The sequence below is a fragment of the Porphyromonas sp. COT-108 OH2963 genome (assembly GCF_000768895.1).
Taxonomy (GTDB): domain Bacteria; phylum Bacteroidota; class Bacteroidia; order Bacteroidales; family Porphyromonadaceae; genus Porphyromonas_A; species Porphyromonas_A canoris.
This window is the reverse complement of sequence record NZ_JRAP01000012.1, coordinates 115,343-173,013: the sequence shown is the minus strand read 5'-3', so window position 1 is coordinate 173,013 and position 57,671 is coordinate 115,343. Positions and strand designations below refer to the sequence as shown.

Genomic DNA, 57,671 nt, shown 5'->3' with positions numbered 1-57,671 from the left:
GTCTGCGAAGTTTGCGTTGCCAAGCTACCTCTTTCCAATCGTCGTTGCCTATTGGTAGAGATGTGTCACCTACCAGCTCTTCAAGGACTTCATCAATGAGATTATCGCCCGCTTTTTCTTGTATTGGCAGGCTCTGTGTAAGTTGCTTGTTGACTTGTTCTGAGGCTGCTATTGGACCATAAAGTTCTTCGTTTAAAAAGAGGTTATGCGTCAAGTCAGAGAAATAGGCTTCAAATTGATTGGCTCCATAGCCCTTTCCTAATCGAGAGCCATTGAGAGCCACACCTGACTTATCGTCAATGAAAGTGACGCCGTAGATACGACCATTGTTATTCTTCCTGATAACTGCTCGTAGCCCTTCGTTCTCCAGTCTATGATGTAGCTCCTCCTCCGTTCGGGGAGAAGTTCTCATCACCTGTAAGACCCTTTGTCGTATATTCGCCACAAGCGGTTTGATGTTCTGTTTAGATTGCTGCATCTTGTGTTGAACAGCAGAATAACCTACCCCTCGTCCAATTTTTGAGGCATGGATAGGTGTACCGATCTTACTCCCCTTACCATCTGTTGGGACATAGACCAGTCCGTTGTATCTCTTTCCTCTATACTCCGTTTTCACCTCCTCTACGGCAAGGTTATACTTGGTAAGAATTGCATTGAATTCTCCCAAAGAGCAGAAATGGTAGTGAGAAATGACGGAGCGGGCAACAGAGGCGATCTGTTCCCTTATATTTCCGTTCTCCTGTTTTACATCTTGAATCGTTGCTATCTGGTCTTTTCTTTGAGTTGTACTTGGAATCAAGCCATACTTGCGTTCCAAGGTATCGGTTATCTTCTTACTTCGTCTCTTCTCAAATTGGTCATTCAGTTTGCGCCCCTTTCCATCTATGCGTAGTGATACGATATGAATATGTTCGCGTGCAATGTCGTTATGCTTAAAGATGATATAGGGCTGCTTGCCATAGCCGAGTGCCTGCATGTACTCTTGGGCTATCCGAGCAAGAATATCGTCCGATAGTTTCTCATCGGGATGCGGATTGAGAGAGCAGTGAAAGACCACATTCTTCGTCCTGCATTTTTGAGGAATAAGTGCTTGCATATCGGCAAGAACTTCGCTCATTGTGTACTTACCGTTGGTATTCTGATACAACCCATGAGCCAAGAGTATTGTCGCCTCCTCAGCCTCCACTTTTTTGAAGTTGTAGCCGAGTGCTCCTCCGAGGTTGGCTGTGCCGGAAATCTTCGCAATCATCGCTTGCGGTAGTCTATGGTAAGGGCTATTGCCTGCTCTTGTAGGGCAATAATCTGTGAAGCATATTGCTCCAACTTTTGTAGCAAAAGTTGAGCTGTTTTCACCGAGTGGTAGCTGTTGATTGCCTTCACAACTTGATTGTAGAGGATGCCGATTTTATGAACTTGTGCCGTGAGTTCGGAGAGTTTACGATAGTATTCCAAGGCTGATTTGTCTACGGTAATGACCTTAAAACTCTCTCCCAAAAGACGGGCACGCACGAAGTCTGACTTTGTTTCTGCTCCCGATTTGTGGAAGAGAGCAATGACCTTTTGTTGGTCTTTGGGATTGGGTAGGCGAGTATCCCACCTATCCCAACGTTCTATCTTTTCATTCATGGCTGTATTGTTGGTTAATGACGACTTTGGAGTCATTTTCTCCTCGCACCGAGGCAAGGGGGCTTTGTCGGCAGAAACGGAGTTTGTCGGACAAAGACACACCTTGCCGGTATCAAGAGATGATGCTGATGAAGCATCCACCCTCTTCGGGGGCTACTTCGATGGAGATAGTTCTCCATTTTCTATTCCTCTGCAAAGTTAGAGGCTTGTTGTAACAGTCTCATCATAAGGGATATTCCGAGAATATCCTGCTATTTCCCGATGCTTCCCGAGGGGTTGAAAACGACTGATTTACCAACTTATTTTGCAGCGGATTTAGGTCAGAACCGACTGACCGACCTAACTCAGAATAGACCAACCGACCTCCGTTTGTAAGTCGGTTCAAAAGTAGGAAAGTCACGATGTAGAGCAGTTATTGAATCCGTCAGTTAATCAAGATTTCAGTCGCTTAGTTTAGACTGAGTTATCTATTCACTAACGAATCAACCTCAGAGCATCGGTCGGTCACTAAATCCAAGAATCAGTTATTTCCGTAAACAGTTATCTGACATGAAAACACTCCCTATGCAAGCTCCCATTTATTTGGGCTTCGCCTCACAAAAAGGCGGTGTCGGCAAGAGCTCTCTTGCCGAAATCCTTGCCTCCATACTTTACTATGAGAAGCATCTCCCTCTCGTAGTGGTCGATTGTGACGGTACGCAGGAATCGTTCTATAAACTTCGAGAGCGGGAACGCAATCTCATTCAAGCTTCCAAGGAGCTGAGCGAACAGCTCAAAGTCTATTTTACCAAGTTTGGACATCCGGCTTATCCCATTTTACGTTCCACCCCTGATGCAGCATTGAAAGATGTCCAAAAGTATCTGGAAAGCTCGGAACGAAAGGAACGGTTGGTCATCTTTGACTTTCCGGGGCATGCCGGTACAGAAGCCCTTTTACAGCTCTCCATAGAGATGGATTATATCATCTCCCCCATAGAAGCCGATCCTCAGTCTCTGGTATCCGGTTTTGCCTATGCTCAAACCGTTCGGGACTTGGGTCTCAGTTTTGAAGACGCACGCATTCGAGACCTCCTGCTTCTTTGGAATAAAATCAATCGCAGTGCCAGTCCTGTGGTTGTCGACCACTATACGAAATATGCCCAAGAGGAGGAGATCAACCTCTTTGATACCCGTATCTACCATTCGGTGAAGTTTTCTCGAGAATTAGGTCAGGGAGGCGTCAAAGGCGTTTTCCGCAGTTCTTATTTACCACCCGTACCTGCCCTTCGTCCATCCACAGGGGTAGATGAATGGGTAGAAGAAGTTCTCCAACGTTTTCACCTTATCCATGAATAAATCATGCCTTCCATCCAAGAAAAACGACAAAAGATATTGAGTGCCAAACTCCAAGAGATGGGCGATATCGGGGTTACGAAGCGTAGTGCAGAGGAGTCTCCCTTTTTCGACCAACCCGTGGAGTTAGAGTCACAAGAGGCTCCGATACCGACAGAGGAAACATCGGAGGATGCTATACTTACGATGGCAAGATCTAAGGGCAACAAGGAGAGCGGATGCTCTTTTCAAGAGTACCAAAAACGCTTCTTTGCCCCCTCTCGTGATGGTATCGGGAAATCTGGCTTCACCATCCATGGGGAGATTCTGCAAACACTCCGAGATGTCCTTCGTGACGTCCGCTCCAAAGCGACACTTACAGCTTATATAGAGAACATCCTCTTGGAGCATCTCAAAGAACATCAGGCGATGCTTAATAAAACAGCGGCACAGTACAAACGCAATCCAACCATCAATTTAGACTTGTAATGATGCAAACGATACTATTGAATGTCCTGCTTCTCTTGGTTATCATTTGGGTGCTACTCCTCATTCTCTATACTTACTGCTCCAAATTCTCTCGAATGGGTAAGCAGGAGCAGGGGCAAGCGACTCCTAAGGAGGAGCGGAATAGAGAGGAAAAACTACATGTTTTGGTAGGGAAAAGCAAGGGGCTTAGTCCCTCGGATTTCCCTAAAGTTCCCAAGACTTCCTCCTCCGAAAAAGCGCTTGAAAATGCCAATAACTTTGCGGAGTCCGAGGTGTCGGAGCAGCAAGAGAAAACTGAAGAAGTGCCCACGATTAGTGAGGAAGAGAACGAACTCCATGTCGCTTATACCATGGGAAACGTCGATGAGGATGAGGTCTTGAGAGAGGAACTGCTACTCACTCCCGATCCGACTCCGGAGGTTTCTCCATCGGCAATTCTTGCCCGTGACCTTGTGCGCATGGGATGCTGGAGCAAACATGACGATGCCCTCGATGAAGAGGATGAGGCAAAAGTTCAGGCAACCCTCGGTAAAGTGCAAGGCACTGACTTGATTGAGAAGTACAAGGAAAATCTCAAGGCACAAGAATCGAAGCATACCAAGTTCTTGGAAGCCATGCGTCGTGCAGAAGAAGCTCAAATACAAAGCGATATGGTAAAAACGGAACACCTCCCAAGACAAGAACCTCAAGGAGACAACGAAAGAACCTTAGACTATTACCTCTAAAACACAAGCGGAGTAATGGATGGGGTAGCACATGAAGGCTACACGCAAGTAGTACCATGAAAACGAGCTACAGGGGTGCTCCCCATCCAGACCTCCCTACACAACAGAGAACAAACTATTCATAATCAATAACAATAAATCCAATAACATGAACACAAAGAAAATCGCATTGATGTTGCTCCTCATCGCCACTGTGACGGCAGGAGCTTATGCACAGGGCAACGGTATGGCCGGTATCAACGAAGCCACCAAAATGGTCACGAGCTATTTCGATCCCGGTACCAAATTGATTTATGCCGTTGGAGCCGTGGTCGGCTTGATAGGGGGAATCAAGGTGTACAATAAGTTCAGCTCGGGAGACCCTGATACAAGCAAGACCGCCGCCTCTTGGTTTGGGGCATGTATCTTTCTCATCGTGGCTGCCACCATCCTTAGAAGCTTCTTCTTATAAGCGATGGCATCTTGGAAAATCAACAAAGGTGTAGGACGCACGGTGGAGTTCAGGGGCTTGAAAGCTCAGTACCTCTTTCTCTTTGCAGGAGGACTTCTAAGTACTTTCATCGTAGTGGTCGTACTGTACCTCTTGGGCATTAGTCAGCTCGTTTGCCTTGGCATAGGCGTATTGGGTGCCACGCTGGTAGTGTGGCAAACATTCGCTATGAACCGCAAGTATGGCGAGCACGGGCTGATGAAGCTCGGAGCAGTACGCTCGCACCCACGGTATCTGTCGAACCGCCGTACCGTCTACCACCTGTTTCGTAACCTCAAATCACAAACGACAAGATGAGAAACAGCAGTAAGATGAGCACTCTGGAAGCGAAGTTTCCCCTACTATCGATTGAACAGGGCTGCATTGTGAGCAAGGAAGCCGACATCACCGTTGCTTTTCGGGTAGAACTGCCCGAACTCTTCACGGTGACTTCTGCCGAATACGAGGCGATGCACTCAGCTTGGCACAAGGCGATAAAAGTGCTACCTAACTTCAGCATTGTGCATAAGCAGGATTGGTTCATCACAGAGGAATACCGGGGTAAACTCTCTGAGGGAGGACTGGGTTTCCTTGCCCGCTCTTCAGAGCGACACTTTAATGAGCGTCCTTATCTGCACCACAGCGTCTACCTCTTTCTTACCAAGAGCAACAAGAAGCGTATGGCACAGCAGAGTAACTTCTCTGCCCTCTGCCGTGGGCATCTTATCCCCAAAGAGATTGAGGATAAGGAAGCTGTCATTAAGTTTATGGAAGCCGTCGATCAGTTTGAGCGCATCATCAACGACACGATGCTCATTCGCTTAGAGCGTATGACGGAAGAGGAGCTTGTAGGGACAAAGGAGAAAAGCGGTTTACTTGACCGTTACTTCTCCCTTTCTGATGAGCATCACGCTTCGCTGGAGGACATCCGATTGGGTGCCGACCTTGTACGTGTGGGCGACAATAGGCTTTGCTTGCACACCCTCAGCGACACGGACGACCTGCCAACGACTGTCAGCACGGATAGCCGTTACGAGCGACTATCCACCGACCGCAGTGACTGCCGCCTCTCCTTTGCTTCTCCCGTGGGGCTGATGCTCTCCTGTAACCATATCTACAACCAATACCTCTTTATTGAGGATAGCGATGCCAACCTACAACGCTTTGAAAAACAGGCGAGGAATATGCACTCTTTGGCACGCTACAGCCGTAGTAACCAAATCAACGAGGAGTGGATACAAGAGTACCTCAATGTCGCCCACTCTCAGGGATTAACCTCTATCCGTGCTCACTTCAATGTATTGGCATGGAGTAGTGACAGTGAGCAACTGCGCCAAATCAAGAACGATGTGGGGAGTGCCTTGGCTCTTATGGAATGCAAGCCCCGACACAATACGATTGATGTGGCTACGCTCTACTGGGCGGGTATCCCCGGCAATGCCGCCGACTTCCCCTCGGAAGAGAGCTTTTACACCTTCTTCGAGCCTGCGCTTTGCTTCTTCACAGCAGAGACAAATTATAAGGACTCTCTTTCTCCCTTTGGCATCAAGATGGCAGACCGCTTATCAGGCAAGCCCATACATTTGGACATCTCTGACCTCCCGATGAAGAAGGGTATCATCACCAACCGGAATAAGTTCATTCTCGGTCCGTCGGGCAGTGGCAAGAGCTTTTTTACCAACCACATGGTACGCCAGTACTACGAGCAGGGGGCACACGTCCTCCTAGTCGATACGGGTAACTCCTATCAAGGCTTGTGCGAGCTGATTCACGGCAAGACCAAGGGCGAAGATGGGGTCTATTTCACTTACACAGACGAAAACCCCATCTCTTTCAACCCCTTCTATACGGATGATTACCTCTTTGATGTAGAGAAACGAGAGAGTATCTGCACCTTGCTTTTGACCCTTTGGAAGAGTGCGGAGGAACAGATTACCAAGACGGAAGCGGGAGAGCTTGGTTCGGCTGTCAATGCCTATATCGAACTCATTCGTTCGGATAGAAGCATTACGCCCTGCTTCAATACCTTCTACGAGTATCTACGTGACGTGTACCGAGAGGATATGGGTAAGCGAGAGATTGAGGTTACCCTCTCCGACTTCAACATCAACAACCTCTTAACGACCCTCAAACAGTATTATCGAGGCGGTCGCTACGACTTTTTGCTGAACTCGGATAAGAACATCGACCTGCTCAGCAAACGCTTCATCGTCTTTGAGATTGATGCTGTGAAGGATAATAAAGACCTCTTCCCCGTGGTGACGATCATCATCATGGAAGCCTTCATCAATAAGATGCGTCGCCTCAAAGGCATCCGCAAGATGATACTCATCGAGGAGGCATGGAAGGCGATTGCTTCGGCCAATATGGCGGACTACATCAAGTATTTGTATAAGACCGTCCGAAAGTTCTTTGGTGAGGCAATTGTCGTCACGCAGGAGGTGGACGACATCATTCAGTCACCCATCGTCAAGGAGAGTATCATCAACAATTCCGATTGCAAGATCCTGCTCGACCAGCGCAAGTATATGACCAAGTTCGACGGCATACAGGCTATGTTAGGGCTTTCTGAAAAGGAGAAGAGCCAAATCCTCTCCATCAATCAGAACAACGATCCCAACCGTCTTTACAAGGAAGTTTGGATAGGCTTGGGTGGTATGCAGAGTGCGGTTTATGCGACAGAGGTATCGCTTGAAGAGTACCTCACCTACACGACAGAAGAGACCGAAAAGCTCGAAGTGATGCGCCTCTTGGAAGAATTAGGAGGAGACATCGAAATGGCTATCCGTCGTTTGGTCATGGAGAAACGACAGAAGTAAAACCCTTAAACAACAGTAACCTATGAAAAAGTACATCCTTATGGCTCTCCTTGGATTGAGCCTGTTCATTTCCAAAGCCCATGCTCAGTGGGTCGTAAGTGACCCTATGAACTTTGCGGGCAATATTGCCAATACGGTCAAAGAGATTGCCACAGCCTCCAAGACGGTCAAGAACACCTTGAACGGTTTCAAGGAGGTAGAAAAACTCTACAACGACACCAAGAAATATTACGATGCTCTCAAAAAGGTGAATAACCTCATCGGCGATGCCTACAAAGTGAAGGAGACCATCCTAATGGTGGGAGACATTTCAGAGATTTATGTCTCCTCCTATAAAAAGATGCTCAGTGATACGAATTTTCGTCCTACCGAGCTGGCTGCCATGGCTTCGGGCTACAGCAAACTTCTGGAACTGAGCGGAGAGAGTCTGAAGGAGTTGAAATCCGTTGCTAAGAGCAATGTCTTCTCCATGAACGACAGCGAGCGGATGCAAATGATAGACCGCATCTATAACACCGTTCGAGAGTATCGCTCTTTGGTATCGTACTACACTCGAAAGAATATCTCCGTGAGCTATGTGAGAGCACGACAAAAGGGAGAGCTTGAGCAGGTACGATCCCTATATGGAAGTTCAGACATACGTTACTGGTAAGCCATGGATTTTTCAAGTTTACACGAACTGATTCGTTCCACCTATCAGGAGATGATGCCCTTGGCCTCGGAGATGACAGGTATTGCCAAGGGGATAGCGGGCTTGGGAGCTCTGTTTTACATTGCCATACGTGTTTGGTCGTCACTGGCAAGAGCCGAGCCGATAGATGTCTATCCTTTGCTTCGCCCCTTTGTTTTGGGCTTCTGTATCATGTTTTTCCCTACGGTGGTACTTGGTACGATGAATGCAGTTCTCTCTCCCGTGGTGAAAGGCACAGAACAGATGGTACACAAGCAGGAGGGAACACTTGACAAACTGACTGCAGAACGTAACAAACTGCAGGAGGAGGCCTACCTGCGTAATCCCGAAACCGCTTATCTCGTCTCGAATGAGAAGTTCGACCAAAAGATAGAAGAGATGGGGATTATCGGCCCCGAAGATGCCGTAACTATTGCAGGAATGTATGCAGAACGTGCTGCCTACCAAACCAAGCGATGGTTCATGAAAAAGGTGCAAGACCTTTTGGAGCTTATCTTTCATGCTGCCGGTCTTGTCATCGACACACTCCGCACTTTCATCTTGATTGTTCTCTCCATCCTCGGTCCGGTTGTTTTCGGCATTGCCGTGTGGGATGGTCTTTCGGGGTCACTGACTGCATGGTTTTCACGCTACATCTCAGTCTATCTCTGGCTACCTGTCAGCTCCATCTTGACAGCCCTTCTGACAAAGATTCAAATCTTGATGATTCAGAAAGACATCGCCCTGTTAAGTGACCCCAACTACATTCCTGAAGTGGGCAGTTGGTACTATATGGTCTTTTTCCTTATCGGTATCATCGGCTACTTCTCTGTTCCGACCGTTTCGGGATGGATTATCGAAGCAGGAGGAGGTATCGGTTCTTATGGACGTAATGTGAATCAGACGGCTCAACGAGGAGCTCAGGGAGCTTATCTCGGAGGAAAAGCCGCTGCTGCAGGGGCAGGTGCTTCTATCGGTAACATCGGAGGTCGTATCAAAGGAGCTCTACTGAGAGGAAAAGGAAACTAATAAAGAAGAACAAACAGCATTTTTATGGAATTCAAATCACTCACCAATATCGAAACCTCATTCAAGCAGATACGGCTTTATGCCCTGCTTTTTGTACTGCTCTGCGTAGCAGTCTGCGGTTATGCGCTCCATGCCTCCTACTCTTTTGCCTCTCAACAGAGGGAGAAGATCTATGTTTTGGATGAAGGCAAGTCGCTCATCCTGGCACTCAGTCAGGATGCCGCAATGAATCGCCCCGTTGAGGCACGTGAGCACGTCAGACGCTTTCACGAACTCTTCTTTACGATTGCACCCGACAAGGCCGCTATCGAAGGGAATATGGAGCGAGCCTTTCTGCTCTGTGACAAGTCCGCATTCAACTATTACAAAGACTTGGCAGAAAAGGGCTACTACAACCGAGCCATATCGGGCAATGTCAATCAGCGGATAGAGATCGACTCGATACATTGCAACTTTGAGAGCTACCCCTATGAGGTAACGACCTACGCTCGACAGTTCATCCTGCGTCAGAGTAACGTTACGGAGCATAGTCTCATTACAACTTGCACGCTTCAGAACTCCGTCCGATCAGATAACAATCCACAGGGCTTCTTAATGGAGCATTTTCTTGTGCGTGAAAACCGAGATCTACAAACCTATAAACGCTAAGCCTATGTCCACTCGCTTTTCATTCTACCGCCACTACTTACGTCTGCACTACCGGTTGTGGGAGCAGTGCGATAGGCTCAGCCCAAAGGCTCGCAAACGTTTGGTCTATGGCATTAGTGCCGCCTACCTATTTTGTTCGCTGGCGATAATAGTACAGTTCTTCCTCCCTCATCGGGAAGAGGCACTGCCCATCCCCACGAATCAATACATCGATGCTCCGATACCTACAAACTCTGTAGATAGCATCGGAAGTCGTCTGACTAAAATCTCTCAACAAATGATTGAACATTATGGATAAAAAACAGAAAGAACAACTGAAAAAAGGCTTGGTCTTCGGTGGGCTTGGACTCCTTTGTGCCCTCTCGATGTGGTTCATCTTTGCTCCTTCGGACAAGGATAAGACCAAAGAACAGGAGGGACTTAACAAAGATATTCCCCAAGCCACGGTCGAGCAACTTACAGATAACAAACTCAAAGCCTATGAACTGGGCGATCAGTCTGCCCAAGAAGAGCAAACTCAAGCTGAGATAGGAAAACTATCCGACTATTTCGCCGAAGCAGCTACTTTGTCCGAGGATGAAGTTCAGCGACAGACATCTTCCACGAAGATCGAGGGCTCGCTCCAACGTTACGAGGAGAACAACCGACTGGTAAGTTCCTTTTACGATCACGATCCATACCAAGAGGAACGTGAAGCCTTGCATGCGGAGATTGAAGCCCTCAAAGAGGAGTTGGCTCAGCGAGATGAGGGGGAAAAAGACGAGGAGGAGAAACAGCTTGCTCTTATGGAGAAGAGCTATCAGATGGCATCGAAGTATCTTCCCAAGGGAACGGCTCCCCTCGGCAATGCCAATGCCGGAGCGACAGAGCGACCTGTTGCTGAAGCTCATATGACAACGACTTCTCCGGAGCCCGTGATGACGGTCTTGACTGAGCGTAAGCCAATTGTCTCCTCTCTCAGTCAGCCTATGAGCGACTCCGCCTTTATACAAGAGTACGGCACGAAGGAGCGACACCTTGGCTTTCATTCGATTAACAAGGGAGCAACCGCTCTACAGCGTAACACCCTGCGTGTCGTCGTCGACCGCACAACGACGCTGCAAGAGGGCGAGTATGTCGCTCTTCGTCTGCTGGAAACGGCACGCATCAAAGACTTGCGTATCCCTCGAGGGGGTAAACTCATCGCCCAAGCGAAGATTGAGGGCAACCGTATGCAGCTGCTCATTAAGAGCATTGAGGTGGGCGGACAGATTACCCCCGTCAAGCTCTCTGCCTACGACACAGACGGACAGGAGGGGATTTACATCCCTGGCTCTGAGAACGTGTCCGCCCTCAAAGAGATGGGAGCAAACATCGGTGGCTCAATGGGAACATCCTTCACCTTTGCCAGCTCTGCCAAAGACCAAATCATCTCCGAGGCAGCTCGTGGCGTGATGCAGGGAGCAAGCCAGCTCCTACAAAAGAAGCTCCGCACCATTAAGATAACCCTCAAAGGAGGGTATCGCCTATTCTTAGTACAAACCAAGTAGCAATTACAAACAGAATAAACCAATAAGACAATGAAAAGAATGTTTCTATCTGCCCTTATGCTTGTGGCAGGCATCACAACAACCTTTGCCCAAAACAATGAAGGGTATCGCCCTCTCAATTCGGGTGACCTCTATCAAGGAATGACCAAAGCGATCCCCTCGGCGCGTGTCGTCCTGCCTTATGGGCTTGAGGTTACTTTCGAGAAGACCTCACACCTTATCTTCCCTGCACCGATTCGCTACGTAGACCTCGGGAGCAACAACCTCATTGCTGGTAAGGCGGAAGATGCCGAGAACGTCTTGCGTGTCAAGGCTGCCGTGCGTGACTTTGAGACCGAGACCAATATGAGCGTCATCTGTGAGGACGGCTCCTACTATGCTTTTAACGTGAAGTATGCCGACGAACCCGAAAAGCTCAGCATCGAGATGAAGGACTTTCTGTCCAGCACAGAGGGGCGACTACCCAGCAATCGTGCCGATATCTACTTTAAGGAACTCGGCAACGAATCGCCTATTCTGGTCAAGCTGATGATGAAGACCATTCATCAGAACAACAAGCGAACGATCAAGCATATCGGCGTACAGCAGTTTGGCATCAAGTTTCTGCTTCGTGGCTTGTATGCCCACAATGGGCTTCTGTATTTGCATACCCGTATCGACAACGAAACGAATATGCCGTACTCGGTGGACTTCATCACCTTTAAGGTCGTGGATAAGAAGGTCGCTGGGCGTACCGCCATCCAAGAGCGAGTATTGCAGCCCTTGCGTGCCTACCATCAGGTGATGCAGGTGCGTGCCGAGGATAGCGAGCGTACAGTCTTTGCCCTTGAGCAGTTGGCTCTTTCTGAGGACAAACAGCTCGAAGTAACGCTCTACGAACGAAACGGCGGTCGTACGCTTTCCTTCTACCTCGAGCAGGAGGACCTGCTACTTGCCCGAAAGATTGATAACCTCAAACTCAAATGGTAAGCCCTATGAAGAAGAACCTATTCTTATCAGCCTGTGTAGCGGTGGCAATGGCTTTTGCTTTGCCCTTGCACGCACAGCGACTTATCCCGAAGCAAAAGGGGATTGAGGTGGTGGCATCCGTGCCAGTGATTAAGGGCGAGAAGCTCTTTGCTGAGAAAAAATTTGGCATGGGGGTTTCGCTCACGAAATACCTCAAGCGAGAGAACTATGCCTTTCTCTCGGCAGAGTACGAAGACCAGATCCTGCCATATCGCACCTATCAAGTGCCGATGCGTGATATGCTCCTGCAAGTAGGCTATATGCAGCCGATTCTCTCAGATAGGGGTAAGAATGTCTTTGCCTACCTTGGTATCTCTGCCCTCGGGGGCTATGAGGAGCTCAACGAAGAAAAGTCCTTGCTACCCGATGGGGCAACCCTGCTTGACCGCTCTCGCTTCGTCTATGGTGGGGCGATGCATCTATCATTCGAACTATTCCTAACGGACAACGTCCTCCTCCTTTTCAAAGGGCAAGGACGTGTGCTCTCTGGCTCGGATCTTTCCCTTTTTCGTCCAGCTCTATCTGCAGGTCTCAGGTTTAATCTCTAAATGAATAAAGATAACAATGAAAACGACGATTTTAAGTGCAATCAGAATGTTCGGTGTACTATCTCTGAGTATGATTCTTCTGTCTTCTTGCAACAGAGACTTGGATGTTCAGAACGTTTTCCCTTTTGAGGTTCATACAATGCCCTTTCCTATGAGCTTGGAGGAGGGGGAAACAGTCGAAGTACGTACAACGCTCAATCCTTTCAGACAATTTGATCAGACAACGTATACACTTCGCTATTTCCAATATGAAGGAAAGGGTTCTCTCCATATTGGAAGAGGGGGAAAGGCTTTAGTTCCCAATGACAGATACCCTATTAAAGAAGGAGATTTTATACTTTACTACACTTCCCAAGGAAGAGAAAGACACCAACTGGAACTGGTCTTTGAAGATAACCATGGTCAAAGTAGAACGATTAAACTAAACTTTGACCATAAGGCAAAAAAGCCGGTCTCTGATGGAGAACCACGCAAGTGAAAAGAACGAAAGTTTTTGTGGTAATATGTATATGCGATAGATACAAAGCAACAAGCGTCTATTCCAATGGGCAGATGCCTGTTGCTTTAATAAATCTACCTACGGCCACTACTGGTTCACAGCATCACTTATAGCCTTTCTAAACTTTAATGCATCGGCTACATAAGGATAGGTATTCTTTGCTCCTCCTGTGGTAACTATTATTGTCCCAAACTTCAAAAGTCGTCCCCAAAAGGTTTCGGCAAAACCAATGGCTTCTGTTTTACTTAACTGAAGTTCTACAACACTTCGTTTAATCCAGCCTGTTTTGAGGATGACTCTCTTATTCGTCACGGCAAATTCGGATGTCATTCTCTCTATGTGACGGTTAATAATCCCAATTATACCTACTCCGAGAAAGATGTAGGACAAAACATTCAAAAAAGTTCCAGAACCATATAGCAACCATCCGATAAGAACAAACAGGGCAGGAGCCATATAAGTCCACCAATGTATTTTAGCCGAGTGCTGTATAGACTCCCCTGATAATAAACTGTCCTTTATGTAACTCATAAATTGTTTTTTTTAATCTTTTATGTTCTACGCAAATTTATTGATTTCAGTTGGAATAAGTAAGGCATATCTCATAAGAAAATTGTTGTTATAAAGGTAATGTTGAAATATCTTATTTCTTGCGACTTTCTTTTGCTTCTTTTCTTTTGGTCGCCTACTTGGGTCAAAGACAAAGAAAAGAAGCCACGCAAAGATTTTCTCTGCGTGGCTGTTTGTTTATTCGTGTTCCTTTATTGGGAGCACTTGTATCGGCTCTGTAAGATAGCTCTAAACAAGTGGCAAAAGTTGCGGGCTTCTTCTTCGGTCAGAAAATAGTTTCCACACGCATACAAACTAATACCAGGGGCATCTTCTTGGGTAGGGTCTGTCCATTCATAGGCATTGACACTGCGTGATATGCTTGTGTCTATAAAGTAGTACAAGCCATTACTTCCTGCCCTATGCAAACATCTTTTGGGTATCAGGATGTCACGAAAGGTAGATGCGTAATGCTCGGCTTCCTCTTTATCGGAGAAATAGTTGCCACTCTCATTTCTCAACTCATCAATCGTCTTAAAAGGAAGTCCTTCTTTTCCTCTATCCCACGTTCTTACTACTTGCAAGTCTCGGGATATATACCAATAACCCTCATCTGCCTTGGCTCTCCATCTTGGCTCGAAGTCTAATTTCATATTGCTCATAATTATACTCTGTTTATTTAGGCTGTTGCTTTCATTCTATCTCTAATCACTTGCTGATTGGCATTAACCAAGTCAATGATGCGGTCGTGATATTCGGTGTTCTTGTTCAGCAAGCCACGGCATTGAATGACTTTCATTGTTTCAAGCGATACCTCTACCGTTTCTATCCGTTTGCCATTTATACAAGCTGAAAGGATAAGTGAGTTCTCTTTGAGGTAGTAGGCATTGTCGAACACGCAATGGTGTAAGGCTTTGCCCTCCTCGAGATACTCCTCTATACTCTCTAACACACGTACCTCAATCGTGCCGTCTGTAAAGGCGATGCCAAAGAAGTGGGATTTGAGGGACAGAAATTGCTCTTCGTTCTTTATGGCTCTCTGTTGCCTTTGTGCTTCGGCTTCCTTATCTCGCTGTGTCTGCAACTTTCGCTGCACTCTGTCGTGGGCTTCTTGTAAGCTATTAGGACAAATGAAGTGAGCGTTGTATATATCCTTGCCCAACCTCTTGAGCATATCCACATAGTCGCACCAAAGGGCAATGTCTGCGATGTCGTAGCCTCTGCGAAGTGTGATTTTGTAGGCTTGCCAATACTCGTCCATCTTCCTTGCTCGGCTGAGGAAGTATCGTAGATGCTCGATGCGTCCTGCCTTCATAAGTGTTTCGGCTCGGCTGTCTGTGAGTAGGGCTGGGATAAGTACAGAGGGGGCGATGCCGTGACACTCACCTGCAAAGCCGTTCCTGTGGAGGGTGTCTATTGCCTTGACTTTCGGATACAAGGGGCAATGGGCAATAAAGCGATAGGCTTCATTCTCGTTACGAATAGCCATAGGCGAATAGTAGGCAAAGCTATCCACATAATGCCCCATAATTCGCTGTATGGCAACAATCGTCTGTCGTCCACTCTCGCTCCACCAATACTGCCCAATCTCTATAATGGAGGACACGGCTCGGTAGCCCTTCTCCATACCCACAATAAGTAGACACATACGCAAGACTTGATACTCTTCCGATGTCGTTAGGATTGTAAAGTACTGCTTCTGTTGCAATTTTCTTTGATAGGTTTCTTTGACCTGCAAGCCTGCCCCACACTGGGGGCAGGTGCAATGCTCTGTCGTTTCGTTCATCTGCCACGAATGCCCACAATCCATACAAGTGGTATTGCCCTTGGGTAGACGGTAGGCAAAGTGGTCGATACATTCACGGAATGCCCATTGCTTTTGTATCTTGGTTATCGGGCGGAGGTGCTTACTCTGAGCCAAGATGGCTTTCTCAAATTTATTTCGTGGTTTCATAGGCTTATAAATCAAATAGAGAGGGTTGGGGTATTGGGTCGCTGTTGATGCTTACCTTGGCTTTCACTCGCTTCGGCTCTTGTAACTTGCGTAGCTCTTCGGTTTGATACTGCTGTATCGCCTGCTTGCGTGCTTCGGCTTTCTCTTCTTCGGTGAGGACTATGGTGTGATTGACTACCACATTGCAGGCTACACGGCTACCCACTTCTAAATCGTCTTCATCATAGTAGTGGACTGCCATAGCGTAGATTTCATCGTCCTCAAAGGCATTGCACCCGCTCTGTCGCACCTGCTGTAAGATATAGGTAATGCAGTCCTCGATGTTCTTGTGGGGCTTTGCCAAGTTAGGAGCAAACAGAGGGTCTGTGGCTGCTCTCCCATTGAGATACTCGGCTATGGTGCGTGTGAATTGTTCTGTTCCGTTCATTGTCTTTTCTCTTTGGAGGGTTTATACTCCGATTGACCACTCGCCATCTCGGTAGACGGATAGGCAAGCATACTCATTACATAGTTCGTGAGATAGGCAACGCATATAGAGGGTGCTGTCGTCACTTAGGTTGTTACTCAAGTCTTCAAATAGGCTCTTGGGGAAGTCCCAACGGCTGTATAGCTCGGCTTCAATCTGGAAGTCATCGCTTTGCTCATGCCAATCATCGGGGAAGTGTTCCTCTATAAATGCTCTAATTGCGTCTATCGTTTCTGCCTTCTCGCTTGATGCGTAGAATAGGTTGGTGCATATATTTGCCATAATCGTCTTAATGTTTAGGGATTTCTACTATCTGATTGATGTGCCCACATAGGTGTTTGCGTAGGCTGGTACGGTCGGGGGCATAGTACTCAGCCCATTGTCCGTATTGATTGACCAAGTACTTTCTCAGCACATCAAAGAAGTCAAATCGGTAGCCCATCACGGGGATGGCGGTACGGAAGTAAGTATTGCTATTCACGGCTTCACATAGCCAATCCTTTTCCTCACGGCTTATCGCTTCGCCATGATTAAGTTTTTCGCGCAAGAGGTAAGCTTTACACTCACAGAGGGTTTCCAAAGGTTGTACCTCCCACTGCACGAACTTAGTCGCTACTGCACGCTCACGCTCCCCAATCCCCGAACTTATGCGGTAATGAGAGGAGGAGCTATATCCTTTTCTGCTCATCGAAGATGTTGTATTTATTTTCTGCTTATCCATAGTGACATTTTTTTATGCGTCCAAAGATCGGAGTATGCTGATTCCTTTTTTCGAGCAAAACAGAGGTAGTGGGGCGAAAGCGAACACAAGGTTTGGATGGAAAATACGACCTGAAGAGAAGCACAGCGAAGCGCAAGTGTGGAGATTTTCCAGCCCAACCGTAGGCTTGACCTTGAGGTAGCCCAAGCCCCATACTACCTTTGTGAAGAAAAAGAAACAGCATCCATCTGTCACGCATAGGGTGGAACGTTCTGGATGGCTGAGAGCAGAAGCGAACTTGTTCGAGTTCTGTCGAAGCGGACAAACGAAGATAAAATCAGCGAATGGAAAAAGAAACAGAAGTGCAAAGCCGACAAGCCCGAAAACAAAAAAGGTGACTATCCCCCGAAGAGATAGTCACCCATAAAGATTATTGTCAATCGTCTACTCTAGAAGACGAAGAGTAAAATTGCTGCTAAGACAGCCAACCAAAAGAGGATGCTAAGCAGTGTAAGTGTAACTCTTAGTATCGTACGTACAATGAAGCGTAGCACCAAGAAACCCACGAAGATGCCGATGACGGTTACGACTTGAGGCGTAACGAGCTTCGAGATGAAGTAAATTGCACCGGCAACAACTGAGAGTAGGAGCACTAGTTCAATGATATGTCTCCAGTCGATAGAGCGAGAACTCTTCGTTGGCTCTGTCTTAGGCTTATCGTTGGTAGTCTTAGCCCTAATGAAGATAGGGCTGTGAACATCGTGATTCATTAGTTGAGTATTCATATCCGGGAGCATTTTAGAGTGTCAAGAGCTCCACAAGATGCCCCGAAACACAAAGACAAGGGCTTGCCTCTTGGTGTGTGGGGCGGAGTGTATATCTTGGCTCTTGATGCTCCAATGCTCCTGATAGGATTAAAGTTACTTCGATGATTCAGCCTTCTTCATTGTAGGCAAGTTGTTATTCTCGATAAGCTGAACAATCATTCCTGTGAGTTCGGTGTAGAGAGCCTCGTACTCAGTGCTTCCGTCAAAGTCGTCTGTGAGGTCATACTTCGCGAAGACTGCTTGAATGAATTGGTTACCAAGTAGAATGGGAGCAAGCTTTTCTGGTAGTGGTTCGGGCAATTCTTCGCTGAACTCATTCTCTAAAATAGACACAAGGGTATTGTGCTTAGAGAAGTGTAATCCTTGGTAAAGGACTTCGCTCGACATCGCCTCAGCTTCGAGGTGGGAGAAGCCCTGCGATATGGCATCGCAGTAAGCGGTGAGTGTTGCATCGACACGAGCTGAAATAAAGGCTGTGTCTGTCATTAACTCGGAGTGATAATCATTGAGGTAAGTTTCCAACTTCAAACGGAAGTAAGAAAGCTCTTTCTTAGTCTGATTCATAATATCATTCTGATTTTAGATGAAACAAGTCTTTGTTAGATGCCCATGGCGGTATTGAATTTATCAAGTTTTTCAGCGAGTTGCTCCATATCATGCTCTATTTTTTTGTTAGTGATACGGGCATAGATTTGCGTGGTCTTTATGTTGGTATGCCCTAGCATCTTCGATACGCTTTCGATAGGTACACCTTTAGAGAGCGACATCGTTGCAAAGGTGTGGCGAGCTAAGTGGAAAATACCTACCATTTGAGAATTTGGAAAAATGTAGAGAATAAACCGATAACGTGTTGTGAATTAGTCGATTTTCTATATTCTGCGAGTATGATAGGAAAGCAGTTCAACACGGAATATTGAATCCTTTCGGTTACCAAACCGTTATCCGTTGGTTTCCCTAGTGTGGTGAGGTAACGGAAAAAGGAAAGGTTTTTCTGACATGGGTTCTATCTCACTTTTCCACAACGTTTTGCTTATCAAAGAACGCTTTAACAACGGGTAATTTTGCCCATAAAATTAAAGCGTATGAAAATAGAAAAATTCAAGGTGTTGCTCTACCTCAAAAAGAGCAGACCCGACAAGTCGGGCAAAGCGCCCATTATGGGACGTATCACCGTCAATCGTTCGATGGTGCAATTCAGTTGCAAAATCTCCTGCACATCCGACCTGTGGAATCCTCGTGAAAGCCGTCTGAAAGGTAAGAGCCATGAAGCCGTGGAGACCAATGCGAAGCTGGACAAGCTGATGCTCTCCATCCATACGGCATTCGACACGCTTGTGGAAAGAAAAGCAGACTTCGATGCGGAAGCCGTCAAGAACCTGCTTCAAGGAAGTCTTGAAACGCAGATGACCCTGTTGGGAATGACGGACATCGTCTGTGAAGATTTGAGGAAACGCATCGGGATAGACCGTGCAAAGGGAACTTACCCTGCCTATATCTATACCCGGAGAACCTTGGCGGAGTTCATCGACAAGACGTTTCGCACCAAAGACATCGCTTTCGGTCAGATGACGGAGCAGTTTATCCACGATTACCAGAGTTTCATCTTGGACGAGAAAGGACTTGCCATAGATACCTGCCGGCACTATCTGGCTATCGTCAAGAAAGTATGCCGAAAAGCCTATAAGGAGGGACATGCCGACAGATGCTTCTTCGCCCACTTCAGTCTTCCCCAACCAAAGGAAAAAACGCCGAAAGCCCTAAGCCGGGAATCCTTCGAGAAAATCCGTGACTTGGTAATCCCCGAACATCGCGCCTCCCATATCTTGGCAAGAGATCTCTTTCTCTTTGCCTGCTATACGGGAACAGCCTACGCCGATGCCGTTTCCGTTACACGTGACAATCTGTTCACGGATGACAATGGCGGGCTGTGGCTTAAATACCGCCGCAAGAAAAACGAGCTTCGTGCCTGTGTCAAGCTGCTGCCCGAAGCCCTTGCCTTGATAGAGAAATACAAGGATGACGACCGTCAGACTCTCTTCCCGATGTTGCACTATCCCAATATGCGCCGCCTCATGAAATGTCTGGCTGTCCTTGCCGACATCAAGGAAGACCTGACCTACCATGCCGGCAGGCACTCGTTTGCATCGCTGATCACCTTGGAAGCCGGCGTTCCTATCGAGACCATCTGCAAGATGCTGGGGCATTCCAACCTGCAAACTACTCAGGTGTATGCGAAGGTTACGCCCAAGAAGCTTTTCGAGGATATGGACAAATACATCGAAGCGACAAAGGATTTGAAACTTGTATTATAACACCCCATAGATAATAAACGAATTTATGCGTAGCACATTTTCTTTACTACTCTATATCAATCGCAACAAGGTACGTGTGGATGGTACAACTTCCGTACTCTGCCGAATCTCCATTGACGGGAAAAGCACGACGATAACCACCGGCATCTCCTGCAATCCCAAACAGTGGAATGCCAAAACGGCGGAGACCGCGGACGTGCGGACGAACAACCGCCTGAAAGAGTTCCGCAAACATGCGGAGCGGCTCTATGATGAAATGCTCAAAGAGCAGGGTGTGGTCAGTGCCGAACTGCTGAAAAACAGGATAGCAGGTCAGGCGGTCATTCCTACCCATCTGCTCCAAATGGGAGAAAGGGAACGGGAACGCCTTGCCCTCCGTTCCAAGGAAATCGACTCCACTTCGACCTACAGGAGTTCTCGGTATTACCAGAGCTATATCCGTGAGTTCTTGGACTCGAAAGGCAAGGCGGACATTGCCTTTTCAGACATCACAGAGGAATTCGGACGGGAATATAAGGTCTACCTGAAGCGGTACAAGAACTTCGGGGCATCGCAGACCAACCATTGCCTTTGTTGGCTGAACAGACTGATATATCTTGCCGTAGACCATGAGATTATCCGTGCCAATCCTTTGGAAGAGTTGGAGTATGAGAAGAAACCGCCCTCCAAACGAATGCACATCAGCAGGACTGAACTCAAACAACTGCTGGAACTGAAACTTCCCGCCAATGACCCACTGAAAGAATTGGCTCGCCGGGCTTTTATCTTCTCCTGTTTTACAGGACTTGCCTATGTCGATACCCAGCTGCTGTATCCGCACCATATCGGGCGAACGGCAGAAGGGAGACGGTATATCCGAATCAATAGAAAGAAAACAAAGATAGAGTCATTCATTCCTCTGCATCCGATAGCGGAGCAGATACTTGATTTGTACAATACGACCGATGACACACAGCCGGTCTTTCCGTTGCCGAGCAGAGACTCTATGTGGTTCGAAATACACGAGCTCGGTGTTATCATCGGGCGGAAGGAGAACCTCTCCTACCACCAAGCCCGACATAGCTTCGGCTCATTTCTGATTTCCGAGGGGATTTGCACGGAGAGCATTGCCAAGATGATGGGGCACGCCTCCATCACCAGCACGCAGACCTATGCGAAGATTTCCGAGAAGAAGATTGCGGAGGATATGGACAGGTTAATCGAAAGAAGAAAGAACAATGAATATTGAATTACTATGAAAAGAGAAATCATAACTATCAGCGAGAATGGGAATATACACATTCCTACGACTACCATTTGGATGTCTGTTTGCGAGATTGCCGATTTATTCGGCGTATTCTCCGGTAAGGTAAACAGTCATATCAAGTCTATCTTCAAAGAGGGTTTGCTCAGAGAAGATGAGGTGATGCAAACGCTGCTGTTTAAGGGCGGTGCTGTGGATTTATACAATATTGAAATGATAACGATGCTGTCGTTTCGCTTTGTCTCCCCTGAAGCCCAACTCTTCCGCAGGTGGACTATCAGGAAACTTACCCAGAAAAAATCTTCCATTCCGTTGCTTGTATGCTATAATAAAGGCAGATGGTATAACTGAATATGAGGACAGGCAGTAAGAAATACCTTTTTACTGCCTGTTTTAGTGGATTTGATAAATAATCATCCTTGTGCCAATGCTGTCCAAAAGCGGTCTTCCTCGTCAATTCGCTCGGAGAAGAGCCAGACTTCCTTTATCAAACCATTCTCAAAGCGAAAAAGGTCTATTCCTTTCATCTCCATTGAATGTCCGCTTGCCGACACCGCAAACTCAATAGATGCCACGACCAAATCTCCGTTTTCCGTAATGTAATCCACTTGGTCGATGGCGAATGTACCATTGCTCAGTTGAGCCATCTTTCCCAAGTGAGCGAAAACATTCTGCTTGCCGCTGTAAATACCCGACAATGTCCCCTTTCCCGGCTGATGCCATACCAAATCATCGGAGAGCAATGCCCCCACCGTTTCAAAATCACCCTGTGCCAAAGCTGTGTAAAATTGATGCACTTTTTCAATCTTCTTTTCCATAAATCCGTGTTTTTATTGTTGAGATCACCGCAAAATTATACCTTTGCACTACTATCTGCAAGTACCAACAATATTGTAGGATACATACTATATTGTTAGATTTATTGATTATCAAGAATAAAAAAGTTTGTCATGGAGCGAAAAATATCAGACAACGAATGTCCTGTGCGAAAGTCAATGCAGATTTTCGCCGGAAAGTGGACGCTGCTTATCATCTTCCAAATCAACCGCAGGATAATTCGTTATGGAGAACTCAAACGTGCCATTCCCGGCATCAGTGAGAAGATGCTTATCGACGAGTTAAAATTCCTTTGTGGTAAAGGATTGATTAAAAAGAAACAGTACCCCGAGGTCCCTCCCAGAGTGGAGTACTCTCTTACACCGTTGGGGGAGAAAGTACTGCCTATTATAGATGAGATTGCAAAATTTGGAGTAGAAAACTTATAAATTTTGTGGAGGTATGAATTTAGTTACGAGAAATCATCTTGAAAGATGGGCTGAAACGGCACTGTCAAAATCGACTTTGCCATATCTTATTTCGAGATTAGTAAGAGCATCGACACCCGCAAGTACAAAGATTAATATTCCGTGGGGAAGTGCGACTTATATTGGAGGATGGGACGGTATTGTAAATTGTGAAACAGAAACGGTTTATGTACCTCAAGGAATTTCTTTGTGGGAGTTTGGTACTTCTTCTGATTGTACAGCAAAAGCTAACAGCGATTATGATAAAAGAAAAAATAATCCAATCGGATTTGAGCCAAGCAATTCTACATTCATATTTGTCACACCGAGACTTTGGACAAAAAAAGACGAATGGATTAGAGAAAAAAAAGCGGAAAGCCATTGGAAGAATGTAATCGCATATGATTCCATAGACTTAGAGCAATGGTTAGATCGGATACTTTCGGTTTCGCTTTGGCTTGCTTCACAAGATGGAATTGGAGCATATCCATTTGAAGGCATAATAACTGCTGACGAATTTTGGGAAGAGTGGTCAATTGGTCCAAAAGGCTTTAGGCTTTTCCCCGAAATTATAATTGCAGGGAGAGAACACGAAAAAAAGATTTTACAATCAGAGTTACTAGGTGAACCAAAAATTGTAGCCATAAAAGCATCCACAAAAAATGAAGCAATTGCTTTCATTATTGCTGCAGCAAAAACATTTCAAGATGAAGAAGGAGGTCGATTCTTTTCAAAAACATTAGTAGTAAATACTGAGGAGAATTTTCGTGGAATAGTTAGAAATAATATAAATTCCACGTTGAATATCATTCCAAGATTCGATGAAACACAACCTCTTAATATGGCCGTATCGAAAGGTAATCACGTACTAGTTCCTCTCGGCGTTGGTGATGACATGAACTTAAAGAATACAATTACTTTACCAACAATTGATAGGGATGGTCAAGTCGATGCACTAATAAAGAGTGGTATATTAAGAGAAGATGCAAAAAGGCTATCTAGAGAATCAGCACGAAATATCACAATACTTAAAAAACTACTTAAATTTCCGCAGTATAAAGCAAAATGGTACGATAAAGAAAATATCCGAGATATAATACCTGCGCTTTTATTGGGTAGATGGGACGAAAACTTCGTAGGAGATATTGAATTGATTGAAAAGCTTTCTGGACAGAGTTATGCAGACTATTCAGCTGTGCTAAATAAATGGAGAGATTTTGAAGAGTCTCCAATTATTCAAATCGGTAGAACTTGGCGATTAACCTCGCCTTTGGATTCATGGACAAACTTAGCCCCCCAACTTACAAGGAATGATTTTCAAAACCTTCAAGAATGTTTTTCGATAGCATTTAAAAATGGAAATCCAATCATTGAACCAGAAGACAGGGTCCTTACATATTTCAGTAATAGAAGAAAATACTCTGATTGGTCAAGAGAAGGATTGGTACAATCTTTAATTTTAGCAGGGCAAATCAGAGGCGAATTACCTAACATAGACAATCCTCAGGATTGGGTTGATAATATTATTTTTGATTTACTCAATAACGCAAGTGGTGAAGTATGGATTTCTATTGACAAAGAATTACCCCTCATAGCAGAAGCGTCTCCAGAAACCGTCCTTAAAGCTGTAAGAAAATCCTTAGAGAAACAGGAGCCTGAAGTAATGGATATGTTCAAAGAGGAAGATGGGGTCTTCTCTAAAACAAGTCATCATACAGGTTTATTGTGGGCTCTTGAAAGTTTGGCTTGGTTACCTGAATATTTAAAAGATGTGAGTTTGATATTATTAAAACTCTCTAGACTTGATCCAGGAGGCAATTTGTCAAACAGACCAATAAATAGCATTACTGAAATATTCAAACCTTGGCATTATCAAACTCTTGCACCGTTTGAGTACAGAATGGAGGTGCTAAAACATATTACTGAAAAGGAAAAAGCATTGGGGTGGTCTCTTTTAATTAGAATGCTTCCCAGTTACCACGATGTTGCATTTCCAACTCATAAAATGCGTTGGAGAATGTTTGACAAGAACACTAATCTGTCTTACACTTACAAAGAAATATGGGATACACATTCTGCAGTAATAGAAATGCTCATAACTATTTTCGATAATGATGAAGATAAATTCTCTCAATTAATAAAAGAAACACCTCGCCTTTCTCACGCTGATAGAAAAAGAGTTTTAGACTGGGCAGACGAAGTTTATCCAAACATCCAGCATGAAAAAAAAATAGCATGGGAAACAATTAGAGGGATTTTAAGTGATCACAGGTCATGTCCTGATGCAGGCTGGGCTCTACCAGAAACCGAGTTAGTATGCTTTGAAAGATTATACAACAAACTTCAGCCAGATGATATCATCCACAAATACCTCTGGCTTTTCAATGAACAATGGCCACAGCTACCAGAAGGCCTTCGATACGACTCCGAAAATTACGAACAGCAACAAAAGAAAGTAGACGATACAAGGGGAGTTGCGGTAGAAGAGTGGCTAAAGAAACTTAATCTGGAAACTGTTATAGGATTAAGAAATAAGGTGCAAGACCGTAGAACTTTTGGAAGGATATTAGCCCAAGTAGTCACAACAAAAGGAGACATTCTTCTTGTATGTCAATGCTTACGCGACAGACCTGAGCAGGTGCCTTTTATTCACGAATTTTTCAATGAAAAGTTAGCTACTAACGGCTTCATTTGGATAAAAGCATTATTCGGAGAATTACAAGCATTAGGCTTTGACAATAAATCTCTTTCTAATGTCCTCATTCCACTAAACCAAAATCAACAATTATGGGACTTCGTTGCTTCATTAGATGGAGAAATACAAGATGAATATTGGCAAAACATCCAACCACATTTTCCTCACCTTACCGATGATGAAAAAGTATATGGTATTAAAATGCTCTTGGGGTATAAACGGTTTTTCTCAACAATAGCAAATGCTTGGCTTTTCCCAAATGTAATTCCAAGCGAGTTATTAGTCGAGATGTTAAAAAGAATCCTGACGGAAGAAGCAAATGAGAACTCTCATCTCGCAGGCTGTGAAGTAGAACGGATTTTTGAAGAACTTGATAAGCGAACAGACATTGATAGATCTACTCTATTGGATTTGGAATGTTTATATCTCCCAATTTTATCATGTAACGTAAGAAGAAATCCTAAAATACTGGAAGAAGAATTGGTAAATAATCCGGAATTTTTTATCGCTGTCTTAAAACTGCTTTATAAGTCTAAGGATGAAAAATTATTAGAAGAAGAACGAGAAAACCTCTCTAGTGGGGATATTCAAAATGGGGCAGAAAGAGCCTACCATTTGCTTCACTCTTGGAAAAGAATTCCTGGAATGAGAGATGATAATTCTATCGATGAAAACGAACTGAATGATTGGATTCAAAAAGCAAGACTTTTGGCAGAATCTGTAGGGAGATTGGAGGTTGCTGATGAAGAAATAGGCCAAGTTTTAGCTCGGTATCCTGAAGATTGTCTATCATGGCCTGAAGAAAAAATATTCCGGATAATTGAAGACATAAACACTGATGATTTGAAAAGAGGTTATTATTTGGGACTGGTTAATAAGCGCAGTTTTTCAACAAGAGGAGCATTTGATGGAGGGGATATCGAACGAGAAAAAGCTGTGTATTTCGAAAAGTTGGAAAATGATTTTAGATTTCAATATCCCAATGTGGCTGAAATTTTCAAAGATATCAAAAAGAACTACCTAGCTGAAGCAAAAAGAATGGATGAAGAAGCAGAAAGATCTAGTTTAGAATACTAGTAAATTTTTACGGTACAGAAAAGATGACAAAACTCCTAAGCTTTCACTCAAAAGCTTAGGAGTAATCAAGAAAAAGTTTAGGTGCTTTGGAGAGTAAACTAAAGACTATTCGTTTGAACAAGAAAAAGCAGGCAGCAAGAAGAATCTTACTGCCTGTTCTTGTTACGAGCTTACTGTATCGCCAGCAGCTTGCGGTATATTCCATCTTTTGCTTTGAGTTCGGCGTGCGTGCCTTTCTCCATAAGTTGTCCTTTCTCCATCACGATAATTTGGTGGGCATTGCGGATGGTTTGCAAATGGTGGGCAATGACCAAGACCGTGCGGTTTCGGATAAGGGCAGACATTGCTTGCTGTATTTTGTATTCATTGATGGGGTCAACATTACTCGTTATCTCGTCCAAAAGGAGGATGGGAGCATCCTTGAGGAAGGCACGGGCGATGGAGAGGCGTTGCTTCTGTCCGCCCGACAACCCCAAGCCGTTCTCTCCGATTATCGTTTCATAACCATCGGGCAGACTGACGATGAAGTCGTGTATCATCGCCCGACGTGCGGCTTCCTCGATTTCCGCCTGTGTGGCATTGCGGTTGCCTACTTTGATGTTATTGGCAATGGTATCGGAAAAGAGGATGACGTTCTGCATTACCACACTGATTTTGCCGAGCAGATAATCGTAGTCCATTTCCCGTATGTCCACTCCACCGATACGGATACAGCCCGCCTGTGGTTCCCAGAAGCGAAGCAGTAGATTGGTGATGGTGGTCTTGCCCGAACCAGACGAACCGATAAGAGCTGTTACTGTCCGTTCGGGTACGTTGAACGTGAGGTCTTTCATCTCGAAGCCCTCTTTTTCGTAATGGAACCCTATGTTTTCAAACGAGAGGTCGAAGCGTTCCGCCGTTTTCGGTTGGTCGGGATCGACGATCACGGGAGCATCCAACAGACGGGAAATGCGTTCGTAACTGTCCTTTACCTTGATATAGTTCAGCCAATGACTCTCCATATTGACAAAAGGTTTGTAGAATTCTTTCGAGACGATGACGAACATCAGGTAAGCGAAAAGGGAAAGTTCTCCACGCCAAGTCCACCAAAGACCGAGCGTTGCCATCAGTGCGAAAGCCAGCTCAATGAGAAAGACATATCTGCCCACACTCACAGCCGCCTGCCGTGAGGTCTTCTTGCAGCTTTCCCCGAAGTCACTCACGGAACGATCAAGCCTGTCACGGAACATTCCTTTTCCTCCGAAGACCTTCAGTACAGGTATGCCCTTAACGTATTCCACGAAGAGGCTGACCATATCCGCCAGACTGTCTTGTGCCTCCTGTTGCGCTTTCATTCCCGAACGGATGCCCCGATACAAGGAGAAGAGGGCGACAGGAAGAATGGCTATCATCGCCAACCCCATGTGCCAGTCCACATAGAACAGCCCGATGCCGAGTATCAGCGCCACGATGAAATCGGCGGACATTCGCGTCCAAAGATGCCCCACAACCATCTCCATATTATCCACGTCCTTGTGTATGACAGTGCTTATCTCGCCCAGCCGTTCATTGGTATAGAAACCGAGCGAGAACATTTTCAGCTTCAAGATGATTTTCTCGCGAATGCGTTCCACGAGGTCGAAGCCGGCAAAGTGCTTGCTCATATCGGCTACGGCATTGGATATGGTTTTCAAAACCAGCAGACCACCGAGTATCCACGCTGCCGAAATTAAAGAGATGCTTTCTCCCTGTATATGACGGTCGATAAAAAACAAGACAGTGAGCATTATCGCCGTGCCACAGAGGGCATAAATTACGAAAAACAGTGCGGAGACAATCAGATGTCGCACTCCGCGGGCAGTCAGTTCATTCAATATTTTGCGTACCATTGTTATACCTCCTCTTCTTTTAATTGCCATTTGCTTACCTGCTCCTGCGTTTCCGTCATATTACGATACAGAGGGCAGTTGTTCATCAATTCTCCGTGCGTTCCCGTCGCCACGATCTGCCCCTTGTCCATCACGACAATACGTTCCATCTCCTGAATAGTGTTGAGACGGTGGGCGATGGTGATGACGGTCTTGTTACGCTGCAATTCATCCAAAGCCTCTTGAATAAGTTTTTCATTTTCTCCGTCCAAAGCAGCGGTGGCTTCGTCGAGAATGACAATCGGCGAGTCTTTGAGCAACATCCGGGCAATAGAAATACGCTGTTTTTCTCCGCCGGAGAATTTTACGCCCGCTTCGCCTGCCAAGGTATCGTAACCATTGGGGAGTTCCACGATAAAGTCGTGTATGCGCGCCCTTCGCGCCACCGTTTCCACCTCCTCTTGCGTGGCGGAGGGCTTGCCGATACGGATATTGTCCCGAATGCTCGTGTTGAAAAGGAATACCTCCTGTTGCACCATCGAGAAGAAATCGGCAATGTTTCGTTCGGAGAGTTCCGCAAGGTTCTCTCCGCCCAGACGGACGGTTCCTGACTGCGGTTGCCAGAAACCCATCATCAGACTTGCCAGTGTGCTTTTGCCTGACCCCGATTCTCCCACAATAGCCGTATGGCTGCCCTTGGGGAATTGCAAACTGACATCGGATAATGCACTGTCTTTCTTATTCGGGTAGGCGAATGTAACGTGCTCGAAACTGACATCGGTCTGCATAGCATCCATATCCCTGTCTGCCGTATCCTTTGCAGGTATTTCGGTAATTGACTGAACCCTCGCCAACGACTGACCATAGACAATCTTGAAATGCTGGAACGTAGCCAGTTTGGCAAAGGTGGACGAGAACAGCCCGCCCAATATTAGGGCAAGAATAAAACGTGCCACGGTGAGTTCGCCCGAACTCATCAGCCATAGCCCGACAAGGGTCATTACCACGATACCGCCCTCCAAGAACATCGTGATAAGCGTCATCGGTACGGTAACGCTGAACATACTCCGTTTCACCCAACGGATATAATCGCGCATACCACCGAGAACTCGCTCTGTTCGGGTCTCTTCGTGGCTAAATGCTTTGATAACCGGTATTGTAGCCACGTATTCCAGGAGGTCTTCCGACATCTTCTGCGTACTTTCCATAAAGTGTTGGAAGCTCTTGCCCCAAAGCGTTTTGACAGCCATTTGCAAGAGAAACGCCAAGGGTAGCAGCGATATGAGTGCCAGCCCCAGCCGCCAATCCAATACCATAACAATTCCCCATAGCAAGGTGGGGAAAAGCGTTGCCGATAGGATTTCGGGCAGTCCGTGTGCCAGATAAATCTCGATTTGCTCCACGTCGTGGTTAATGATGTTCACCAAGTCGCCCACCTTACGTTCCTGAAAAAATCCGAGTGGCAAGCGTTGCAAATGACTTATGATACGCAACCTCAATCGTGTAAGGGCATTGTAAGCCGAGCGGTGCGCCCGCCAAATCGAGGTTCCGTAAAACACACCGCGAAACAGCGCAAACAGCAGCATTGCCGCTCCGATGCCCCAAATCATTGTAGAAGAGAGCGTTCCGCTCATCAGCCTATCCACCGCCCACACCACGAGCAATAGGGGCAGTGTGCCGAAAACAAGATGCAGTATGACCACCGCATTGGAGAGCAGGCTGCGACTCTCCCGTTCCTCATCGAGAGGCTTGATTTTTTGTTTATCCATATATCTGTATCGTTTTGATTTTCTAAGATGCAAAAGTACGGAGACGCACAGGGGTAAAATAACCCGAATGAGCATTACACTGCCCGAAAACGATAACTTGACACATATAAAACTCAATAGGGGTATAAGTGTGGATAGTAGGGTTATTTATCTGTTTTATAGGTGGGTAATTTTGTACGAGTTTTTATAAACAGATAAGATATGTCAATCAACTCAATAGTTCATTTATACAAAAGAATGCTCATCATCAGCATCCTATTGCTGTGGGCTTATCCGATGTTTGCACAACAGCATTCCATCGAAATAAAAGTTATTGATGCAGAGAATGGTAACAGTATAGAATTTGCCACGGTGCAATGGAAAGGTCTGAACGACCTTTCGTACAAGAACGGTACAACCACCAACAGAAAAGGAGTGTCGAAACTAAATACGCCTGCCCATCAAAAACTTGTACTAAGGGTAAGTTACGTAGGTTACCAGACAATTACCGACACGATTACGACAAATGTGAAGCGTCATTCCCTGAAGTTACGTCCGGAATCGACAGAATTGGCAAATGTGGTAGTCTTCGGAAAAACAAAAGCACAGGTTATTAGAGAGTCGCCCGAAGCGGTTTCAGTAATAAACGCTAAGGAATTGCAAGGTCGCTCTGTTTCTTTAGAAACCATCTTGAACAAAACCATTGGTTTGAAGGTCGGGCAGACAGGTGGATTGGGAAGCAGTTCGAGGATTATTGTTCACGGTTTGGAGGGAAACCGCATTCAAATCCTTTGGGATGGTATTCCGATGAATACTTCGGACGGAGCCTTTTCGCTTGATGAAATTCCGATAGACATTATCGAACGGATAGAGGTCTATAAAAGCATTATCCCTGCACGTTTCGGTTGCGATGGCTTGGGTGGTGCAGTCAATATCGTCACGAAGGAGTTCAGTACGGACTATTTGGATGCTTCGTACGAACTCGGTTCTTACCAGACACACAAGGGAAGTGTCTTCTCTCGCAAGAACTTTCCCAAGAGCGGTATTTTGCTCGGTGCGGGAGGGTATTATACTTCTGCAAAGAATGATTACTCATTTAGAGTCCCCGAAAGAGAGAACCTGTTGGTAAAGCGTGACCACGACCGTTTTCGTTCGTATATGTTGAAAGGGAAAGTCGCTTTTACAAAACTTTGGTTCGATGAGATTAGTACCGAGTTCGGGTATTACAACCGTTTCAATGAGATACAAGGAGTATTGAAGAATATCCAGCACGCTGAAAACAAATCCGGGATGTTTATGCTCGAAAACAAACTGATAAAAAGCGGAATACTGAACAATCGACTTAACTTCGAGTCGCATTTCTCCCTCTCGCATACGACGAACAATTTTGTGGATACGGCACGAGTTAATCATGATTTTGAGGGAAATATATATCCGAGCCCGAACGAACAGGGAGAAACGGGAGACGTCCCTCACAACTCAAACGACAAAGGTTTGGAAATCAACGAACGTATCAACCTTGATTACAAATTGTCCACCAATCACAGTTTGAACCTGAACACGCTTATTAACTATGCCCAAAGACAACCAAGCGATGACATTGCAAGTCAGCACGCAGGGTTTATTATCGGAGGATTTCCCAGCAAAAAGACCAGCGTCGTCTCGGGCTTGACTTGGGAAGCGAAACTCTTCGGCAGGAAACTGACGAATATGTTCTCTGCAAAGTATTTCCATCTCCATTCCGAGATAGAGGATTTGACTTCATACGAGATGATCGAGGCTCCGAAGAAAAAGAGCAATACGACATCGCAAATCGGCTGGATAGAGGCAATGAAGTACGAACCGTTCAGAGGCTTTCATCTGAAGGCATCTTATCAACGGGCAATACGCCTCCCCAATTCGCAAGAGTTGTTCGGCGATGGTATCATTACCTTTCCTGCTGCCGGACTGAAACCGGAAAAAAGCCACAACTTCAATCTGGGCTTCTTGATAGATAAAAATGACATACTCGGACTGTCGCGATTGCAATTTGAAGTGAATGGCTTTTATATGCAGGTGAGCGATATGATAAAACTGATGAAACAACATATGGCAGCTGGATATGTGAATGCTGAAAAGGTACATATCAAAGGTATAGAGACTGAATTGAAACTGGATATATCGCCGACAGTCTATGCCTACGGGAACCTGACTTATCAGGACGTACGCGATGTTTTGGACTATTTGCCCGGCACCCAAGCCCCCAATCCAACAAAAGGATTGCGACTGCCGAATATTCCCTACCTGTTTGCCAATTTCGGAGCGGAATATCACAGCGACCGATTGTTCAAGAACTGGTATGTTAAGGCATTCTGGGACGGGAAATTCACGGAAGAGTTCTTCTATTTTTGGGAACTTACCGAATTGCAGAAACGGCGTATCCCTCGCAGTTTCGTCAATGATATTGGTCTGCTATTGACCTACAAGAACAAATATTCCATCGCTTTGGAATGCCACAATCTGATGAATAAAGAAGTTTGGGACCAGTTCCGCCAACCGTTGGCAGGACGGACATTCCATCTGAAATTCAGATACGTCTTCTCGAAAGGTGTTTTATAATTCTAAACATAAATAAAAATGAGAACAACAACATTGAAGAACATAGCCCTTTCTGCTATGCTGGTCGGCTCCATAGGGCTGACGTCCTGCGACAAAAATGATGACCCCAAACCAACGCCCAACGAGGTGCAACAGCATTTTGCCTTTGTGCATTATGTGGACAAAAGTGCTTACGTCGGCACGTTCGGTGATTTGACACCTCAAGCTACCGACAACAAGAAAGCATTCGAATTTGGCTTTGGGTGTTATCTCTTCGCAAAAGGAAACACGGTACTTGTGCCCGAAGGGAAATTCGGAGATAAGGTACACAAGTTTACAAGAGGGGCGCACGGCGAACTTCTAAAAGCAGGTACGATGACCTTTGAACAGATGGCGCAACCCGGAGAAATCAATTTTATCGACGAGCAGCGGGCATACGTCGCTTTGCACGGAAGAGGCAAGATTGCGCTAATCAATACCGCTACGTTGCAAAAAGAGGATGAAATCGACCTCTCGCCTTATGCTGTTCAGGACAATAATCCCGACCCCGGTTGCAACGTCATTCGAGACGGAAAGATGTATGTAGCCCTCAACCAGCTCAATTCGCCCCACACCTCCGTACCGGGGACGGGTGCAGAGGTGGCTGTTATTGACCTTAAAACGAAAAAGACCGAAGTCATCAAGGACAGTCGCACAAGTGTTGTCGGATTGTTCCGTCACTCCGATGCCTTTATGGACGAGCGGGGCGACATCTACTTTTACAGTACGGGCAACAACTTCAACGTTGCCAATAAGGAAGGTTTCCTGCGTATCCGCAAAGGAAGCGACCAATGGGACGCCGACTACCTGTTCAACCTGTCGAAGACAACTATAAAAGGGATTGGCAAAACGGGGCAGTATATGATTAAGTCTTACTATGCGGGCAATGGCATTGTATATAGTTGCTTGAAAGTAACGGATACGGAATTTGGAATACTCAAGAAAGACTTCCAACCCGTGAAAATCGACATTTGGAACAAAACCATCGAAAAACTCGATTTGCCGATGACCGACAGCAATGGCTCTTTTGCCATAACCCGCTACAAAGATTTCATCGTCTTTGGTATGACGTGCAATAACGGAACGGGCTACTATACCTACAATACCAAGACGGGTGAATGCTCTCAAACTCCCGTTGTTACTGCCGTGGGAGTACCTTCAAGTTTAGTCGCATTTGAGTAAATCCCTATCGCAAGAGTATTCCCTCAAAAAGGAATACTCTTGTTTTTTATAGAGCATGTGATTCAACAAGGATAAAAATATAAGAAAATCCTCTTTTTTATCCTTGCTTATTTGTAAATTTGCAGAAAGGTATAATGATATGACCATAGAATTTTGTGCAATCAATAAGCCAGAAGATTGGATGGAGATGGTTGCCGAGCAATTCGGCACATCGGTAACGAACGATGGTTTTACCGTTCCGCCATCAGTGGGCAGCGGCTTTTTCAAGCAATACTACCCGTTGCCGTGGCTCACATTGACCTACATCAGTTTCATGGCATACGAACCGATGACAATGGTGCGTCGCTCGGTGGAAAACTCGAAATGGATTCCCGTGATGTTCTACATCAATGAGCATAAACACGAGCAGATTATTGGGACAAGCACGAAAACGGTCGGGGTAGATACACTCGATGGTATCTTTATGCCTTCGAGCAATATCCCTACGGAATGGACCTTCGCTCCCAAACGACAGTATGAAAACATCACATTGACCTTCAACAAGGATTGGATAGAGCAAATGGATACGGCTCACGAAACCTACATCGGTCGGTTGCTCCGGTCGGACAAGTCTTTTTATCTCTTCGAGACTATCACACCTGCGATGCAACAAGTATTGGACGGTATCAAGGCGATAACCAAAAGCGATGCGCCTTTCTCTCCCCTCCATCTACACGGGAAGGCAATAGAATTGCTGACAATGTTCCTTGAAAAACTCGAAAAGCGTTCGGAGGTAAAATCTCTTTCCAACTTGAATTTGAACGATGTGGAGGCAGTGTTCCGTGTCCGTCGTCAGATATTACAAAGTTTGAACAATGTACCGAGCATTCTCGAACTGGCACGTGAAGCGGCAATGAGCAGCTCCAAACTACAAAAGTGTTTCAAGCAGGTTATAGGAAAAGCCATCGCCGAGTATGCCTTATCCGAAAAGATGGAATGGGCAAAACGTTTGCTTTCCACTCGTCTTTACTCTGTTTCCGAAGTAGGCTATAAAGTCGGATATGCCAATCTCAGCCACTTCACAGAGGCTTTCCGAAAATATCACAGAATAAAACCCAAGCAATATCTCGACTCTTTGTAGGTTTGACGCAATAGGGATATTACTTGCCGTTTAAGGGTTATTTTACCCTAAGCAATCTTCCGAACTTTGCCTGCAAAACATCAGGCAATATGAAAAGACTTATTAAAAACGCATCTTTTGAGATGCTATTCTCTAATAAAAGTACGGAAGCAACCGATGACCTTATCAGAGAAATCATAAAGTTGGGGAATAGTGAAGAAAATCTTGTTTCATTGTTTCGTACATTGAACTTTACTCGATTCCATTTAAGAGGTATGGTTGAAAAAATAGGTATAACAACCGAAATGGGGAAAAAATGTATCGGAACTGCTCTGTGTTATTGACACAGAGTTGCTATTGTTGAGGATGCGAATGCAGGGGCTTCTTCCTGCTTTGCCAGTCAGACCTGCGAAGAAACTCCGTTGGACAGGCAGGGCAACAGACTTGGTCGAACTACTCTATGCACTCGATACCTATGGCTGTATTAACGATGGTGAAATTGGTATAGAAGAATTGGCAGATGCCTTTTCTGAAATCTTGGGTGTAGAAATCAAGAACTGCTACAACGTCTATATGAACATGAAACACCGCAAGGATGACAGTCGCACCTATTTCCTTGATGAACTCCGAGAGAAGCTCAACAGACGTATGATGGAGAGCGACCTGAAAGGCGGCAAGTTCAAGAAGCGGTAATCGTACTCACAAGGTTAATCAGGCATCCCTTTTTTTTGAGGGAGCCTGATTTTCATATCCATGCAAGGAGCAATATGATATAATATGTCTATTGCCGATGTTGCCATTTCTCTTGAAATTCACGAGTAAGTTGTACGATTTTCCCTCCAATAATAGCCAATTCGAGTGTCAGTTTCTCCAACTTGGTGAGCATCGCAAAGGCTTTCTTCTCAGTAAAATTGCATTTCAAAGCGACTACAGTCTGGTTATAATTCACCCCGACACTGCGAAATTGTCCATACAAAGTCGTCAGTTTCTGGTAGTAATCAAGCAACGAACGATCCACTTTTATCACTCGAAAGGTCTCATTAAAGACCCTTGCCTTGATAAAAAGTGATAGACTCTGCACACCACTTTCCTCTTTCATCGTGAGGAAATGGGCGTATTCTGTCGGCGTGAAATTGACCGAAACACGCTTTTCTGTCTTCTCTTTGGAGCGTGCGCTCCGAATGTTCTTCATTTTCATTTCTTACTTTGGATTTTAGTGTTTCACGACATCACCGGCATTTGAGGCATTGCATTCTCACTTTCAAGAAAAACGACTTCGGAGTTTTTCTGCCCTCTGCAAGAGTAAGGGTTTTATGCTGCAAAAACGAAGTCGTGCTGCATAAAACATACCTTGCTATTTGCTCCGACGCAAATAAATCCGCCTCGAAAGGCGGTGCTTTATCTTCTCGAAAGGTATGTTTTCAAAGCCATGAAATACCGGCTTATCGCTTGCTGAAAAGTTACTACCTCTTGTATTATCCAAAGCCATTAGATAGAACGAAGCCACAACTAACTAAATTGAGGTCACAAGTACGCACTAAAGGAAATCACGCAGATTACGGCATCACCGGGTCATATATTTGCACTGTCGAATATGTCGGTGAGGGTATGTGTCTTCGATAACATCACGTTTCGATGAGCGATATAGGCGAGGGTGTATGTCAAAGAACATATCCTTGATTCTTTCACTCGAACGTAGAAATGTGCGAAAGCAGATACAATCGAACGATTGTATTGATGGACAATAATGAAAATCTCCACAGAAAGGGTATAAACGAAAGGTTGTAGCCCTGCTGATACAAGCCGATTATTGGGCATATCTTCGATAGCGGATATATTCATCTTCATCGGTAAATATACCGGCAACGAAATGAACAATGAATTGTGTAATAATAAAAATCAAGAAAGTATGACAGAGAACCAAAACGGCAAGGTAGATCCCGTTGCCATCCGAGAACTTATTTCACAGGGTATTCCCATGAAAAGAAAAGAGAGTGAGATAAAACGCTCTCAATCAGAAGAGCAGGGTGTCGAACCAGAACGTCCAAATGACGAGCCAATATCAAAGAATTTTTCAAGAGTTTCAAGAAGAGAAAGGCGAAAGGCTGACAAAGGCGATTATGAATCGCTTTTCATCTGTTGCAACACTTTGAAAAATCGCAAGACCATCTATATTGCCAAAGAGTTACAGGATACATTGGCGGAGATAGTCATGTCTATGAGGAATAGAGATATGACTATCGGCATCTATGTGGAGAACATCATCCTGCATCATCTTGAGACCTACAAAGATGAAATCAACAGATTGGCTGAAATGAAATTTAGGAAACTGTTGTAAATTCCTATCTTCAGCTGTTTTAAATGGAACTGTTCTTCTGCTTGCCGTCCTTTCCTACAATGTCGGGACGGGCAGGTTGCTCGGATACGGCAAGCATCCCAAGAGTAGATTGCTGCGGAAGACAGAATCGGGAGACAGGAATTTCTACCGTGAATTTCTCTCTTTCTGCCGATACAAGGGCAAAGTCCTCAGAGGACTTGTCAAACGATGAAATGTGGAGTTTGCCCTGATCTATGTACTCTGATGCCCAAATACACCTCTTGCGCCATTTTTATGCTCCGCAAGAGGCATTTTCTTGCTGTTTTATTCGCCTTTCTCATTGTGAATGAGTAACTTTGTGGCAAACTCTATAATATACAAATTCTGAGACAGAAATTTACTTTAATCACATTGGGAGTAAAAGCTTTTCCAAAGGCATTGGCTTTCTATGAGGGTTTGGGATGGAAGAAGTCGGAACAACGTGTAAGTGAACAACTCTATCCCTTTACGGTAAAGTAATTCTTTCTTCTATAAGAAAATTTTGAAAGAATATATGGAGTGGTTATTATCTGAGATTATACACAAGAACATAAATCAAAGAAAGCTATATGGATTTTGATGCATTGTTAAAACAACTTCAGGATTGGTCTAATAAAGTCCCATTGCTCGTATTAGGTAGTGGTGCTTCTGTTTCGTTTGGATTGCCTTCAATGTGGACACTTGGCGAACACTTGAAACACACATTAGACTTTGAAGAGGATCCAGATAGAAAACAATTTGAGGCGTTTAAAAGAAGTCTTGAAGAAACAAAGGATTTAGAGAAAACATTGTTAGAAATACAACTCAACGATACCGTTCTAAAATCTGTACTTAAAGCAACTTGGGAACGAATCTCTGAAACTGACCTAAAAGCATACAAACAATTTGTTTTGAATGGAGAGGGAGTGCCATTGGCAATATTAATGAAACATTTGCTTTCAACGACTAATAGAAAACTTTCCATAGTTACTACCAATTATGATCGTATTGCAGAATATAGTGCAAGTATTGCAAACGCTTTTATCTGTACAGGATATGCTCACAACTATATTGGACATTTTTCAGACAGCATTCATACGAATGCCTTGGCAAATATAAAAGGATATAGAGGACAGGTTAATATATGGAAGGTCCATGGATCATTAGACTGGTTTGAAACACCGAATAAAGAAAACATTCATTTGCCACTATGTAAAAATATTCCACAAGGCTATAAGCCATTGATTGTAACTCCCGGACTTAGCAAGTATGCTGAAACACATAAAGAACCATATAGAACTATTTTTACACAGGCAGATACAGAAATTCAAAACGCAAATGGATTTCTGTGTATTGGTTACGGGTTCAATGATGAACATGTTCAACCAAAACTCATTCAACAGATAAAATCAAAACCAATAATTGTAATCACAAAAGAATTAACCCCAAAAACAAAAGAGGCAATAATTGATGGAGATTGTAAGAATTACATACTTATGGAAGAAAGCCGTGGCAACCACACAAAAATATATTCTTCAAATCAGGGAGAACATACAATTGAAGGCGTTAGCTATTGGCAACTTTCAGAATATATCAAACTAATAAAATAGGAAATATGGCAATTTTTGATTTTGAAGATAATGCTTCTATCGGAACTGTTTTTAGCGTTGACACAGCAACGCTTATCGTAAAAGTTGAAGAACTTGATAAGTTAAGAAAGTTACAGGTTAATCATTTGGTTGCAATCAAAAGCTCAAAAGCTGGACAATATTTAATTGGAATTATAAATCGTATAACTCGTAAGGCTACTGATGATGAGCAACTAGTAGGTGAAGATTTAGGATTGAATAATTTTCTTTTGTCCGAAAATATTCTGAAAGTGAACTTAATTGGGACATTGTTAAATAAGCACGGAGAAAAAGAGAATGTGTTTAAAAGAACGCTTGATACTGTTCCAGAAATAGAGGCCAAATGCTTCCCTATAGACGGAGAAAACATTACAAGGTTTATGCAAACTATTTCCACGAAAGAGAAATATCAAATACCTCTTTCTATTGGGAAATATTCTATAGATGAAAATGCAGAAGCATTTTTGGATGGAGATAAACTATTCCAACGGCACGCAGTTATTGTAGGAAGTACTGGTTCGGGGAAATCGTGGTGTGTTGCCAAAATTATTGAACAGATTGCTAAATTACCAATGGCAAATTCTATCTTGTTTGACATACACGGAGAATATAGTGGAGAGAATTTTAAGGCGGACGGAATACAGCATTTCAGAATTGCCAATCCTTCTGATTTAGGGAAAAAAGGTAATCTTACAAACGGCATTTTGATGTTGCCTTATTGGTTATTGACTTACGAAGAGATGTTAGCAATGTTGCTTGACCGTAGTGATAGCAATGCCCCCAATCAAGCAATGCTATTTTCTAAAACCGTATTTACAGAAAAACAAAAATATCTTGATGAAGTGAAAGATACTGTTTTCAAAGATAGTATTACTATTGATAGCCCTATCCCTTATAAATTAGAAAAGGTGCTTCAAGAATTAAAACGCCTTGACGAAGGAATGGTTCCTGGAGCTGCAGGAAAAGAAAAGCAAGGTCCATTCTTTGGAAAGTTGACAAGATTTATTCAACGACTTGAAGCAAAAAAAGACGATAAACGTATTGGGTTTCTTTTCCAAGTTTCAGATGATGAATTACAGTTAAATTGGTTAAATGATCTTTGTAGTGCTTTAATGCATGGTTCAGAACTTAATGGTAAAAAAGCAGGCGTTAAAATTATTGATTTCTCGGAGGTTCCATCAGATGTTTTGCCATTAGTAATTGGATTGGTTGCAAGAATTATTTTCACCGTTCAACAATGGACAACAAAAGAAAATCAACATCCAATTTGTCTGCTTTGTGATGAAGCTCATTTATATATTCCTGAAAGAACCAGTCAAGATGCTGTTTCTGAATTAAGTTTGAAAAGTTTTGAAAGAATTGCAAAAGAAGGAAGAAAATATGGCGTTAGTCTAGTAGTAATAAGTCAAAGACCAGCAGAGGTTAATAGAACAGTTTTAAGTCAATGCAATAACTTTATCTCATTACGGCTTTCTAATGCAGAAGATCAAACCGTAATTAAAAGACTTTTACCCGATAATCTTGCCGGTCTAACAGAAGTTCTTCCAATCTTAGATATTGGAGAAGCATTGGTAGTAGGAGATGCTTCTTTGTTACCGACAAGGATTTTAATCTCAGAACCAATAATTAAGCCTGACAGTGCAACTATAAAATTTTGGAAAGAATGGAGTAATAAGTGTGCTAAACAAGATATTGCAAATGCAGTAATTGGACTTCGCAAACAATCCAAGTTCTAATATAAAAATCATATTGTATTTAGAGGTTTGCTGATGTTATTTTTTTGTTATCAACCCCCATACAATTGAAGGATTCACAAGAAAATAAAAACAATGGATAAGAATAGTATATTACAATATAAATCAACTTTTGACGGCATTGTTCGGCATATAGAAAGTGATGATGCCAAAGATCAAATCGAGGTTTGGTTTGCACGAGAACTGCAAACGATATTGGGCTATGCTCGCTGGGAGAATTTTCTCGTTGCCATACATCGGGCAGTCGCCTCGTGCAAGTCACAGGACATCAATGTAGATGACCATTTTCGTGAAGTCACGAAAATGGTAGATTTGGGTAGTGGTGCCAAGCGTGAAGTTTCTGATTTTATGCTTACTCGTTACGCTTGTTATCTCATTGCTCAAAACGGAGATCCAAAGAAAGAAGAGATTGCCTTTGCCCAAAGTTATTTTGCTGTTCAAACACGGAAGGCTGAGCTGATAGAAGAGCGACTAAACTTGCTTTCTCGCTTGGAAACACGGGACAAATTGAGAGCAGCAGAAAAACAATTGTCGCAAAATATATATGAACGCGGTGTGGACGATAAAGGTTTTGGACGAATACGCTCCAAAGGTGACACGGCTCTTTTCGGGGGGCACACTACGGAAGATATGAAAAAACGGTTGGGCGTGAAATCCAATAGACCGCTGGCAGACTTTCTGCCCACTCTTACCATTGCTGCTAAAAATCTCGCCACGGAAATGACCAATTACAATGTAGAAAACAAAGACCTTTACGGAGAACCGTCCATCACTCGAGAGCATATTCAAAACAATCAAAGTGTGCGTGCCATGTTGGGAAACCGTGGTATCAAACCAGAAGAATTGCCTGCTGCAGAAGATATAAAGAAGTTGGAACGCAAGGTTACTCGAGATGAGAAGAAAATAGAACAAGCTTCGCAAAAACTTCCGAAGAACAAGAAATAAAAATGATATGAATGAATTTATAACAGCATTGTGTAGTAATGCAAGGAATGGACGAATCCCCGAAGAATATGATTTCTTCGGAGGTCTGATAGGCGAATGGGACATTATTTGGAACGACCATTTGGAAGAAGCCGAACCGAGACGAGTAAAGGGTGAGTGGATATTCTCCCGAGTTTTGGATGGTATGGCAGTACAAGACCTCTTTATCGTTCCCTCTCGTGAGGAACGCCTACGAAACAAACAACCCGATGCAGAATATGGAACGACGCTTCGCATTTTCAACCCTAAGACTATGGCTTGGGATATATTCTACGGTTGTATGGGAGAGGCTATCCAATTGACAGCCCGAAAGGTCGGCGAAGAAATTATCCTAACCGAAAATACGACAGAAAAAATGAGGTATGTATTCTCCGATATTACGACTTCTTCTTTTTTGTGGAGAAAAGAACGGATGAATGAGAATAACGAATGGCAAACCGTGGCGAAAGTAACGGCAGATAGAAAACAAAATAAATGAACTGATGATGAAACAGAAAGTTTTATTTATCATATTGAATGAATACACAGATTGGGAAGGGGCATTTCTCTCCACGGCTCTTCATGTCGGCGTGATACCGGGTGGCGAAATAAAATACGAAGTGCATACCGTTGCTCCGACCTTGGACGCTGTCCGTTCTATCGGTGGTTTTAAGACCTTACCCGATTATTCTTTTGAGAATATGCCGAAAGATTATGCAGCCTTAGTGCTTATCGGTGGCAATTGTTGGGACACACCCGAAGCAAAACTTGTCGTCCCTTTGGTACAAGAAGCTTTGGATAAAGGTAAAATCGTCGGAGCGATATGCAATGGAGCTTCGTTCCTATGTTCGCATGGTTTTCTGAACAAAGTAAAACATACAGGCAACGGTCTTGACCAACTCAAAAAATGGGGCGGTACTAGTTACATTAACGCAGAGAATTATGTGGAAGCACAAGCCATCAGTGATAAGAACATCGTTACGGCAAAAGGTGTAGGACATTTAGAATTCACTCGTGAGATGCTTCTATTATTGGAAGCTAATACTCCCGAAAACATTGCTTCATGGTATGATTTCTATAAAAACGGATTTGTGAGATAATAGATAATTGCGTATGGAAAAGAGTTGAGAAAAGAATTTATCCGTACATATCAGCAGAACGATTAGTCCTGACGGAAGAGACACGTTTGAGTCCACACAAGCATTGAGTGAACAGATGTTTGAGTTTGCAAGTGTCAAGAATGGAGATAGATTGTTGGATTTGGGGTGTGGCTGGGGAAAATCCCTGCAACCATTCGTTCCTCATTTTCTATCCGCTCTCGGAATAGATACGAGCCAAGAGAATATTGCACAGGCAAAGGATACTTATAAGCACTATGATAATGTTTCGTTTCAGTGTGGTAGCATTCAAAACTTGGAACTGTCGGCAGAAAGCGTGGATTTAATCATTTCCTCGCTCGTTCTGCATCAAGTGGAATGGAATGAGCAGGAAAGACTGTTTGAAGCCGTGAAGCAGGTGCTGAAAGCAGATGGCGAAATGATAATGGCAGATGAAATTATCTTGTTCAATCCGGACGCATCTCCCGAAAAGTTTAATGAAGTCTATCGCTATCTGTTGGAACATACCACCCCGAAAGAAGTGTATGAAAATCATATCAAACCATATCTGCAAGAGGGACATATCTATACTTGGCAGGACATGAAAGAGAATACGCCTCCTGAATATTGGTTCCACTCTATCGAAGATTTGAAAACGACATTGCAGAAAGTCCGTTTGAAACTTGTGGAGGTTCAAGAAATAACCCCGTTTTTCGGTCTGCTCAAAATCAAACATCAATAATATCAAAAGAATGAAACCGAGAAAGATATACGCCTGTTGGATTTATGTAAGTGATTTGCAAAAGTCAAAGCAATTTTATCAGGACATGGGCTTTGAGGTTAAGCTAACAGATGGAGATTGGATAGAGTTTGATTTAGGTGAAACTTCATTCGCTATCTTGAAAAGACCTGCACACAAAGGTGATGTAGTTGCAAGCAAAACAAGACTGATGTTTGAAACTGACGACATAGAACTTGTATATGAAGAATTAAAGAATAGAGGAGTAAAGACAATCGGAGAAATAAGAACAGAGCCTTACGGCAAGTTGCTGACCTTTGAAGACCCCGACGGGCATTGGTTGGAATTTTACCAAAGACTTCCTTTTAGTGATTAAAAGGAATATGAGTATTTGATAATGGCTTCTTGTTACTTTTGAGCCGTCTCAACTCACTGTCAAAAGTAACGAGGTGTTTCTCATCGGGGTTTCTTTGCTCCGTCTGTTCTTCTTGAACGGTTACCTGTTCCATCCTTACTTCAGAATAAATCATCTTGTCTGATTTTATGCGGATTCCAGAGGAGAGGGAGTTGAGTTTCCATTTTCTTTTTACCTGCTTCTCGCATATCCGACCTTTTTTTGCGTCTTTCCGTCGGGTCGGTCGTTTTCGTTTCAGTGGCGTAAAAAGGTAGGGCTTAGGACAAACAAGGTTTTACGGCGAGAATACTACCTGCAATGAAATGGAAGTGTGGAGATTGTCGTCTAAACGGCTTGCCGCCTCGACCTTTTTTGTCCGTAAAAGCCCGGAACTACCTTTGCCGTTGACAACGAACAACCGATCCCGACATGATATATGGGCATAAGTAGAGGATTTGCAGACAGAGAAGCAGGGCGAAAACAGAAAACGCAGTTTTCGGAGACTACATTTATCATAAGAATAGAATACCCGGAAAACAAAAAGCAGCCCCAATGGACAGCCTTACGAAAATAACTCAGAGAAAATTCTTTTTTCTCACGATATACTCTTATCTTTGCAACAAACAAAGTGGTTCTTTGAAATGGCAAAACAAGGTAGAGTATAGAAGCTCGCTGGTTTCCTTATCGTTACCTCCCTTTATTGATAAACAATATAATCAGTTGATTATTTGATATTTATAGAATTTCCTATGCTTTGCGACGTGGAAGGTCAGATTCTTCTTGATTCCACAGATGTCGGCAATCTCTTTGAGGTAGGCATTGGTCTTCTGGTTAGAGAGCATCGGGAAGAGTTTCCCCTCTCGATAAGTTTGGTCGCCATATTTGGCGATGATACTTTTAGGTATGTCCAGGAGGAGAACATTGGTCGAAACACTAGTCTTCTGACGCTGCGTCATAATCCACTGCTTGTCGCCTATAGTGACGATGTGGTCGGGCGTGAGGTTGGCCACATCAATATAAGCCAGCCCTGTGAAGCAGGAGAAGATAAAAATATCCCGAACGAGTTCGAGACGTTGTAGTTCGAGTTGCTTGTTCGCTATTTTGAGAATCTCCTCATCGGTCAAGAAACCTCGATTGACAGGTTCCAAGTGGAAGCGATGATTGAGGAAGGGATCATGATGAATAACACCCATCTTACCCCCAAGGATAACAATCGTCTTGAATGTTTTCATAGTCTTTGTCGCCGTGTTGGGATTTTGCCCAACAATGGTACGCAGATAGATGTTAAACTCACGAATGACCGTAAAGGTCAATTCTGATAGTTTGAGGTCGGAGCGTTTGTAGTTCTGCTGTAAGAACTCAGCAAAGCGACGCTTACATACATTATACTTCTGGAGTGTGGCAGGAGCGATAGATAGTCCGACTTGCTGTGCGATGTCTGCGTTGTGCTTATCGAAAAGTTGCATTATCGTGTCAATGTCAACTTTCTTCCCTAAGAATTCGGTTTTGATACGCTCCAAGCATAAGTCGTCGCTATCCTCCAGTTTACGATAAATGTTTTGCAAGCCATTGCGGATATTGTCCAGCTCCAAGTTAATACTGAGGGCTTCGGTAGTACGTCCCTTTATTTTCTCGTTTACACAGTCCCACTGTGTTTTCACGACAGCGATGCCCGTAGATCCAAGGGATAGACGCTCGTTGTTGAGGTAAATTCTCAACATCACAGGAGTCTTGCCATCCTTGTTGACATAGTTGCTTCTAAGATAGAAGGCTGTTCTAAAAATAGACTTCATACACATCTGTTTTTAAGAGTTGTAGCCAAGGCGAGAAAAATTGTAGCCACGGTGACCATAAATTGTAGCCAAAACGTGAAAACTAAACCTCTGTAACCACGCTACAAAGTTCTACATAATACTTTGAATAACAGCAATGTATGAGTACTCTAAACGAACTCCTTACGTACTCTTGGCTACAATTTTCAATCGGCTCGAAAAAGTGTAGCCAGATTGTAGCCATTTGAGAGTATTTTGGGAGTATTTGCGACCTCTGTACGTACTCTGAGAAGATGTGTAGGTATAAAAGAAAAGTATCGTAACTCATTGAAGTTACGATACTTACTGATTTTGTTGGTGTTTTCTGAACTCTTGTTCAGAGTACCTCAAGCGGAGAGAGAGGCTCTCGAACCTATGCTTTCAAGAAATATCATAAAATTGCAAATCACTGATAATCATATACTATCTAAAGCGCAGAGTAAATCTAAATCTTTCTGAATATCTTTTGCTATTCCAAATATTGGGTGTATATTTGGGTGTAGAATTTCAAACGCACCCAATTATGAATATCAAACGTAACATCATTTTTGCATTGGAAAGCCGGAAAAAGAACGGTGTGCCAATCGTAGAGAACGTACCCATCCGTATGCGTGTCATATACGCAAGCCAACGCATCGAGTTTACAACAGGCTACCGGATTGACGTAGCCAAATGGGATGCCGACAAACAACGGGTAAAGAACGGATGCACCAACAAACTAAAACAAAGCGCATCCGAAATCAATGCGGACTTGCTGAAATATTATGCCGAGATTCAAAACGTGTTCAAGGAGTTTGAGGTACAGGAAACCATACCGACCACCCAACAGCTAAAGGATGCGTTCAACCTGCGGATGAAAGACACCAGCGAAGAGCAGCAGGAAGAAACACAAATAAGTTTTTGGGAAGTATTCGATGAGTTTGTAAAGGAGTGTGGCAATCAGAATAACTGGACGGCATCCACCTACGAGAAATTCTCAGCAGTGAAAAACCACCTCAAAGAGTTCAAGGAAGATGTAACCTTTGAATACTTCAACGAGTTCGGCTTGAACGAGTATGTAAATTTCCTGCGTGACAAAAAGGATATGAGGAACAGCACCATCGGCAAACAGATGGGATTCCTCAAATGGTTTCTGCGCTGGAGCTTCAAGAAAGGGCATCATCAGAATATTGCATACGACACTTTCAAGCCCAAATTGAAAACCACCTCTAAAAAGGTGATATTCCTGACTTGGGACGAATTGAACAGGCTGAAAGATTATCGGATACCGAAAGACAAACAATATCTGGAACGTGTCAGGGATGTTTTTCTGTTCTGTTGCTTCACAAGCCTGCGATATTCAGATGTTCGTAATCTGAAAAGAAGCGATGTGAAACCCGACCACATCGAAGTTACCACAGTCAAAACGGCAGACAGCCTGATAATTGAACTGAACGACCACAGTAAAACCATACTCGAAAAATACAAGGAAGTCCATTTTGAAAACCACATGGCACTGCCTGTTATCAGCAATCAGAAGATGAATGATTATCTGAAAGAACTGGGGGAACTGGCTGAAATCAACGAGCCTGTACGGGAAACATATTATAAAGGAAATGAACGTATAGATGAAGTCACCCCGAAATACGCATTATTAACCACCCATGCAGGAAGAAGAACATTCATCTGTAATGCGCTGGCTCTCGGTATTCCGGCACAAGTCGTGATGAAATGGACGGGGCACAGTGACTATAAAGCCATGAAACCCTATATTGACATAGCGGATGATATTAAGGCAAATGCCATGAACAAGTTTAACCAACTATAAAAGTATCAATCAGTTTCATAGATTATCAGCTATTTGAATTATATTTGCGACAACAATAAACATTAGAATGGAAAATAACAGAGAATATCATATAGGAAGAACGGACTTTGACGCATTTGTTCATGCCGTCGGTTCGGAAATAGAACAGGCGCAAGTCCGGCTGATTGCCGCAGCCAATGCGCAAATGCTGTTCCATTACTGGAAAATGGGCAACTATATCCTGTATCATCAGAACTTGCAAGGCTGGGGAAGCAAAATCATCAAGCAACTGGCAAAGGCTATCCGGTTCAATTACCCCGAAAAGAAAGGTTATTCGGAGCGTAACCTTACTTATATGTGCCAATTTGCACGGTCATATCCGTTGAACGTGCTACGAAGTTTCATTGATACAGACACAAGGCTGTCTGTTCCAAGCATACAGAATGTTACAGATGAAGTATTGAAACTGAACAACGGACAATTTACGCAGGAACTTACTGCGCAAATACAATCCGCTGATTGTCAATCTTTAGAAATTACGCAGGAAGTTCCTGCGCAAATTCAGGATGTGGAGAAAACAGTTTCTGCCATTTACAGGATGGAGATTAGGGAAATAGAAAAAGTTTTCCTGAAATCCCCTGTTGCCAAAATAAACTGGGCAAGCCAAATGGTCATACTTAACGGTTCGTTACCGTTAGGCATAGGATATTGGTATATGAAACAGGCTGTAGAAATGGGCTGGAGTAGCAATGTGCTGAAAATGCAAATTGAAAACAACCTATATAACAGACAAATCAACAACAACAAGGTAAACAATTTCACAGCCACACTTCCAGCACCACAAAGCGACCTTGCCAATTACCTATTGAAAGACCCGTACATCTTCGATTTGGCTGGAGCGAAAGAAAAGGCAGACGAAAGGGACATAGAAGAGCAGCTGGTAAAGCACGTTACCCGTTATTTGTTGGAAATGGGCAATGGTTTTGCCTTTGTCGCCCGGCAGAAGCATTTTCAAATAGGTAACAGTGATTTCTTTGCCGACTTGATTCTATATTCTATTCCGCTACACGCATACATTGTTGTAGAACTGAAAGCTACTCCATTCAAACCGGAGTATGCAGGGCAACTGAATTTCTACATCAATGTGGTGGATGACAAACTGAGGGGAAAAAATGACAACAAGACTATCGGGCTGTTGCTGTGCAAAGGAAAAGATGAGGTGGTAGCACAATACGCATTGACAGGCTACGACCAACCGATAGGCATCAGCGATTATCAACTGAGCAAGGCTATACCCGAAAACTTGAAATCAGCTTTGCCAAGTGTGGAAGAGGTGGAAGAAGAACTGGCATCTTTCCTTGACAAGGACAATAATCCCCAAAATTGAAGTCTATGGCAGGAGAAATAAACAAACTGATTTCCCAATATGGAGAACTCAATAGAATATATAATGATTGGGTAACCAATTATGCTTTTTCTTTTGACAAGCAGAAATTCATCACCGACTTTTACAGGCAGCACAATGATACAAAGGCTTTTGAAGCCGCTATCCTTGAACTGGTACTTGACAAGCAGAAAGAACAATACACATTGATTCTCAATAGTCTGAAAATCGAAATAGAAAAAAATATACGGGCTTATGAAACAAAACCGCTGAATGATGACGTCATAAAGCGTGTGTGTTTTCACTACGCAGACAGGCATAATTCTGCAATTAAAGACCAGTTGGAGATTACCACCAAGTTGCACGAGCCTTTGAATGACGCATACCACAGATATGATTTCATTGGTTTTCGGGAGCATACGGACGAAGAAGAAATACAGGCAGAAAAGGAATATGAACGCTGCAAGGCTGAATACGACAAGGAAAAGAAAGAATTGGATAAACTTTATGAACTGCAAAAGCAAGACAGGAAAGAGGCTTTTCAATATATAGAAAACCTTTCCGGCAATGTTTACCGCCTAAGTCTTCTTTTTATGGAAGTCCTAAAAAAGTACCTTCCTAATGATAGGGAAGAAAAACAGCAGGATGAACCAGTCAAGCAAAACGAACAAGAAGAAGTACAGAATAGCCCGGAGGGACAACATGAATATTTTGACATGAAGCAGCTTTCGCCCATTCATGAAACCTGTGTCGGGGAACAGTTCGAAGCCATTACCATAGCGGATTTCTATGCCAATATAAACCTGTACCCCTGCAAGAATAAACTAAAAATCAAGGCAAGGGAAAAGATACGGGTGTGTTACCTGATATTCCTGATGAGCGAGAAACTATCCAAGCAATACAGGGATGAATGGAGAAGCCAAATATTAAAATTGTTGGATATTGACGAGAGCTATTACAGGTCGAAATACAAAGAACCTGTTTCCGATTTTCCGAGTGACAGCAACCAGAAATTCGCAAAGGAAATGGAAAGCATATTCGGATAATTCGTGATATAACCTGACATTCTACGAAATTACCACTTTTACCACTCAAATTAATTTTTGAGTGGTATTTTTATTGTCTGATATTTAATGAGATAGCGCAGTATCCCATTTGTATTATCCACATCCTTACCACTTACAGCCATACCTAATTTTGCATCGTTCGAGAACAGAAATAACAGCCAGTGCGCAGGGCTGATTGTTTAACGACTAAATAGATTGGACGATGACAAATCTTCAAGAGTTATTATTAAAACCCGTCTGGCAGATGACAGGCGAAGAGTTCATATTTCTAAGCAAGTACGCTTCCAACCAAACGGAAGCGCAGCCACAGCCCGTTACGGACACAGAAAGAAAGTATGTGTACGGAATACTTGGCATTGCCAAATTGTTCGGGTGCAGTCTGCCTACCGCCAACCGTATAAAGAAAAGCGGAAAGATAGACAAAGCCATTACGCAAATAGGGCGCAAGATTATCGTGGATGCGGAACTTGCCCTTGAACTGGCTGGAAAGAAAACCGGAGGACGAAAATAACGGGAGGTGTACTTATGGATTATATGAAAGATATAAAAGAAATATCGGCGGAAGAAGCCGTAATCCTTTGGCAAGCCTCACGCCTGAGCCTGTCGAAAATCTATGAGAAAGCACCTGAGATTCTAAAAGTGCAAGGTTCGGTCATTGGTACACTGGGTAATTTCAGTGCATCAATCGGCAAAGCCAAAAGCAAAAAGACTTTCAATGTGTCGGCTATCGTGGCGGCAGCATTGAAGAATGGTACAGTGCTAAGATATGTGGCGGAACTACCCGAAGAGAAACGGAAAATCCTGTATGTGGACACGGAACAAAGTCCTTATCATTGTCTGAAAGTCATGAAACGTATTTTACGGATGGCTGGGCTTCCAGATGACAGGGACAATGAGCATCTGGAATTTCTTGCTTTGAGGAAATACACGCCCGAACAGCGTATCAGGATTGTAGAGCAGGCTATTTACAATACGCCTGACATAGGGCTTGTAATCATAGACGGCATCCGTGACATGGTATATGACATCAACAGCCCCGGTGAATCGACACGCATCATATCAAAGCTGATGCAGTGGACGGACGACAGGCAGATACATATCCACACGATACTCCACCAAAACAAGGGCGATGAGAACGCAAGGGGGCATATCGGTACGGAACTGAACAACAAGGCTGAAACTGTCCTTCTTGTGGAAAAGGACAAGAGCAATGGAGATATAAGCAATGTTTCAGCCATGCACATACGGGCAATGGACTTCGAGCCTTTTTCATTTCGCATCAATGACAATGCCATACCTGAACTGTTGGAGGGTTACAAGCCCGAAACCAAGAAACCGGGAAGACCGGAAGAGGAAAAGTTCGACCCTTACAGGCATATCACCGAACAGCAGCACCGCATCGCATTGGAAGCAGTTTTCGGGCTGAAAGAGGAATATGGCTACAAGGAACTGGAGGACACCTTAATTAAGACTTATGTGTCTGTGGGGGTAAAGTTGAACCACAAAAAGGCGGTATCGCTCATCACCATGCTTCGGAACAAACGAATGATAGTGCAGGAGAACGGCAGAAAGTACACGTTCATGCCCGACTTCCACTATTAGCCCACACCTTGCAATCGCTTCACTTTATTCCGGGGGTCTATATATTAGGGATAAAGCGAAGTGGTTGCGAAATGTGGCAAAACCGCTTCACTTTATTACCGTACTCTATATATACGAAAATAAAGTGAAGTGATTATACAGACCGTACTTCATAAAGAGGTACGGGCGAAAAGAGAAAATAAACCAATTCAACTATCATTAAACCTATCGTCTTATGGATATACAGACAGCGAAACAAATCAAAATAGCGGATTATCTGCACAGTTTAGGATTTTCACCCGTCAAACAACAGGGCATAAACCTGTGGTATAAGTCACCACTAAGGGAAGAAACGGAAGCATCGTTCAAGGTAAATACAGAACGTAACCAATGGTATGATTTTGCACTCGGCAAAGGTGGGAATATCATCGCACTGGCACAGGAACTTTATTGTTCCGACCATGTGCCTTACCTCTTGCAAAAAATCGAAGAACAGACACCCCGTATTCGCCCCGTGTCTTTTTCTTTTGGCAAGCAATCATCTTCCGAGCCAAGTTTTCAACAACTGGAGATTGTACCGCTTTCTTCTCCTGCCCTGCTTGCTTATTTGCAGGAAAGGGGAATAAACATTGCAATGGCGAAAAGAGAATGCAGTGAAGCGCACTTCACCCATAATGGCAAACGGTATTTCGCCATCGCCTTTCCCAATGTGTCGGGTGGGTATGAAATCCGCAACCAGTATTTCAAGGGATGCATCGCACCGAAAGAGATTTCTCATATCAAACAGCCGGGAACAGCGAGGGAAACATGTTATGTGTTTGAGGGATTTATGGACTATCTTTCATTTCTTACTTTGAGATTGGAGAATTGCCCGAAATATCCCGAACTGGACAGGCAAGATTATATGGTGTTGAACTCAGTAGCCAATGTTTCCAAAGCAATCTATCCGTTGGGAAGCTATGAGCGCATCCACTGTTTCTTTGACAATGACCGTGCAGGAATGGAAGCCATGCAGCAAATCTATAAGGAATACGGCAGGGACTTATACATCCGTGACGCTTCGCAGACATACAGCGGATGCAAGGACTTGAACGAATACTTACAGAAACAGACTGAAAGAAACAGGCAAGTTCAATCTGCAAAAGGGGTGCGCAGCCAACCACCGAAAAAGAAAAACGGCTTTCGGTTATAGCCCACTATAACTACACGCTTCGCTTTCGTAGTTGTGGGCTCTCCCGAGGGGATTAGGGCTTTGCCCTAATGACCCACTCAGGGCGTTTCTCCCCTAAGAACCCCGAGCAAAGAGTGCCCCTCTCTTTGCAATCTCCGCTTATGGGTTGCACCCCTAAGAACCCTGTGCGGTTATGAGCGGACAACAGAAGATTTCATCAACAATCCAAATCAAATTTTAAGAATATGGCAACAAAATCAAGCATACATATCAAACCCTGCAGAGTGACATCAAGCGGGGCTCATAACCGGAGAACTGCCGAGTACATGCGCAATATCGGCGAGTCCAGAATCTACATTGTACCCGAACTGACTTCCAATAACGAGCAGTGGATAAACCCGGGCTTCGGCAGTCCTGACCTGCAGGCGCACTATGACAGCATCAAACGGATGGTCAAGGAAAAGACCGGACGAGCGATGCAGGAAAAGGAGCGTGAGCGCAAGGGAAAGAATGGAAAGATTATAAAAGTGGCTGGATGTTCTCCAATCCGTGAGGGAGTATTGCTCATCAGACCAGATACAACACTGGCAGATGTACGAAAGTTTGGTGAGGAGTGCCAGAGACGCTGGGGTATTACACCGCTCCAAATCTTCCTGCATAAGGACGAGGGACACTGGCTTAGTGGACAACCCAAAACCGGGGATAGGGAGAGTTTCCAAGTCGGTGAAAAGTGGTTTAAGCCGAATTATCATGCCCATATCGTATTCGACTGGATGAACCACGACACGGGCAAGAGCCAAAAGCTCAATGATGACGATATGATGGAAATGCAGACTTTGGCATCTGACATCCTCTCCATGCAACGTGGGCAATCTAAATCCGAGACCGGAAAGGAACATTTGGAACGAAATGATTTCATCATTGAAAAGCAGAGAGCCGAACTGCAACGCATGGATGCTGCAAAACGGCACAAAGAAGAACAGATAGGTCTTGCTGAACAGGAACTGAAACAGGTGAAATCAGAAATACGCACTGACAAGCTAAAGAAAACAGCCACCAATGCAGCCACCGCCATAGCAAGCGGAGTTGGTTCTCTTTTCGGAAGTGGAAAGATGAAAGAGCTGGAGCGAACTAATGAAGATTTGCACCAAGAGATTGCCAAACGAGACAAAGGTATTGACACCCTCAAAATCCAAATGCAGGAAATGCAAGAGCGACATGGCAAACAGATACGCAATCTTCAGAGCATACACAACCAAGAACTTGAAGCCAAAGACAGGGAAATATCACGATTGAACACTCTGCTTGAAAAGGCATTCAAGTGGTTTCCGATGCTTAGAGAAATGTTGAGAATGGAAAAACTCTGCGCTGTCATTGGATTTACCAAAGATATGATAGATTGTCTTTTGACAAGGAAAGAAGCTATCCAATGTAATGGCAAGATTTATTCCGAGGAACATAGAAGAAAGTTTGAAATCAAAAACAACATCTTCAAGGTGGAGAAGAATCCGACCGATGATAGCAAACTTGTACTGACCATAAACAGGCAACCGATAAGCGAATGGTTCAAAGAGCAATGGGAGAAACTTCGGCAAGGTTTGCGACAACCAACGGAAGAACCAAGAAAAAGTAGAGGATTCAAGTTATAATAGAAAAAAAAGACAATATAAAAGCACTCTGATAGTTACGAAGTGCTTTTATATTGTATAAATTATATAATGTTTACCATTGAAGCTTCAAAGTAAACGCAACTTAAGGAATTGCCGAATTTTGTATTAATAAAGAATATACGACCTCTGATATATGCGCAACATATTGTGATGCTTGTGATTCATTACCCTTGAAATCCTTAACAAATATCGCTAAAGTATAGCAGACATTATTAGGCAGGCATATATAGGCAACATCATTGTGAGCTGCAAGAATACCATTTTCATTGACATAACCAGAACCCGTCTTATGTGCAATAGAAACCCTTTCTTTATCAAGAAGCGGAGCGACTATTCTATCTGTACCTGTCACACATTCTTTTAATGTATTCTTAATGAAACTTTGCTTCTCACCACTGACAATACTTTCGGTAAACAAACGGTTCATCAACATTGCGGCACCAAGAGGAGATGTATAATTAAAGTAAGCCCTATCGTGGTCAGCCGACATTTCCTCTTCTGTATAAGCTATCTGAAAACTTGAACGAGGAATAAGTGTGGCTATAAAACTGTCAGTTTGAGCAACATTGACCATATCTTTAAACATCAGATTGCTTGCATTATTATCACTTTGAGCAATAGTATAACGAAGTAAATCTCTCACGGTTAATGATATAACCAACTCGGAATAATCTTTCATCATAGGACTCCAAGTCTTTGAATCAAGTCTATTCCTATCTATCTTTACTAAGGTATCAAGTGAAATCCCTTTGTTATCAAAATCATTGCAAAGAGCTAATGCCTGATGAACCTTAAATACACTCATCATAGGATATACACTCTTATCATTAACTTTAACTGTATCTGTGTTATTAATAATAATTGCCACTCCAATTTCACCAGGACAAGCTGATACTATCCGAGAAATGCTATCAGTCAAAACATCTGTCAAAGGTGGATTTGTACTATTATTAGAAGTTGATTTAGAGAACAATAAAAAAACTAAAACTATGATACAAACTAAAGCTATACACAAAATTACAAGGCGTTTTCTTCTACTTTTTTTCATACTACGATTTTTAAACATTATATATTATCATGACAGACCCTGATTTATTATTTACTGCAAAGATACGAAATCTTACGGAAAATGAATTGGTTGTTTTTTTCGTTTGTTCTGTTTTTTATCAAATTATTTTCCGAGCGAATATGATTCGTCTTAAATAAAATAAAAACACCCAACTTTACATTCTTGGGTGTAAAATTGGGTGTTTGTTTTATAATTTGCTGATTTTCAGCGTTTATTGCGGAGAGAGAGGGATTCGAACCCCCGGAGGCTCTCACCTCAACGGTTTTCAAGACCGCCGCAATCGACCACTCTGCCATCTCTCCAATGGTTATCCCATTTTTGCGATGCAAAGGTAAGGGATATTTTTTATTCAAGCAATAGATAGAGGGATATTTTTGTATTATTACATGAGAAGGTCTTTTGTCGGATGAGAAGAATGTAGTTTTTAGGGAGAGAGCAGTTTGTCGAATGCCAATCGGGGAGAACCATTTGCCAGATATATGATACCGCAATAGGCGAAAAGGTGTTGTTTCAAGATCTGTTGCAGTACGGCATTGTCTCGGTGTGTATCTATGCGGAGATAGAGATAGCGGGAGGCAGCAAAGTCAAAAACGGCAGAGGCAATCCCTCTAAGCGAACCATCCGAAGCCAGACGGTGAATAACGCCATAAGGTTTATCGTAAGACCAAGTCCCATCGTATATCTCGGAGTAGGTCGGATCCGGTCCATCCATCAGCACAAAATATCCGGAGGGCTGCCCCGACTGCTCTGTCTCCAAGATGACATACCCTACTCCCAGACGGATATCCTCCTCTATCATCGCTTTAGACGGGTAGCCCTCTGCCCATTGAGTAGGATTCCCATTCCGACACATAAAGATACGAGCCGCATTCAGTACTCGCAATATTTCGGGGATATGCTCCGGTTTTGCTTCGGTTATGTACATATATAATTATATAGAAAGGGCGGATAGAAAAATCTATCCGCCCTTATTTATCGATCAGTGTTTACTTTTCACCCTAAGAGAGATCTTCACGAAGAAGAATATGATGGCAAAGTACATCAGTACGGTCAATGCTTGAGACCAAGGATTGGCATTCCATTCTGTTTGGAAGATATTCACCTCGTAGTATCTGAGTATTGCGCTTACCACACCCATGAGAGCACCTCCGGCGATGAATCCGGAAGCTATGAGAGTTCCTTTCTCTACACGCTCCTTGTTGAGGTCGCTATTTTTGCTTCTGCTACCTACAAACCAGCTCACAAGACCGCCTACAAGCAGAGGAGTATTGAGTTGGAGCGGAATAAACATACCCAAAGCAAAAGGAAGTGTCGGCACTTTTGCAAAGTTGAGAACGAGAGCAATAGCGGCTCCGATGCCGTATAACGCCCACTTTGCCGAAGCTCCTTGCATCATCGGTTCTATCAGCGCAGCCATTGCATTGGCTTGAGGAGCTGCAAGAGCACCGGAAGTGAAACCGTAGGTCTTGTTCAACACCATGATAACCCCTCCTACCGTAGCGGCAGAGACGAGAGTACCCAAGAATTTCCAACTCTCTTGCGACTTTGGAGATACTCCAAGCCAATACCCAACCTTGAGGTCGGTGATGAATCCGCCCGCCATAGAGAGTGCCGTACACACTACACCTCCGATGATAAGAGCGGAGACCATGCCGTGAGGACCTTTAAGTCCGACCACTCCTAAGATAAGAGAAGCCAGGATAAGGGTCATAAGGGTCATGCCCGATACCGGATTGGAACCTACGATGGCTGTTGCATTTGCCGCAACGGTAGTGAACAGGAATGCGATAACTGCCACCAAAAGCAGAGCCACTACGGCATGCATCAGATTTTGAACAACACCGAGATAGAAGAATATCCCCGTAACACCAAGAGCCAGAATAGTACCCCATGCAATAATCTTCATCGGTATATCCTTATCTATCCTCTTCTCTGCTGTCGCTGCAGCACCGGCGGATGCTTCCGGCTTACTCTTCATCTCTTTCGCTGCAAGTCCAAGGGCAGATACGATAATCTTTCTACTCTTTATGATACCTATGATTCCGGCAGTGGCGATACCCCCTATACCAATGTTCCGGGCATAGATCTTAAAGATCTCTTCGGGCGACATGCTTCCAACAGGTACAGTTATGTTCGGGTCTCCAAACGTAAGGAGTGTGTCCGGATAGATCAGAGACATAGCCGGAACGATGATGTACCATATCAGGAACGAGCCGGCACATATAATAAAGGAGTACTTCAGACCTATTATAAA

The 57,671-nt window shown here is 44.0% G+C and carries 58 protein-coding genes, 1 tRNA gene and 2 pseudogenes (2 of these 61 running past the window's edge); 41 read left to right on the top strand and 20 right to left on the bottom strand.

From position 1 onward, the window contains the following. Together mobB and HQ39_RS07315 are read right to left on the bottom strand one after the other, a co-directional pair. Positions 1–1,249, bottom strand: the 5' portion of a protein-coding gene (mobB, locus tag HQ39_RS07320; RefSeq protein WP_036865031.1) for a conjugal transfer protein MobB. 35 nt of this gene lie to the left of the window's left edge; only the first 1,249 of its 1,284 coding nucleotides appear in the window; its start codon is at positions 1,247–1,249; its stop codon lies off the left edge, out of view. Next, positions 1,246–1,626 (bottom strand): hypothetical protein, encoded by a 381-nt coding sequence (locus tag HQ39_RS07315; protein ID WP_036865029.1) that lies wholly within the window; start codon positions 1,624–1,626, stop codon positions 1,246–1,248. Before HQ39_RS07315 ends, mobB begins: the two co-directional genes overlap by 4 nt. Here HQ39_RS07315 and HQ39_RS07310 point away from each other — a divergent pair. From HQ39_RS07310 to HQ39_RS07245, 15 genes are all read left to right on the top strand, one after another. Continuing rightward, on the top strand, positions 1,625–1,828 hold the full coding sequence (locus HQ39_RS07310) for a hypothetical protein (RefSeq protein WP_018964952.1): 204 nt from the start codon (positions 1,625–1,627) through the stop codon (positions 1,826–1,828). The genes HQ39_RS07315 and HQ39_RS07310 overlap by 2 nt on opposite strands. 347 nt (positions 1,829–2,175) lie before the next feature. Continuing rightward, positions 2,176–2,961 carry a ParA family protein gene (locus HQ39_RS07305; protein WP_036865028.1) on the top strand — a complete coding sequence of 262 codons (786 nt, stop codon included), beginning with the start codon at positions 2,176–2,178 and terminating at the stop codon, positions 2,959–2,961. Between the two features lie 3 nt (positions 2,962–2,964). After that, a complete protein-coding gene (locus tag HQ39_RS07300; protein ID WP_036865027.1) occupies positions 2,965–3,426 on the top strand; it encodes a DUF3408 domain-containing protein in 462 nt (153 codons plus the stop codon). After that, positions 3,426–4,151 (top strand): hypothetical protein, encoded by a 726-nt coding sequence (locus HQ39_RS07295; protein ID WP_052079529.1) that lies wholly within the window; start codon positions 3,426–3,428, stop codon positions 4,149–4,151. Before HQ39_RS07300 ends, HQ39_RS07295 begins: the two co-directional genes overlap by 1 nt. Before the next feature lie 148 nt (positions 4,152–4,299). Beyond that, positions 4,300–4,602 (top strand): DUF4134 domain-containing protein, encoded by a 303-nt coding sequence (locus HQ39_RS07290; protein ID WP_036865025.1) that lies wholly within the window; start codon positions 4,300–4,302, stop codon positions 4,600–4,602. 3 nt (positions 4,603–4,605) lie between these two features. After that, positions 4,606–4,938, top strand: coding sequence for a DUF4133 domain-containing protein (locus HQ39_RS07285; protein WP_036865024.1), 333 nt, complete (start codon positions 4,606–4,608; stop codon positions 4,936–4,938). After that, positions 4,935–7,439: a TraG family conjugative transposon ATPase gene (locus HQ39_RS07280; protein WP_036865021.1), complete on the top strand. Its 2,505-nt coding sequence runs from the start codon at positions 4,935–4,937 to the stop codon at positions 7,437–7,439. Before HQ39_RS07285 ends, HQ39_RS07280 begins: the two co-directional genes overlap by 4 nt. 22 nt (positions 7,440–7,461) lie before the next feature. Beyond that, a complete protein-coding gene (locus HQ39_RS07275) occupies positions 7,462–8,091 on the top strand; it encodes a DUF4141 domain-containing protein (RefSeq protein ID WP_036865018.1) in 630 nt (209 codons plus the stop codon). Positions 8,092–8,094: 3 nt separating this feature from the next. After that, complete coding sequence (gene traJ, locus HQ39_RS07270) at positions 8,095–9,138, top strand: conjugative transposon protein TraJ (RefSeq protein WP_036865017.1); 1,044 nt, start codon at positions 8,095–8,097, stop codon at positions 9,136–9,138. A gap of 24 nt (positions 9,139–9,162) precedes the next feature. Then, complete coding sequence (gene traK / locus HQ39_RS07265; protein ID WP_036865015.1) at positions 9,163–9,786, top strand: conjugative transposon protein TraK; 624 nt, start codon at positions 9,163–9,165, stop codon at positions 9,784–9,786. Positions 9,787–9,790: 4 nt separating this feature from the next. Next, positions 9,791–10,084: a hypothetical protein gene (locus HQ39_RS09470; protein WP_081965409.1), complete on the top strand. Its 294-nt coding sequence runs from the start codon at positions 9,791–9,793 to the stop codon at positions 10,082–10,084. Then, on the top strand, positions 10,077–11,315 hold the full coding sequence (gene traM, locus HQ39_RS09665; protein ID WP_036865012.1) for a conjugative transposon protein TraM: 1,239 nt from the start codon (positions 10,077–10,079) through the stop codon (positions 11,313–11,315). The genes HQ39_RS09470 and traM overlap by 8 nt, the downstream gene beginning before the upstream one ends. A gap of 30 nt (positions 11,316–11,345) precedes the next feature. Next, entirely contained in the window at positions 11,346–12,284 is a 939-nt protein-coding gene (gene traN, locus HQ39_RS09660; RefSeq protein WP_036865009.1) for a conjugative transposon protein TraN, read from the top strand. Between the two features lie 5 nt (positions 12,285–12,289). After that, positions 12,290–12,871, top strand: coding sequence for a conjugal transfer protein TraO (locus HQ39_RS07250; protein WP_036865129.1), 582 nt, complete (start codon positions 12,290–12,292; stop codon positions 12,869–12,871). A gap of 16 nt (positions 12,872–12,887) precedes the next feature. Next, positions 12,888–13,349 (top strand): TraQ conjugal transfer family protein, encoded by a 462-nt coding sequence (locus tag HQ39_RS07245; protein ID WP_036865007.1) that lies wholly within the window; start codon positions 12,888–12,890, stop codon positions 13,347–13,349. Positions 13,350–13,457: 108 nt separating this feature from the next. On the opposite strand, the gene HQ39_RS07240 is transcribed toward HQ39_RS07245, so the two are convergent. The 9 genes and pseudogenes from HQ39_RS07240 to HQ39_RS09460 form a co-directional block, all read right to left on the bottom strand. After that, positions 13,458–13,901: a PH domain-containing protein gene (locus HQ39_RS07240; protein ID WP_036865005.1), complete on the bottom strand. Its 444-nt coding sequence runs from the start codon at positions 13,899–13,901 to the stop codon at positions 13,458–13,460. A 230-nt stretch (positions 13,902–14,131) separates the two neighbouring features. After that, positions 14,132–14,581 (bottom strand): hypothetical protein, encoded by a 450-nt coding sequence (locus HQ39_RS07235; RefSeq protein ID WP_036865004.1) that lies wholly within the window; start codon positions 14,579–14,581, stop codon positions 14,132–14,134. Between the two features lie 17 nt (positions 14,582–14,598). After that, entirely contained in the window at positions 14,599–15,873 is a 1,275-nt protein-coding gene (locus HQ39_RS07230; RefSeq protein WP_036865002.1) for a PcfJ domain-containing protein, read from the bottom strand. Between the two features lie 4 nt (positions 15,874–15,877). Further along, positions 15,878–16,300, bottom strand: a complete 423-nt coding sequence (locus HQ39_RS07225) for a PcfK-like family protein (RefSeq protein WP_036865000.1) — start codon at positions 16,298–16,300, stop codon at positions 15,878–15,880. Positions 16,301–16,321: 21 nt separating this feature from the next. After that, entirely contained in the window at positions 16,322–16,621 is a 300-nt protein-coding gene (locus tag HQ39_RS07220; RefSeq protein WP_036864998.1) for a hypothetical protein, read from the bottom strand. Positions 16,622–16,628: 7 nt separating this feature from the next. Then, entirely contained in the window at positions 16,629–17,060 is a 432-nt protein-coding gene (locus HQ39_RS07215) for a hypothetical protein (protein WP_036864996.1), read from the bottom strand. Positions 17,061–17,488: 428 nt separating this feature from the next. Next, a complete protein-coding gene (locus tag HQ39_RS07210) occupies positions 17,489–17,824 on the bottom strand; it encodes a hypothetical protein (protein ID WP_036865126.1) in 336 nt (111 codons plus the stop codon). 135 nt (positions 17,825–17,959) lie between these two features. After that, positions 17,960–18,430, bottom strand: coding sequence for a DUF1896 domain-containing protein (locus HQ39_RS07205; protein WP_036864993.1), 471 nt, complete (start codon positions 18,428–18,430; stop codon positions 17,960–17,962). Positions 18,431–18,465: 35 nt separating this feature from the next. Then, positions 18,466–18,663 (bottom strand): annotated as a pseudogene (locus tag HQ39_RS09460) (tyrosine-type recombinase/integrase); the annotation flags it as partial. 285 nt (positions 18,664–18,948) lie between these two features. Between HQ39_RS09460 and HQ39_RS07200 the strand changes: the two are divergent. The 3 genes from HQ39_RS07200 to HQ39_RS07190 are packed head-to-tail and all read left to right on the top strand — an operon-like array spanning position 18,949 to position 21,772. After that, a complete protein-coding gene (locus HQ39_RS07200; protein WP_036864990.1) occupies positions 18,949–20,178 on the top strand; it encodes a site-specific integrase in 1,230 nt (409 codons plus the stop codon). Positions 20,179–20,203: 25 nt separating this feature from the next. Beyond that, positions 20,204–21,406: a site-specific integrase gene (locus tag HQ39_RS07195; RefSeq protein ID WP_036864989.1), complete on the top strand. Its 1,203-nt coding sequence runs from the start codon at positions 20,204–20,206 to the stop codon at positions 21,404–21,406. A gap of 6 nt (positions 21,407–21,412) precedes the next feature. Then, complete coding sequence (locus tag HQ39_RS07190) at positions 21,413–21,772, top strand: hypothetical protein (RefSeq protein WP_036864988.1); 360 nt, start codon at positions 21,413–21,415, stop codon at positions 21,770–21,772. Between the two features lie 62 nt (positions 21,773–21,834). Here HQ39_RS07190 and HQ39_RS07185 read toward each other — a convergent pair whose 3' ends face one another. Then, positions 21,835–22,239, bottom strand: a complete 405-nt coding sequence (locus HQ39_RS07185) for a nuclear transport factor 2 family protein (RefSeq protein ID WP_036864985.1) — start codon at positions 22,237–22,239, stop codon at positions 21,835–21,837. A gap of 132 nt (positions 22,240–22,371) precedes the next feature. Here HQ39_RS07185 and HQ39_RS07180 point away from each other — a divergent pair, with 132 nt between their 5' ends. Both HQ39_RS07180 and HQ39_RS07175 read left to right on the top strand, forming a co-directional pair. Beyond that, entirely contained in the window at positions 22,372–22,686 is a 315-nt protein-coding gene (locus tag HQ39_RS07180; RefSeq protein WP_036864982.1) for a winged helix-turn-helix transcriptional regulator, read from the top strand. Positions 22,687–22,699: 13 nt separating this feature from the next. Next, positions 22,700–26,476, top strand: coding sequence for a hypothetical protein (locus tag HQ39_RS07175; RefSeq protein WP_036864981.1), 3,777 nt, complete (start codon positions 22,700–22,702; stop codon positions 26,474–26,476). A gap of 170 nt (positions 26,477–26,646) precedes the next feature. Here the strand turns inward: HQ39_RS07175 and HQ39_RS07170 are convergent, their stop codons facing one another. After that, positions 26,647–28,344: an ABC transporter ATP-binding protein gene (locus tag HQ39_RS07170; protein ID WP_036864980.1), complete on the bottom strand. Its 1,698-nt coding sequence runs from the start codon at positions 28,342–28,344 to the stop codon at positions 26,647–26,649. Positions 28,345–28,346: 2 nt separating this feature from the next. Further along, entirely contained in the window at positions 28,347–30,092 is a 1,746-nt protein-coding gene (locus HQ39_RS07165) for an ABC transporter ATP-binding protein (protein ID WP_036864977.1), read from the bottom strand. Positions 30,093–30,293: 201 nt separating this feature from the next. Between HQ39_RS07165 and HQ39_RS07160 the strand changes: the two genes are divergently transcribed. The 5 genes from HQ39_RS07160 to HQ39_RS07140 all read left to right on the top strand — a co-directional run bounded on the left by HQ39_RS07160 (position 30,294) and on the right by HQ39_RS07140 (position 35,661). Next, positions 30,294–32,669: a TonB-dependent receptor gene (locus HQ39_RS07160; protein WP_036864974.1), complete on the top strand. Its 2,376-nt coding sequence runs from the start codon at positions 30,294–30,296 to the stop codon at positions 32,667–32,669. Between the two features lie 18 nt (positions 32,670–32,687). Next, complete coding sequence (locus tag HQ39_RS07155; protein WP_036864971.1) at positions 32,688–33,869, top strand: hypothetical protein; 1,182 nt, start codon at positions 32,688–32,690, stop codon at positions 33,867–33,869. Between the two features lie 139 nt (positions 33,870–34,008). Beyond that, positions 34,009–34,989: a helix-turn-helix domain-containing protein gene (locus HQ39_RS07150; RefSeq protein WP_036864969.1), complete on the top strand. Its 981-nt coding sequence runs from the start codon at positions 34,009–34,011 to the stop codon at positions 34,987–34,989. 89 nt (positions 34,990–35,078) lie between these two features. Next, positions 35,079–35,312: a hypothetical protein gene (locus HQ39_RS07145; protein WP_004371347.1), complete on the top strand. Its 234-nt coding sequence runs from the start codon at positions 35,079–35,081 to the stop codon at positions 35,310–35,312. Positions 35,313–35,334: 22 nt separating this feature from the next. Then, on the top strand, positions 35,335–35,661 hold the full coding sequence (locus tag HQ39_RS07140) for an RteC domain-containing protein (protein ID WP_036864968.1): 327 nt from the start codon (positions 35,335–35,337) through the stop codon (positions 35,659–35,661). Positions 35,662–35,749: 88 nt separating this feature from the next. Here HQ39_RS07140 and mobA read toward each other — a convergent pair whose 3' ends face one another. Continuing rightward, positions 35,750–36,166, bottom strand: coding sequence for a conjugal transfer protein MobA (mobA, locus tag HQ39_RS07135; protein ID WP_036864966.1), 417 nt, complete (start codon positions 36,164–36,166; stop codon positions 35,750–35,752). 711 nt (positions 36,167–36,877) lie between these two features. Here mobA and HQ39_RS07130 point away from each other — a divergent pair. The 9 genes and pseudogenes from HQ39_RS07130 to HQ39_RS07095 all read left to right on the top strand — a co-directional run bounded on the left by HQ39_RS07130 (position 36,878) and on the right by HQ39_RS07095 (position 43,860). Beyond that, positions 36,878–37,306: a DUF3408 domain-containing protein gene (locus HQ39_RS07130; RefSeq protein WP_036865123.1), complete on the top strand. Its 429-nt coding sequence runs from the start codon at positions 36,878–36,880 to the stop codon at positions 37,304–37,306. Between the two features lie 34 nt (positions 37,307–37,340). Next, positions 37,341–37,517, top strand: a pseudogene (locus HQ39_RS09695) (glycoside hydrolase family protein); the annotation flags it as partial. 376 nt (positions 37,518–37,893) lie between these two features. Continuing rightward, a complete protein-coding gene (locus tag HQ39_RS07125; RefSeq protein WP_036864964.1) occupies positions 37,894–38,913 on the top strand; it encodes an SIR2 family protein in 1,020 nt (339 codons plus the stop codon). A 5-nt stretch (positions 38,914–38,918) separates the two neighbouring features. Further along, a complete protein-coding gene (locus HQ39_RS07120) occupies positions 38,919–40,667 on the top strand; it encodes an ATP-binding protein (RefSeq protein ID WP_036864962.1) in 1,749 nt (582 codons plus the stop codon). A gap of 93 nt (positions 40,668–40,760) precedes the next feature. Beyond that, positions 40,761–41,630: a DNA damage-inducible protein D gene (gene dinD, locus HQ39_RS07115; protein ID WP_015546407.1), complete on the top strand. Its 870-nt coding sequence runs from the start codon at positions 40,761–40,763 to the stop codon at positions 41,628–41,630. Between the two features lie 7 nt (positions 41,631–41,637). Continuing rightward, complete coding sequence (locus HQ39_RS07110; RefSeq protein ID WP_036864955.1) at positions 41,638–42,147, top strand: hypothetical protein; 510 nt, start codon at positions 41,638–41,640, stop codon at positions 42,145–42,147. 7 nt (positions 42,148–42,154) lie between these two features. Next, positions 42,155–42,748, top strand: a complete 594-nt coding sequence (locus HQ39_RS07105; protein ID WP_394366477.1) for a DJ-1/PfpI family protein — start codon at positions 42,155–42,157, stop codon at positions 42,746–42,748. Between the two features lie 49 nt (positions 42,749–42,797). Then, complete coding sequence (locus tag HQ39_RS07100; RefSeq protein ID WP_410524597.1) at positions 42,798–43,487, top strand: class I SAM-dependent methyltransferase; 690 nt, start codon at positions 42,798–42,800, stop codon at positions 43,485–43,487. Positions 43,488–43,497: 10 nt separating this feature from the next. Continuing rightward, positions 43,498–43,860, top strand: a complete 363-nt coding sequence (locus HQ39_RS07095; protein ID WP_036864943.1) for a VOC family protein — start codon at positions 43,498–43,500, stop codon at positions 43,858–43,860. 734 nt (positions 43,861–44,594) lie between these two features. Here HQ39_RS07095 and HQ39_RS07090 read toward each other — a convergent pair. Next, positions 44,595–45,671 carry a site-specific integrase gene (locus HQ39_RS07090; protein ID WP_235317650.1) on the bottom strand — a complete coding sequence of 359 codons (1,077 nt, stop codon included), beginning with the start codon at positions 45,669–45,671 and terminating at the stop codon, positions 44,595–44,597. Positions 45,672–46,212: 541 nt separating this feature from the next. Between HQ39_RS07090 and HQ39_RS07085 the strand changes: the two genes are divergently transcribed. The 7 genes from HQ39_RS07085 to HQ39_RS07055 all read left to right on the top strand — a co-directional run bounded on the left by HQ39_RS07085 (position 46,213) and on the right by HQ39_RS07055 (position 54,327). Next, a complete protein-coding gene (locus tag HQ39_RS07085) occupies positions 46,213–47,496 on the top strand; it encodes a site-specific integrase (RefSeq protein ID WP_004292952.1) in 1,284 nt (427 codons plus the stop codon). A gap of 67 nt (positions 47,497–47,563) precedes the next feature. Further along, a complete protein-coding gene (locus tag HQ39_RS07080; RefSeq protein ID WP_004292951.1) occupies positions 47,564–48,862 on the top strand; it encodes a YhcG family protein in 1,299 nt (432 codons plus the stop codon). Between the two features lie 5 nt (positions 48,863–48,867). Then, positions 48,868–49,905 (top strand): hypothetical protein, encoded by a 1,038-nt coding sequence (locus tag HQ39_RS07075; protein WP_036864941.1) that lies wholly within the window; start codon positions 48,868–48,870, stop codon positions 49,903–49,905. Between the two features lie 223 nt (positions 49,906–50,128). Then, on the top strand, positions 50,129–50,437 hold the full coding sequence (locus HQ39_RS07070; RefSeq protein WP_004292949.1) for a DUF3853 family protein: 309 nt from the start codon (positions 50,129–50,131) through the stop codon (positions 50,435–50,437). Positions 50,438–50,451: 14 nt separating this feature from the next. Further along, positions 50,452–51,528 carry an AAA family ATPase gene (locus tag HQ39_RS07065; protein ID WP_004292948.1) on the top strand — a complete coding sequence of 359 codons (1,077 nt, stop codon included), beginning with the start codon at positions 50,452–50,454 and terminating at the stop codon, positions 51,526–51,528. Between the two features lie 214 nt (positions 51,529–51,742). Next, a complete protein-coding gene (locus tag HQ39_RS07060) occupies positions 51,743–52,699 on the top strand; it encodes a toprim domain-containing protein (RefSeq protein ID WP_004319668.1) in 957 nt (318 codons plus the stop codon). 224 nt (positions 52,700–52,923) lie between these two features. Next, positions 52,924–54,327: a hypothetical protein gene (locus HQ39_RS07055; protein ID WP_004292946.1), complete on the top strand. Its 1,404-nt coding sequence runs from the start codon at positions 52,924–52,926 to the stop codon at positions 54,325–54,327. Positions 54,328–54,430: 103 nt separating this feature from the next. Here the strand turns inward: HQ39_RS07055 and HQ39_RS07050 are convergent, their stop codons facing one another. The 4 genes from HQ39_RS07050 to HQ39_RS07035 form a co-directional block, all read right to left on the bottom strand. Continuing rightward, positions 54,431–55,396: a CfxA family broad-spectrum class A beta-lactamase gene (locus tag HQ39_RS07050; protein ID WP_004319679.1), complete on the bottom strand. Its 966-nt coding sequence runs from the start codon at positions 55,394–55,396 to the stop codon at positions 54,431–54,433. A 238-nt stretch (positions 55,397–55,634) separates the two neighbouring features. Then, positions 55,635–55,719 (bottom strand) — tRNA-Ser (locus tag HQ39_RS07045). Positions 55,720–55,841: 122 nt separating this feature from the next. Further along, positions 55,842–56,342 carry a hypothetical protein gene (locus tag HQ39_RS07040; protein WP_036844716.1) on the bottom strand — a complete coding sequence of 167 codons (501 nt, stop codon included), beginning with the start codon at positions 56,340–56,342 and terminating at the stop codon, positions 55,842–55,844. Between the two features lie 54 nt (positions 56,343–56,396). After that, a protein-coding gene (locus HQ39_RS07035) for an OPT family oligopeptide transporter (RefSeq protein WP_036789912.1) crosses the window boundary here: on the bottom strand, positions 56,397–57,671 show its 3' portion. It continues 744 nt past the right edge of the window; the window shows 1,275 of its 2,019 coding nt (coding positions 745–2,019); its start codon lies beyond the right edge, outside the window — the gene reads right to left on this strand; its stop codon occupies positions 56,397–56,399.

Bases quoted from the DNA above. Each gene is read 5' to 3' on its own strand.
- HQ39_RS07055 (WP_004292946.1), top strand. From the start codon at position 52,924: ATGGCAACAAAATCAAGCATACATATCAAACCCTGCAGAGTGACATCA.
- HQ39_RS07315 (WP_036865029.1), bottom strand. From the start codon at position 1,626: ATGAATGAAAAGATAGAACGTTGGGATAGGTGGGATACTCGCCTACCC.
- HQ39_RS07245 (WP_036865007.1), top strand. From the start codon at position 12,888: ATGAAAACGACGATTTTAAGTGCAATCAGAATGTTCGGTGTACTATCT.
- HQ39_RS07250 (WP_036865129.1), top strand. From the start codon at position 12,290: ATGAAGAAGAACCTATTCTTATCAGCCTGTGTAGCGGTGGCAATGGCT.
- HQ39_RS07095 (WP_036864943.1), top strand. From the start codon at position 43,498: ATGAAACCGAGAAAGATATACGCCTGTTGGATTTATGTAAGTGATTTG.
- HQ39_RS07225 (WP_036865000.1), bottom strand. From the start codon at position 16,300: ATGAACGGAACAGAACAATTCACACGCACCATAGCCGAGTATCTCAAT.
- HQ39_RS07070 (WP_004292949.1), top strand. From the start codon at position 50,129: ATGACAAATCTTCAAGAGTTATTATTAAAACCCGTCTGGCAGATGACA.
- HQ39_RS07105 (WP_394366477.1), top strand. From the start codon at position 42,155: ATGAAACAGAAAGTTTTATTTATCATATTGAATGAATACACAGATTGG.
- traN (WP_036865009.1), top strand. From the start codon at position 11,346: ATGAAAAGAATGTTTCTATCTGCCCTTATGCTTGTGGCAGGCATCACA.
- HQ39_RS07300 (WP_036865027.1), top strand. From the start codon at position 2,965: ATGCCTTCCATCCAAGAAAAACGACAAAAGATATTGAGTGCCAAACTC.
- HQ39_RS09470 (WP_081965409.1), top strand. From the start codon at position 9,791: ATGTCCACTCGCTTTTCATTCTACCGCCACTACTTACGTCTGCACTAC.
- HQ39_RS07210 (WP_036865126.1), bottom strand. From the start codon at position 17,824: ATGAATACTCAACTAATGAATCACGATGTTCACAGCCCTATCTTCATT.
- traM (WP_036865012.1), top strand. From the start codon at position 10,077: ATGGATAAAAAACAGAAAGAACAACTGAAAAAAGGCTTGGTCTTCGGT.
- HQ39_RS07150 (WP_036864969.1), top strand. From the start codon at position 34,009: ATGACCATAGAATTTTGTGCAATCAATAAGCCAGAAGATTGGATGGAG.
- HQ39_RS07190 (WP_036864988.1), top strand. From the start codon at position 21,413: ATGAAAAGAGAAATCATAACTATCAGCGAGAATGGGAATATACACATT.
- HQ39_RS07065 (WP_004292948.1), top strand. From the start codon at position 50,452: ATGGATTATATGAAAGATATAAAAGAAATATCGGCGGAAGAAGCCGTA.
- HQ39_RS07110 (WP_036864955.1), top strand. From the start codon at position 41,638: ATGAATGAATTTATAACAGCATTGTGTAGTAATGCAAGGAATGGACGA.
- HQ39_RS07230 (WP_036865002.1), bottom strand. From the start codon at position 15,873: ATGAAACCACGAAATAAATTTGAGAAAGCCATCTTGGCTCAGAGTAAG.
- HQ39_RS07130 (WP_036865123.1), top strand. From the start codon at position 36,878: ATGACAGAGAACCAAAACGGCAAGGTAGATCCCGTTGCCATCCGAGAA.
- HQ39_RS07310 (WP_018964952.1), top strand. From the start codon at position 1,625: ATGGCTGTATTGTTGGTTAATGACGACTTTGGAGTCATTTTCTCCTCG.
- HQ39_RS07285 (WP_036865024.1), top strand. From the start codon at position 4,606: ATGGCATCTTGGAAAATCAACAAAGGTGTAGGACGCACGGTGGAGTTC.
- HQ39_RS07295 (WP_052079529.1), top strand. From the start codon at position 3,426: ATGATGCAAACGATACTATTGAATGTCCTGCTTCTCTTGGTTATCATT.
- HQ39_RS07155 (WP_036864971.1), top strand. From the start codon at position 32,688: ATGAGAACAACAACATTGAAGAACATAGCCCTTTCTGCTATGCTGGTC.
- HQ39_RS07060 (WP_004319668.1), top strand. From the start codon at position 51,743: ATGGATATACAGACAGCGAAACAAATCAAAATAGCGGATTATCTGCAC.
- HQ39_RS07305 (WP_036865028.1), top strand. From the start codon at position 2,176: ATGAAAACACTCCCTATGCAAGCTCCCATTTATTTGGGCTTCGCCTCA.
- HQ39_RS07240 (WP_036865005.1), bottom strand. From the start codon at position 13,901: ATGAGTTACATAAAGGACAGTTTATTATCAGGGGAGTCTATACAGCAC.
- HQ39_RS07140 (WP_036864968.1), top strand. From the start codon at position 35,335: ATGCGAATGCAGGGGCTTCTTCCTGCTTTGCCAGTCAGACCTGCGAAG.
- HQ39_RS07280 (WP_036865021.1), top strand. From the start codon at position 4,935: ATGAGAAACAGCAGTAAGATGAGCACTCTGGAAGCGAAGTTTCCCCTA.
- HQ39_RS07215 (WP_036864996.1), bottom strand. From the start codon at position 17,060: ATGGATAAGCAGAAAATAAATACAACATCTTCGATGAGCAGAAAAGGA.
- HQ39_RS07085 (WP_004292952.1), top strand. From the start codon at position 46,213: ATGAATATCAAACGTAACATCATTTTTGCATTGGAAAGCCGGAAAAAG.
- HQ39_RS07235 (WP_036865004.1), bottom strand. From the start codon at position 14,581: ATGAGCAATATGAAATTAGACTTCGAGCCAAGATGGAGAGCCAAGGCA.
- HQ39_RS07165 (WP_036864977.1), bottom strand. From the start codon at position 30,092: ATGGATAAACAAAAAATCAAGCCTCTCGATGAGGAACGGGAGAGTCGC.
- HQ39_RS07170 (WP_036864980.1), bottom strand. From the start codon at position 28,344: ATGGTACGCAAAATATTGAATGAACTGACTGCCCGCGGAGTGCGACAT.
- HQ39_RS07040 (WP_036844716.1), bottom strand. From the start codon at position 56,342: ATGTACATAACCGAAGCAAAACCGGAGCATATCCCCGAAATATTGCGA.
- HQ39_RS07180 (WP_036864982.1), top strand. From the start codon at position 22,372: ATGGAGCGAAAAATATCAGACAACGAATGTCCTGTGCGAAAGTCAATG.
- HQ39_RS07205 (WP_036864993.1), bottom strand. From the start codon at position 18,430: ATGAATCAGACTAAGAAAGAGCTTTCTTACTTCCGTTTGAAGTTGGAA.
- HQ39_RS07160 (WP_036864974.1), top strand. From the start codon at position 30,294: ATGTCAATCAACTCAATAGTTCATTTATACAAAAGAATGCTCATCATC.
- HQ39_RS07275 (WP_036865018.1), top strand. From the start codon at position 7,462: ATGAAAAAGTACATCCTTATGGCTCTCCTTGGATTGAGCCTGTTCATT.
- HQ39_RS07050 (WP_004319679.1), bottom strand. From the start codon at position 55,396: ATGAAAAAAAGTAGAAGAAAACGCCTTGTAATTTTGTGTATAGCTTTA.
- HQ39_RS07075 (WP_036864941.1), top strand. From the start codon at position 48,868: ATGGCAGGAGAAATAAACAAACTGATTTCCCAATATGGAGAACTCAAT.
- HQ39_RS07290 (WP_036865025.1), top strand. From the start codon at position 4,300: ATGAACACAAAGAAAATCGCATTGATGTTGCTCCTCATCGCCACTGTG.
- HQ39_RS07120 (WP_036864962.1), top strand. From the start codon at position 38,919: ATGGCAATTTTTGATTTTGAAGATAATGCTTCTATCGGAACTGTTTTT.
- traK (WP_036865015.1), top strand. From the start codon at position 9,163: ATGGAATTCAAATCACTCACCAATATCGAAACCTCATTCAAGCAGATA.
- HQ39_RS07145 (WP_004371347.1), top strand. From the start codon at position 35,079: ATGAAAAGACTTATTAAAAACGCATCTTTTGAGATGCTATTCTCTAAT.
- dinD (WP_015546407.1), top strand. From the start codon at position 40,761: ATGGATAAGAATAGTATATTACAATATAAATCAACTTTTGACGGCATT.
- HQ39_RS07175 (WP_036864981.1), top strand. From the start codon at position 22,700: ATGAATTTAGTTACGAGAAATCATCTTGAAAGATGGGCTGAAACGGCA.
- HQ39_RS07125 (WP_036864964.1), top strand. From the start codon at position 37,894: ATGGATTTTGATGCATTGTTAAAACAACTTCAGGATTGGTCTAATAAA.
- HQ39_RS07080 (WP_004292951.1), top strand. From the start codon at position 47,564: ATGGAAAATAACAGAGAATATCATATAGGAAGAACGGACTTTGACGCA.
- HQ39_RS07195 (WP_036864989.1), top strand. From the start codon at position 20,204: ATGCGTAGCACATTTTCTTTACTACTCTATATCAATCGCAACAAGGTA.
- HQ39_RS07200 (WP_036864990.1), top strand. From the start codon at position 18,949: ATGAAAATAGAAAAATTCAAGGTGTTGCTCTACCTCAAAAAGAGCAGA.
- HQ39_RS07220 (WP_036864998.1), bottom strand. From the start codon at position 16,621: ATGGCAAATATATGCACCAACCTATTCTACGCATCAAGCGAGAAGGCA.
- mobA (WP_036864966.1), bottom strand. From the start codon at position 36,166: ATGAAAATGAAGAACATTCGGAGCGCACGCTCCAAAGAGAAGACAGAA.
- HQ39_RS07185 (WP_036864985.1), bottom strand. From the start codon at position 22,239: ATGGAAAAGAAGATTGAAAAAGTGCATCAATTTTACACAGCTTTGGCA.
- traJ (WP_036865017.1), top strand. From the start codon at position 8,095: ATGGATTTTTCAAGTTTACACGAACTGATTCGTTCCACCTATCAGGAG.
- HQ39_RS07090 (WP_235317650.1), bottom strand. From the start codon at position 45,671: ATGAAGTCTATTTTTAGAACAGCCTTCTATCTTAGAAGCAACTATGTC.